This is a genomic window from Brevibacillus sp. (assembly GCF_003521185.1).
Classification (GTDB): Bacteria; Bacillota; Bacilli; order Brevibacillales; family Brevibacillaceae; genus Brevibacillus; species Brevibacillus parabrevis.
In genome coordinates this window covers 57108-114778 of record NZ_DOTK01000025.1, presented here as the reverse complement: position 1 = coordinate 114778, position 57671 = coordinate 57108, and the positions used below count along the sequence as shown (strand labels likewise).

Sequence of the window (57671 nt, the reverse complement as noted above, 5' to 3'; positions counted from 1 at the left end):
TTGAATCCGTATCATAATCGTAACCGGATCCGTCTGGCAGGTAGATGGCGTAATCGTACGTATTTGTACTCGTTGCGTTAGATTTTATGTACGTGGCATTCGTATGGATGTTCGTGAATTTATAAGACTCACCCTTTGATAAGGTGATGGATCCATCGTAAGCTGCTGCTAGTGCAAACTCTCCTTTTACCGAGGCTTCTTCTTCAAGATTAGCAGGCTCTGCTTCGGGTGTTTTTTCTGATGACGTGCCATCAGCAATCTCTTCTTCTGTATCGGTCTGGACAGGTTCTTCCGGAGGGGCGGTTACTGTTACGTTCCAGTGCCTTGGATTTCGCGGGGTTTGCCGTGCGCGGCGGGGGGCAACGTGACACCTACGGGAAATTTTTGCAGAACTTTAGTGTGGAGTGGGAGAGGTGGAGAATCTTCTTTGATTCCGAAAGAGATAGCTGATACAGGAGGGGATGGCTCAGGGAATAGGGGAGTGTGGCGGATTTTCGATAGGAACTTACAATAGTTTACAAAAAAATGTTCAAATGATAAAATTTGTAAAAACGAAAGGCTTGCAGGTTTTCGAGGAGGGGTATCATGCGGACTAACTTGGGTGACTTAGTATATGAACTACGAAAGAAGAACGGCTTAACACTGGAAGAATTGTCGGAGTTGTCGGGGGTGAACAAAAGCGTTCTAACTATGATTGAAGAGGGCGTAACGCAGAGACCCAGCTACGGGACAGTGAAGAAAATTGCCCAGGTACCTGGTTTTCCTTACAGCTCACTCATTGGCTGCTTCATAGAAACGGTTAAGAGTGGGGATACTTTAAGATTCATCCTCGAAGATGTGGTCAAGAAAAACTACGAAAGTCTGGTGAGCACAGTTGCTTATAAGTTTTTAGACTCACCAAGGACAGATACTTTTCTATCACTTGACTACCTGCTACAGTTCACAAGAAATCTTGATAATAGCAGGATAAAGATGGTGCTATTCGACACGATTATTTCTTATACGCGAATCAGGGGAATACCATTTTACCTTGCCAAAGCATTGTTTGAACGCTATCTAGCAGAACGTGATGATTTTACACGTTTGCGTGAAACCTACCACCGAGGTAGCGAGCTTATACATTACAGCGAACACCTTAGTACAGTCGAATATATTACTTTTTTCTACCGTATTGGCATCCACGCATATGCACTTAGGGAATATGACAAGTGTATCTACCTATGTAAAAAAGCACTAGATAAAGATGGCTTTGATAACCAGTTGAGAGCGGAAGCCTTATCTTCAATAGTCGCATCATACCTCAATATTGGGGATTACATTTTGGCTGACCTTTACCTTGAGGAATACACAAAGAGCCAATATTCCGACTATAAGAAAAATCACGCAAAGGCAATCATCCTCACTAAAAGTGGAAACTATGATTCGGCTATAGAGACCTATAAAGAATTATTGGAGTCGCTAGATCGTGAACGGCGAATTACTATACTGGTTGATCTCATTGAGGTTTACTTAATAGCAGGTAGAGGAGACTCTATAAGAGAGTTAATCGAATCGGAAAATCGCTACTTGCCTTCAGACAGTGTTAATAATCCTAGAAGGATAGAGAAGATGGCAAAATATCACTATCTAAAGGGGGAGTTTCTGATCTCGGTTGAAAGTCTGGAAGATGGAGCTAGTAACTATCTAAAAAGCGCGACTTACTACAAAAAAATAGGTCAGAGCCAAGGAGTTTTGCAAATTATAGGTAAAATTCTAAAATCTTATAAGGACTGCGAAGAAAAATTACCTCTGGATATTATGGAAAAAATTGTGCAAATATGTGATGATATTGATAAATAGTAGAAAGGAGGTTGTCTTGGTTGAAAAAAGTAATGCTCGCTCTCTACTTAATGGTGTTATGTGTAGGTGTATTACCAAGTGCAGACCCAACTCCGTATATTGTTACATTTATAGACCCAGAGTGGTAGGTTGGAATGTCCTAGATTTTGTGAACCGCGTACTGGTACTCTTTTTGGTCTTCTATCGGCAGCTCGATGAGTTTGTACTCCTGTAAGCTGTCGTTCAGTTCGAAGGTGCTGTCATCGTTTAGGTGTATGTCACCTTCTTCGCAACCGAAGTGTGCCATGATTGCTTCAACCGCTCTTACTTTCTCCATACGAATCATCCTTGTGATAGTTAAGTATTAAGAAAAAAGAGTGTAGAGAGAATATCTCTACACTCTTTAATTTGTCACTCCCATTCCCAAAAAGCAGCACCTTGGGAAATAATCAATCTGTCAAGCCATGTTTCAAAATTAAGGTTCACGTCGCAGGGGTCATCTTCATGGTCGAAGCGGACTAAATAGTTACGTGAACCTCGCCTTACTCGGTCTGCATCTATGAAGAAGTAGTCTCCGTTGTTTCTTGACACTGGCAGCAAATTTTTAGGCATGTCCTTAAATTTATGGTAACGATCTTTTATTCGTTCGAGGCTAAGCAGTTTATAACCGCCACCTGTCTTTTCGTCTTGAAATAGTTGAGCGCCGTTATGCAACAGTAAAAAGCTTCTGAAGTCGGCAGGTAGACGCACGTTCATCTCGTTCTCAAACTGAACGACCTCTTGCTCCGTAGCTGGGGGATTGAACGTGAACACAGCACGATAAACGCCCCCTTTATCCAATTGGACTGCCATAGAGTTGTTTTCGTCAAGTCTATCCTTTAAAGCTTTTAGTATAGACGCAACCAGACTATCATTCAAGCCCACATCACCTCAGATTAATAATCATCGCCTTGTGGTACATACTTACCGTAATTTCTCCACCATGGGGTTACTTCATCATCATGAAAGTCCTCAGGTAGAGGAATCAGATTATTATAACTATTGTCTCCTCCATAGGATAGTGGAATGATGTGGTGGATGTCAACATCGTTCCAATTAAAGTCAGGACTTCCATGTCTATTTTCATACCATTTAACATATTTGGATCTCATGTTATTGTCCCTTGGCTCACGTTGATTATTAGGCACCCAAGGAAGGTCTGCTCGTTCAGGCTCAAACATTACGATACCACTGTTATCATCCTCATATACAGGATACTCGATAGCTTTTTTATTGAGAAGGTAGGCAGTTCCAACGTCATAGTCAGGCATTGAGGTTCCATCTGACCATGTAGCAACTGTCGAGCAAATATTTCGCCAAAAGTGTGTATATTGAACAGAAATAGGGTCACTAAACTTCCTACTTCCTTCATACAAATCTCTCCCTGCTTTGAAGGTGAATTTCAAGTCATCTTCGTCTTTGTATTTCGCATTTCGTTTGTCTGCATATTGAAGTGTAGCTGTTCCACTCACCAATGCAGGAGATGTACCGTCAATATCCTCGATTTCGGCGTATATGATTAATTCTGCGTTCCTACTGTCCATGAGATAACCACTTTCAACGCGCACTTTATTTATTTTTGCAGCCGCATTGATTTTATGTGAGGATTTCACTTCACCTACTACTTTGTAAGGATTTTTTCCCGCCTTTATAGCGTTTGTCCATTCGAGTTGCCGCTTTTCAGATAGTTCTCCCAGGTTGCTTTTCAATTCCTGCTCGACCTCTTCTAAAACTTCCGACTGTTTTGTTTCTATCTCTTCGATACTTAACACTTCGTTAGAAGAACTATCGCTTGTGATCTCAAAGACGATAGAAGATGCCTTTTTTAACTCGCCACTTGCAATCCTTTCTTCAATTTTTGCAATTGCGTCTGACTTTTTCTCCGTAGTGTCTTTCGCATAAGAACCTGCGGGACTAAAAAGAAGACTTAGTAGACTCAATGCTGTAACTACACTAGCCATGCTTTTTCTCATGTAATTACCTCATATAGTAATATTTGGGTTACGATGCAATTATAGTATGTCGAAATTTGGTTGTAAAATAGGAATTTATAACTATATTTGTAATATATTTATAAATATTCCCTCTTTTGACGCCTGCATGATCTCTTCATCCTTGGAAGGGTATTGTGCAGGGTTGGGGGGGAGAAGTTGGTTGACGATTGCTTCAATAACTTGGTTTCAGTTCCTGTATACACTTGCGGCCTCTACCGTTTCCTGTAGGGACTGTTTGTACTTCCTGAGCAGACTATATGATGATGCTGTCAATGAGTTGTTCGCTTGTCATTTGCGTAATTCTCATCGACAAACTAATTTGTTCGCGAATAAAAAATAAGCCATTTCCGTTTAGAACGTATTGGAAAAACAGCCAGTAGCTTTTCATAGCAAAAACAGACACGTCACATATACGTGTCTGTTTTCTAACAAATCCCTGCCCCCAAACCAAAATCTACCGCCGCGGCGGGAAGAGAACGATTCGATCATCCTGCAACTCGATCCGCAGCTTGCCGTCTGCCTGGATCGCCTGGAGGTACTCCATCGGGATTTGCAGCCGTCCAGCCTGGTCAAGCACTGCCCATTCTTCATGGGAATCCGCCTCTTCTCCTGCTGAACCGCCGCTGTCCTCTTCTGTTCCTTTTCGCCGCAACAACTCGCTGGACGTCTTTCCGTCCCGGATCGCTACGACGCGATCCACCTTGCGCGCAAGCTCCAGGTCATGCGTCACGATCACGACGGTAAGACCGAACGAACGGTTCAGCTCCTGAAACAAATCGAGAATAATCGCCGCTGTGCGGGTGTCTACGCTTCCCGTCGGCTCGTCAGCCAACAGCAGCTTTGGGTTGTTTGCCAAAGCAATGGCGATCGCCACTCGCTGCTGCTCGCCACCGGACAGCTCGCTCAGCTTGTTCTTTTTGCGATGGCCCAGCCCGACCAGTTCCAGCAGTTCGTGCGCCCGCTCGCGTTTTCGCATGCCGCGAAGCAGCATCGGCATCTCTACATTTTGCAAAGCCGAGAGATACGGGATCAGGTTGCGCGCGTTGTTTTGCCAGACAAAGCCGACCGTCTGCAAACGATATTGCACCAATTCCCTCGGCGTCAACCGAAACAAATCCGCTCCCGCGACCGACAGCTTTCCGGCCGAGGGACGATCCAGTCCCCCCAGCATGTTCAGAAGCGTTGACTTTCCGCTCCCGCTATTTCCGATAATTCCCATCAATTCCCCGTTCTCCACACGCAGATCCAATCCTTGCAGCGCCACTACTTCCAGATCGTTAGCCTTGTAGATTTTAACCAAGTTTTCGCACACAATCATCTGCTTAGTCCTCCCCCAGCTTGACGGCCTGGTGAATCTGCATGCGCGACAGCAAAAACCCTACAATGCCGATTCCGATCGCAAGCGTCACCGCAATAAACGTATAGATCACTTGCTCATCTTGCGGCATCGAGACGACGGTAAAGGGCGGCACTTGCTTGTCCGCATGCAAGTAGAGACGCAGTGCCGGCAAAAACAGGATGTTGGACAGCTTGCCTGCCGCCATTCCGATCGCAAAAGCAAAGCCGAACGTCAACAGCTGCTCCCAGGCCAGGATGGACAAAAGCTGCCTGAACGGCATGCCCATCGCGCGGAACACGCCGTATTGCAATTTCCTTGCTCCCAGTGTCAGTACCCAATACATCACGTACCCGATAAAAGTAACGAGCATCGACAGCAAAAATCCGAGCGTCAGCGAGCCGTTCAGTCCGAGGTAAAAGGCGTTGTTTTTCACCGTGATCAGCTGCTGCCTGGCATTGTCCAGCATGGCGAGCTTGACCCCGCCTTGGGCCAAACTTTTGTAGAGCGACTCGGAGGATGCCCCAGCCTTCATTTTGATCCAGACCTCATAAGGCTCCAGCCGAATCTTGTCCTGGACAAAAGGCAAGTTGGCCACAGCCAGGTACTGTTCCTGCATTTTGCTTGTATACGTGCTTTTGACTGGCGCCGGACTCCATCCCGGCCAGTAGTCGACGATCGCATATACAACCATCTCAACCCGGCGCGAATTGCCCCATCCCATCAGGATCGTTTGCCCCTCCACAACGTGCAGCTTGTCGGCGAGCGAACGGGACAACAAAAGCGCCTGCGGTTCTTTTGCCAGCAAGTTCAAATATTCATGAAAATGATGCGGCAGCAAACCAGGCTTGATCCAGGCCGTCTGCCCGAACTCTTTTGGATCGATCCCCATCAAGGTAATATCTGACACCGGATCTCCCTGAAAAGCGGCCTCGGCCAGTCCATTTACGTATACCTTCGCGGCATGCTCCACTTCCGGCAAGCTGGTGAACACTTGAAAATCCGGCTCGATATACTGAACAGGAGGCGCTACAGGCTCTTTTTCCGCGCTCTCGCCTTCCTCTGCGTTGTTGCCCCGCCTAAAGACCATGACAGGTGGCTTGTCGCTCTCCCACTCGGTTTTCAGCCGGATGTCGGCACCTGTTCCGTAGCGGATTCGCTCTTCCGCATTTTGATTAATGGTCCGCGCCGTGCTTGCGCTGTACATCCCGACTGCAACGGTAATCGTCACAAAGAGCATGAGAAAATGATACTGGCGCGGCGACCTGCCTACCTGGACCAGCGTAGTATGCAGCGAGAGCGGAAAGACCGAGCGCCCCGCCCACGACAGCAACCGCAGCAACCACGGGTACAGCCGGAGGCAGAGCAAGCCAAAGCCTAGCGAAAACAGAACAGGCACAAAAAAGAGCAGGAAGTCTACGGAGATGTCCGAAGCCCCTTCCGTCACTTTGGCGGCGTTTTCCACGGCGAGTCGGTGCGAATACCAGCCATACCACGATATCGCAAGCAGCAGTACATCGAGGAAAAGCCGATGCCAGACCGCCGAGCCACTCATTCGCGCGAGACTTTGCTTATGCGTTACTATATTTTGTCTCGTAGCGAAAAACACCGACAACAGCAAAAGCCCGATACATGCAAGCACCGTCCACGCCGCGTAAGCAAAAACCTCGCTGTTTACGGCGATCTCCAGCCCTTTGCGATCGACAAATTCGAGAAACCCGTTGGAAATGCCCAATATTTTGCTGAGCTGAACCCCGACAAAAGGCCCGAGCAGAAAAGCGCACAATCCGAGAATGCCTATCTCCATTAAATAGATAAAAAAGATTTGCAGCCGACTCGCTCCACGGCTCCCGAGCACTGCAATCTCTGTGCGCTGCCTCTCCACAATCAAGCCGGAAACCATGACCAAATACAGACCGAGCATCAGAAAAATCGGGATGTAGAGCGACCAAAGAATCAGCTTGAACTGCTTCGCCTGCTCCTCGTATTTTTTCGCGATACTGCCTGCTGGAAACTGAATGCCGTACTCCGCCCCCTTCAAACCTTGCTGCTTCAAATACGCTTCCATCCCCGCTACGACAGAAAGCAACTGTTCCGTATCGGGAATGCGAAACGACTGATACTGCATGGCCACGTACATCTGGGCAAATATAACGAGATTCTTTTCCTGCAAAAAAACGCTGCGCAATAGTTGCTCGTCCAAAATAAAGCCTTTTTCGTATTCGGACGCGGTGACAAACCAATACGGATCGTTTCCCTCTTTTTCCTTGAATACGCCAACTGGCTTGACTCGTACCGCGAGTCCTTTTGCCTTATCTGTCGTCAGCTCATACAAACTTCCCAGGACCATTTTTCTATCCCGCAAAGCTTTTTCCGTCACAAGCGCTTCCAGCACGCCATCTACTTGCGTTGCAGCCGGCATTCGCCCATCGACCAGAGTCATATGCTTTTCCAGCTCACTCAAGGAATAGAGCGGCGTACTATCGGGGCTGGCAGCCTTTGTTCCTTGCAGCCGGGATGGCGCAGCGTCAAAAGGGACTGTCCGCAAAACGGTGACATGTTCGAGTACAGGCACACCCAGCGGAGCAATCACCTCGTTTTGCAAATGGACGGCCATATTGTCGAAAAGGGCTGCGCTATTCTCCACTGGTTTGTTCAAATTGACGGAGACGAGCAGGCCGCCAGGGAAGTGCTTCACCTTGTTTTGGTATTCCTCCAGCTCCTTTGTGAGCAAACGCTGGAGAACCCCTGACGTGAAGGCAGGAATGCTGGAAACCAATCCTACAGCGACGATCAGCCCGATCAGCAAACTGCCGACAAGCCAGCGGTTATTTATCATTTTTCGCAGGATCATCTGCACCATCGCCACGACATTGTCCCCCTATTCCAAAATAATCAGTTGGCCTGCCACAAGACCCTTGCGAATTTCGACCTCCGTCTGGTTCATGATCCCGATCTCCACGTCCACTTCCTTCTTGCTCTTGCCGTCCAAGACGCGCACGTAATTTCTGCCCGCTATTTCATGCAGCGCTTTTCGCGGGATAATCAGTGTCTGCTCCGCTTTGTCCACGATGACCTCAATGCTGACTCCCGTTCCGATTTCCAGTCCCTGCGCAAACGTTTTCGGGGAGATGAGCAAGCTTCGCTGATACAAATTGCTCAAATCTTCCGGCAAATTTTCCGGGACGTGAAGCGGTGTCTGTACGACTGTTCCCTCTATTTTATCTCCGCCGTTAACAGAGATAATGACGTTCATGCCTTCCTTGACATCTTTCAGAGCCTCTCGCTCCGGAGCGGTGTAAATGACGTACAGCTTGCTCGGATCGCCTACAGTGACGAGCGTTTGGTGCGCGTCCACCTCATCGCCTACTTGCTCGTTGCTGACGAAGATGACGATTCCGTCAAAAGGCGCCACCAGCTTGGTCTGCGTCCAGCGTTTTTGCAGATTGTCCAGCTCCATTTGCTTTTGCTTCACATTCAGCTTCGCCCGCTCCACGGCGTACTTGCGTTCTTGCGGGTCCTGCAATTTTGCCAGCTCCAAAAGAGCCTTGTCCCACTCGATCTTGGCCAGCTTCGTCTCACTCGCCTTGGCGTTCATCTCCGCCTTCAGAGCATCCAGCTTGGCCGATTCCACTTCGTAATGATTGTCGCGCTGGGCATCCAGCAGCTCCAGCTTGGCTTTTTCCACCTCGTAGCGGGCGGATTCGATCTCCCGCTCCAGATCGGCGGCATCCAGCTCAGCCAGCACTTGCCCTTTTTTCACCCGCTCCCCGCTTTGGGCAGCAAACGACTTCAGGCGCAGTCCTTTTGTCTCGGGAAAAGATAGCTCCACCGTATTCGCGGTCGTAAACGTACTGTTGCCTTTGACGCTTTTCACGATTGATCCTTGCGTCACTTCGGCAACCTCGTACGTAATCGGAGATGGCTCCACCAGCGGCGGCGCCAAAGCTTCCTCTTCCTTTGGCAACAGGGAACAGCCTGTCAACATCACGGCCAACGATACATACAGCCACTTCATCTGCTTACCTCGAACCGCGTACCGTCTTGATGCGACCGTCCTCCAATTCATAGACATCATCCGCCACCTCCATTACCCCAGGATCGTGTGTGGTCATGACGATACTCATTTCGCCTTCATCCACCAAGCGGCGAAACAAACGGCTGATCTGCAGCCCTGTTTTGCTGTCTAGCTCGGCTGTCGGCTCATCTGCCAAAAGCAGTGTCGGCCTGCTCGCAATCGCTCTGGCAATCGCACATCGCTGCTGTTCTCCTCCGGACATCTCGAACGGCCGATGCTGTGCCCGTTTGGACAATCCCACGAAGTCAAGAGATTCACCGACACGCTCCTTCCATGTCGCAGCAGACGCTCCGGACAGGCGCAGCCCAAACTCGACGTTTTCCGCCGCTGACATGAGTGGAAGCAAGCCAAACGATTGAAAAATAAAGCCCATGTGCTTTTTCCTGATTTTGGTGCGCGCATGATCAGGAAGCTTGCCGATTTCACGGCCCTCGAAATAAACGCTGCCTGACGTCGGGCGATCAAGGCCGCCCAGCAGATTTAAAAGAGTCGTCTTGCCTGACCCTGATCTTCCTTTTAAAACTAGCAATCTTCCTTTTTCCACGTGCATTTCTACACCTTGCAGCGCTCGAACGGCAGCCGCCCCTCGGCCAAATATGCGTTCTACGCTTTTTGTCTCTGCAATCAAAGTCACGATGACACCCCCGAAAATAAATTTTTAAATAGATAGAATATTATAGTAACGAAAATAATGACTTCTTTTCCATGAAAATGCAATAAAGCAATATAAAATAAAATAAACCGTTACTTTATTTCTTTTTGTTTCCAGTTCTATTCCTATTCAAAATTCTTATTGATAATAGTAATCATTCTCTAATATAATCATCCCAAAAGACAAAGATATTGATTCTCATTATCAAGTAACGGGAGGCTATACATCGTGAAGCAAGCAGGATGGAAAATGGGCATGATGGCGTTGCTGTTGACAAGTGCAGTCGGGTGCAGCAACACGCAACCTGCCGAACCGGCGAAGGATTCAAGCGCAACCGCACAACAACCAGCTACAGAACAACAGACAACCTCGTCCTCAACAGAGAAAGCGGCTGCCGCAATTAGCGTGGACGAGAAACAGGCAGCAGAGCTGCTGGCGCAATTCCAGGGTCACTCTCCTGCCAAAGTCGTAACGATCTCCGTCGCGATTACCGAAATCATGAACGAGCTAGGCATTGCCCCGATCGGAGTGCCTACGACCAGCAGCAAGCTGCCTGCTGCTCTGGACAGCGTGCCCCGGATCGGGACGTCGCACCAGCCTGACCTGGAGCAAATCGCCAAGCTCCAGCCGGAAATCGTCCTCGGCCCCAGCTCCATCAAAGACAGTGTCGACAAAAAATTGAAGCCTGCGGGCACGCCAACCGCTTATTTGCCCGTCGATTCCCTCGATGAGCTGAAGCTGTCCACAGTCGTGCTCGGACGCCTTTTCAAACAGGAAGCGAAAGCAGAACAACTGCTCGGCAAAATCGCGGAACAGGAAAAAACCGCCATCGAGGCGACGAAGGGCAAGCCGGCTCCCAAAGTGCTGTTTTTGTTCGGCTCGGCTGAAGCGCTCATGGTCATGAATGAAAACACGTTCGCCGGAAGCATCGCCCGCAACCTGGGGGCTGTCAACGTAGCTGCCGATACACTCAAACAAACGCAAACCTACGCTCCTTTGAACATGGAGAGCATCATCGCGGCCAATCCGGATGCCATCTTGCTTGTAGCGCACGGCGATCCGAATGCTGTAGCGAAAAAATTCGAAGAAGACGTGAAAAAGAACGGCGCCTGGGAAAAAATGAACGCCTTCAAAAATGGCAAAATGCAGTCGCTTGATTTCAGTACGTTCGGCACGGCTTCTCTCGTCAACGCCCCTGCGGCCTATCAGCAGCTTGCGGACATCCTGTACAAGTAAGCAATAAGGAGCTTTTGCCGTGAGCCAGAACCACTCAAACAAAAAAACAGTCGTGTTGGGAATCGCCTGCCTGCTGCTTCTGCTGGCTACGCTGCTCTCTGTCGGGCTCGGGAGTGTGCAGCTATCGCTGTGGGAAACAATGACAACGGTACTGGGGCAAGGGACTGAAGCCAACCATACCATCCTGTGGGACATTCGGATTCCCCGCGTTTTCCTTGCGCTCTTGATTGGCGCCAATCTCGCCGCATCCGGAGCGCTGTTGCAGGCTGTCATGCAAAACCCGCTGGCTGATCCCGGGCTGACCGGAGTGTCCAGCGGTGCAGCCGTCACGGTTTTGTTCATTATGCTGGTGGTGCCCGGCTATTCCGCTCTCATCCCGCTTTTTGCCATCCTCGGAGGCGGGGTCGCTGCCTTGATGGTTTACATATGGGCCTGGAAAAAGCAGGGGGGCTTCACTCCTGTGCGCATCATCCTGTCTGGTGTCGCCGTCAATGCCGTATTTGGCGGCGTCATCGGCCTGTTGTCCATTTTGTACAGCGACAAGCTGCCAGCGGCTCTGCAATGGATGAACGGGAGCCTGTCCGGGAAAAGCATGAGCGATGTGCTGACGATCCTCCCCTACTCGGTCGCCGGGTGGATCGCCGCTCTGTTATGCATTCGCTCCGCCAACATTTTGCGCCTGGGCGAGCAGGTCGCGCACAATCTCGGGCAAAACTTGAATCGGCTCCGCTTCACCTTGTCCCTGATCGCCGTCTACCTCGCTGCCATCTCCGTATCGACCGTGGGACTGGTCGGTTTTGTCGGGCTGATCGTCCCGCATATGGCGCGCATGCTGATGGGCTCCGATTACCGGATGAACCTGCCTTTCGGACTTGTCCTCGGCTCTCTCGTCCTGCTCGTAGCGGATACGCTGGGACGGACGCTTTTTGCACCGCTCGAAATTCCGGCAGGGATCGTCATGGCGATTGTCGGCGGCCCCTACTTCCTTTACCTGATGCGAAAAGGAGGACAGTGAAGTGCTACATGTACAGTCGTTGAATATAAATTACGGGAGCAAACGAATCGTCAACGATTTTTCCCTGACGATCGAGGAAGGGGAAATCGTTTCGATCATCGGACCAAACGGCTCAGGCAAATCGACCGTGCTCAAAGCGATCTCGCGCCTGATTCCTTGCGAGAGCGGCTGTGTGCGCATCGCGGGCCAACTGGCGGACAGCATGAGCATGAAGCAGCTGTCCCGCGTCATGTGCATGCTGTGCCAATCCAACTCCTGTCCCTCGGATGTCACCGTCGAGGAACTCGTCGGATATGGTCGTGTTCCGCACAAAAAATGGTATGAACGACTCGATGCAAACGATTTTGAAATCGTCGACTGGGCCTTGCAGCAAACAGGCATGGACAGCTACCGGAAGCGCTATCTGGCTTCCCTGTCCGGCGGGGAAGCCCAACGAGCCTGGATTGCCATGGCCTTGGCCCAGAAACCGAAGCTTCTCTTGCTCGATGAACCGACAACGTATTTGGACATCGCCCACCAGCTGGACGTGCTGGAGCTGGTAGCAAAGCTGAATAAGGAATTACAGCTCACGGTTGTGATGGTGCTGCACGATCTGAACCACGCCAGCACTTACAGCGACAAGATTTGCGTCATCAAGGACGGGGACATTCGCGTATTCGGCAAGCCCCAGGATGTCTTTACGATGGAGCTGATTCGCAGCGTCTACGGCGTCGACACGGAAATTCAATATACGCCAGACAGCAAAAGCCCGCGTATCCACGTCCTGAAAAAAGCACAATAATTTACGAAAAGCGAGGGATGCTCGTATGAAAGCAATGGACAAAGAAGCGATGAAGGTTCAGTACCAGACGTTTGCGGCCGGTATGAAAACACTCATGCTCAGCACAATCGACGAGCATGGAACGCCGTTTATCTCCTATGCCCCGTTCGTCAAGCACAACGGAAATTTTTATATTTACATCAGCAAAATCGCCAATCACTACCGTTACCTGGAAGAACAGCCGGGAGTCGATGCGATGCTGATTGAAGACGAATCCAAGACAGCGAATCTGTTTGCCCGCCAGCGCGCCCGCTTCGTCTGCACAGCCCGCAACATCGGCAACACCGGACATGATGAGATATTCGCCCAGTTCGAACAGCGCTTCGGCAAAAGCATGATGGATATGCTGCGCGGCCTCGACTTCTCCCTGTTCGAGCTTGAGCCATCGGAAGGCCGCTACGTTGCCGGATTTGGTCAGGCGTACGACATCGACCTGGCCGCGGACAAATTCGTGCACGTCAACCGGGACGGCCATTCCCAATCAGCCAAATAGACATTCACGCCAACAGGAGGGCAATTTCATGACTACATATTCAACTGCATTGACACTGTGGCTCACCATCCAGGAGAGATTCCACAAAACAGCCAAAAGCATGCCGGAAGAAGATTTGAAGCTCCGCATGGGCGCGGCATCCATCGGCTATATGCTCAGACATAACGCCGAGGTGGAATACATGTTTGCCGACTGGTATTTCGGGCAAAGCATCCCGGCAGACGTTCAGCTTTTGACGAAAAACGGGCCTGTCGAGGGAAAAGAATTTACCAACATGCGCGAGCTTGCCGATTTCATGACAGCCTCCAACGACCATCTGCTTGCCGGAATGCAGAACATGTCGGAAGAAGCGTGGACGACGCCTGTGACGACGCCGCTCGGTACGTCGACCCCGCTCGAAGCATTGGGACGCCTCATGTACCACACAGGCATCCACGCCGGACAAATCTCGCAAATTCAGCGAGCGTTCCATGCAAAAGAAAAAGAGCGCACGCATTAAAGCGCCGCTCTACACAAAAAAATCGCCCCTCGTCACGATCCAGCGGACGAAAGGGCGATTTTTTCATTGGCAATTGCGTCAGGACATGACGATTTTTCTGGCTGCGTTCAAAAACATTTTCACGCCGATTTCCAGCGCATCCTCGTCGATGGTAAAGCGCGGATGATGGTGCGGGTAAGTGATCCCCTTTTCCTTGTTTCCGGCCGCGACATAGAAGAAGCAGCCCGGAGCTTTTTGCTGGAAGGCGGAAAAGTCTTCGCCGCCCATCGTCGGACGCATATGCTCGACCCACTCTTCGCCCAGCGCTTCCACGACGACCTCTTCCATCAGACGCGTCACTTCCGCATCGTTGATTACCGGACGGTAGCCGAACTCGTATTTGAACTGATAGCTCGCGCCGTGTGCTTCGGTAATCCCTTTGATCACGCGCTCCATCAGGCCGGGAATGGACTCCCGCAACGTTTGGTCAAAGCTGCGCACCGTCCCGCAAATTTCTACCGAGCCAGGAATGACGTTGTGAGTAGTCCCGCCGACAAACTGCGTGACGGACAGCACCAGGTTGTCGAGCGGATCGGCATTGCGCGAGACGATATGCTGCAAATTGGTTACGACTTGTGCCGCAACGGCGATGCTGTCGATTGTTTCATGCGGAAGCGCGGCATGGCCGCCTTTTCCCACTACAGTGATCCAGAACGTGTCAGGCGCTGCCATCATTGGTCCCGGGCAAATGCCGACTGTCCCGAACTCCATCGTCGCCCACAGGTGCGTCCCGATGACGATATCCACGCCATCCATTACACCTGCCTGCACCATCTCCTCCGCACCGCCTGGAAACACTTCTTCGGCGTGCTGGAACAAAAAGCGCACTTCGCCCTTGATCTGCTCTTTCATGCCGGACAAAATTTTCGCAGTACCAAGCAGCATCGAGGTATGTCCGTCGTGCCCGCAAGCGTGCATCACGCCCGGATTTTTCGAGACAAATTCAAAGCTGTTTTCTTCCGTGATCGGGAGCGCGTCCATGTCCGCGCGCATCGCCAGCACTTTTCCCGGCTCGGAGCCGATAAGCCGCGCCATCACACTGTTTTTCGTCGGTCTGCTCACTTCCAGGTTGCCAAAAGACAAAAGCGTCTCATAGACGAATTGCGCTGTCTTCTCTTCGTGGAAGGACAGCTCGGGATGCTCGTGCAAGTAGCGTCTCCACGCTATGACTTGCTCTTTGACCGCTCCGGCCGCCTGGTTCAAATCTGTCACTGTCGCTGTCATCGTTGTCTCCTCCTCGCCCGGCGAACGGCTTTGGAGCGCCTGTCCGCCTGCCTGCTCTCTATATTTGCTTTGCCAAAGTCAAAACGGTTCGGTACAACACCTTCGCTCCGTCCGCGCAATCCTCCATAGTCGAGTATTCCGCCGGATTGTGGCTGATGCCGTCTTTGGAGCGGATGAAAATCATCCCGACCGGACACAAATCGACCAGCTGCATGCAGTCGTGCCCCGCTCCGCTAGGGAGTCGGAACACTTCCAAGCCTTCCGCTGCACAGCCGTCCGCCGCAGCCTCCTGAATGCTGTCCGAGCATACCGCTGGCGCGATCCGCTGCAACAACTCCACTTTCAGCGTCACGTTGCGCTCTGCGCAAATCGCCTTGGCCCGATCGCAAATGCGCCGTTCCACGTCATCGCGAATCAACTCGTCCACATCGCGCAAGTCGAGCGAGAACTCTACCCGGCCCGGAATCACGTTGACCCCGCCAGGAAACGCCTGGATTTGTCCGACTGTCCCGACGCTGGTTCTCGTCCGGGCAGCTTCGTCTTCGATGGCGAGCATCACGCGTGCGGCCGCAGCCAGCGGATCACGGCGCAAATTCATCGGGGTAGCTCCGGCATGCCCTGCCTCGCCTTCCAAAATGAATTTCATCCAGAGCGGCCCCGCTACACCTGTGACGATTCCGACGGACAAACCGCGGCTTTCCAGCACTTTGCCCTGTTCGATATGCAGCTCCACATACGCCTTGACGCTGCCAGGCGCGCGTGCGGCAAGGCCCGTCTGGTCAGGATCAAGCCCGACCTGGCGCATCGCCTCGGCTATGGTGATTCCGTCCTTGTCTGCCTGCTCCAGCTCGCTTCTTTTGATCAGTCCGGCAATCGCCCGGCTTCCGATCATCCCGTAGCCAAACCGCGTTCCTTCCTCGTCCGTCAAAGCAAGCACCTCAATCGGGTGCTCCGTCTCAATTCCCTGCTCATTCATCGTCTGCAAAATTTCCACGCCTGCCAAAACGCCAAGAGGCCCGTCAAAATCTCCGCCATTCGGCACGGAGTCGATATGCGAGCCAACCAAAACAACAGGTGCCGAAGGATTTTTCCCTTCTTTGCGTCCAATCAGATTGCCTACTTCATCCTCGCGAACGTCAAGCCCTGCTTCCTTCATGAAGGAAGCTACGAGATCTTTTGCCGCACGCTCCTCGGGGGTAAACGACAGCCGCGTTATCCCTCCAGCTTCCTGGGCGCCAATCTTGCCCAACTGCCCCAGCCGATCCCACAACCGATCCGCATTGATCATGACGAGTGACTCCTCCCTTATCCAACCGCTTATTAACGGTTGATTTACGGCTATGTCCCTAATTGTATAATAGTCTGTCTATTTTGAAAAGAAAAAAGCGTGTCGCCACGCCTCCCAAATAACGCACTTATCACAAGGAAATCCGGTACACTTTGCGCGGACGGCCGCGCGGATTCGGACTCTCCTCGCCGACGACTTGCGCGATGCCTTTCGACTCCAGCTCGATCAATATCCGGCGGGCGCTGCGTGGCAAAATTTGCATATGCGAAGCCAACTCATGCGCGTTGATCTCTTGCTTGCCCCGCTTTTTCAAAATCGACTCCAGCTTGGACAAAGTCATGACGCTTAACGACGTCAACTGGCTCAGTTCCTGCAACTTTTCCGAGTCGTAGCGATAGGCGATCTGCTCCTCCCGTCCCAGTGGCCCAAGAACGCTTTTGTCGTCCAAAAACACCATCCAGTTGCCAGCTCCCCGCTCCTTGGCGTGAAGCAGTGCCGTGCCGCCGTGAATTTCCGCTTCGTAAGCCGTTTTGCCGATGCCGATGCCGCACGTGACCAGATCGGGGCGAATCCCGAACAGCTCCTCCAGATCGGGAATCGTGGCGTAGTCAGACGTGACCTCCTGCACTTTTCCGCGCGTGGTAAAAATCACGTAGCGCCCCGGCCCGGCCGTCTTCAGCGAGCCTTGCAAATACTTGGCGTAGCGCAAGAGCTTTTCCATCGTCTTGATCTCGGCATTTTGCCATTCATCCGTGGAAAAATTGCCGCCCGCAAGCTCGCGGAACGGATCGATTTCCATCATCTGCACCGCGATCTGCGTATCCTTGAAGTGGAGCATCTCGTGCGTGCGCAAAAGCATGTGGATGACAGACAGCACGCCCGCTTTTGTCGGCACGACGCGATGTACCGGGACACCGCGGCGCAAAAGCTCCTGCTCAGCCGTTCGCAGGCAAGTGACCGCTGCCTTTGTCTTGCCTTCCTGCCATAGCTTTTCGTGAAAATCCGCCAGCTCGCTGGCCAAAATCGCGCCCTCGTAATGTTTGAGCCAGCGAAAGCCTTCTGCTATGCCCGCTTCCTGCAAAAAGTGTCCAAGCTCTTCCGCGGTGAACGTGTCGAAGCTCACCTCGTCTACGCGAATCCCGAGCTGGTGGGACAAATGCAGCAACGTTCGGTACAAGCTCGCGCCAATGTGCGGCACATAGGCTGTCGGCACCTGGATTTTGCCCGTCTGGCTCGCCATCGCATGCGGAACCTGGCCGGAAAAAAGCCACATGTCCACCTCGTCCAGGTGCGGCAGCAGCAAATCCGGAATGTCTTCTTCTCTCCAATACACAATCGGCAAGCATTCAATCTCGGGAAACTCCTGCACAGCCGATTCGATGATCGCAAGCGAATCATCCGCGCCGATCACGCCTAGTCGCAGCCTCAATACTCGTCCCTCTTTCACGCTTTTTTCCTAGAATAGCAAAAATTTGCGCCGGCAAACAGCCACCGCCTTCCGTTAACGGGCGACCAGACTGCCTGCTGCCTGCCCGATCCGGTGCGCCGCGTACAAAATGGGCACGACCAGCAAACAGTAAGGCAGCGTGCTCCAGACGAGCGACCATGTGACCAGACCCGCTTCGAACAAGCGGACATACGTGTACACGCTGTAGGGCAGAACCAAAATCACGGCAGTTGCCACGCCAGGTGTGTACGTGCGCAGCGCAATCGTATGCCCGAGATGGGTGAAGACATGCAGAAACATGACGTGCAGGCAGACCAGGAACAACGGCAAATAAGTTCCCTGTGGCAGTGTGGCAGCCGCAAGCACGACCGCAGCAGAGAGGACAGCGAAAATGCACGCGACTGCCACGGCAAACTGTGCGGTACTCATGGACAGAGACGGCTCCAGCCATTTTTGCAGGCCGCGGGGAACCTTTTGCATGATCTGCTCCCGCTTCACCCGGAGCCAGCTTTCGACCATGATGATTTCCTCCAGATCGTGAAAGACAAACACAACCAGCAACAGCCAAATGAGATGCGTCAACTCACCCATGCGTCATCCCCCTCATCGCTTTTCCTGCAAAATTCCGTGCGCCAAAAAGCATACGGCTTCCTCGGCGAGCTGCTCGGGCGGCTTTTCCCCGGTCAGCAAAAAGCGGGCCGTCAGCCGGTAGCATACGGCGACCATCGCTTCTGCGGCCACTTCAGGCGACAAAGCGGCGCGGACGTGTCCGGCAGCCTGATTTTGCCGCAAGTTGGCGCTTACCATCGCTGCCAGCTTGCGGTGCAGCTTCTCTCCTGCTTCCGCCTGATACAGGACAATCTGCGTCAATTCGGGCCGCTCCTGAAAGAACTCAAACAGAGCGACGAGATTTTCGCGCACCTGGTCGAAGACGTCTGCTTTGCCCAACGCCGTTACCTTGCTCCCTCCGTCAGCAAGCTCCCACAGCCGGGAAAAAAATTCGTCCATAAGCTGCTGGTACAGCCCTTCCTTGCTCTCGAAATACTGGTAAAAGGAAGCTTGCGTCAGCCCCGCCGCCTTGACGATGTCGCTCACCCGCGCGCGATGAAACCCTTTCGCCGCAAATTCAGAAGCTGCCGCCGCAAGCAGTCGGCCACGGCTTTGCTCGCCTTTTGGCAATTTGCTCTCCTCCATCTCCCCACCCCCAAAAGTAACTCAACAGTTATATAACTCATGAGTTACTTTTACATTTTTTGGCTTATTTTGTCAATCCCCTCTTGCTTTTTTGATTGGTACTGCGTAAAATGATTGCTCAAAGGGTATCTTTTTAATGGCAATGAGGAAGAAGAGTAGTCATTTTTCGAGACGACAGAGAGCTGATGGTTGGTGCGAATCAGTGTTGAGGGAATGATGAATGGGCTTCCGAGCTCCAAACCGAACCCGGCTTGTTCGCAGCGGCAGTAGGCTTTGGCGTTACGTCCGTACGTTACAAAGGACACCGTATCAAAACGGTACGGAACAAAGCGATTTTGCGCATGATTGTTTCCTGTGCAAAATAACAAGGGTGGCACCACGGTTCATTCGTCCCTGTCCAGGGCGGATGGACCTTTTTGTATTTCCATCATTTATTTCCCCATTTGGAAAGGAGCAGCATCTATCATGAAAACCATTTTTTCCGGTATTCAGCCCAGCGGCATCTTGACCCTCGGCAACTATTTGGGCGCCATGAAGCATTTTGTTCCGTTGCAGGACCAGTTCAACTGCTATTACTGCATCGTCGATCAGCATGCGATCACTGTGCCGCAAGAGCCGGCTGTTTTGCGCGAAAACATTCGTCGTCTCGCAGCCCTCTACCTGGCAGTCGGCCTCGATCCGAACAAAATGACCTTGTTCATCCAATCGGAAGTTCCGGCCCACGCCAAGCTCGGCTGGATCATGCTTTGCACGGCGTACCTCGGCGAGCTGGAGCGCATGACCCAATTCAAGGACAAATCGGACGGACGCGGCGAGTCGATCCCTGCCGGACTGCTGGCGTATCCTCCACTGATGGCGGCAGACATTCTCCTGTACGGCACTGACCTCGTTCCGGTCGGCGAAGACCAGAAGCAACACCTGGAGCTGACACGCGACCTGGCAACCCGCTTCAACAACCGTTACGGAGAAATTTTCACCATTCCGGAAGTTCGCCTGCCGGAAACGGGCGCACGCATCATGTCGCTCGCCGATGGCACGAAAAAGATGAGCAAATCCGATCCGAACCAGGGCGGCTTCATCTCCATGCTGGATGACCCGGCTACGATCACGAAAAAAATCAAGCGTGCGCAGACCGATTCCGACAGCGCTGTGCGCTATGACAAGACAGAAAAGCCAGCTGTCTCCAACCTGATGACCATCTACTCGCTCTGCTCCGGCAAATCGCTGCAAGAGATCGAAGCGATGTACGACGGCAAAGGCTACGGCGCTTTCAAGACCGACCTGGCCGAAGTCGTGGTGGAAACATTGCGTCCGATCCAGGAGCGCTACGAGCAGCTATTCCACTCCTCCGAGCTGGATGACATTCTCTCTGCCGGAGCCAAAAAAGCCAATGATGCTGCCAACGAGATGCTGCACAAAGTCGAAACAGCGATGGGCATGGCTCGCTAACCGACAGCAAGAACCACGCAAAAAACGGGCCGGGATATATCTCCCGACCCGTTTTCTTTTGGCAAAAGCGACTACGAATACTGCGTTACTTGCTTCGCATCGGCCGCCTTTTTGGTAACGAAGCTGACAGCAACCATGACGAATATGTTGACCACGAGAGCGAAAACCCCGTTGTTCAAATCCTGAATCCACTGGGGGAAGCCCGCGAACAGCATGGCCATAGTCGTTTTGGTGAACGTCATGTACAAGACGATTCCTACCCCGAAGAAAATGCCCAGGAACGCCCCTTGCTTCGTAATCTGGTTACGCTTCATCAAGCTGCAATACAGGGCCGGAGCCAGTTGGGTCACCAAACTAAAAGAGGTGAGGTACAAAGTGGCAAGCGTGTTGTTCTCGCCCAAAGCCATCATCGTGCACACGAGGGACAGGACGATCACGAAGCTTTTGGCAATCAGGGCAGAGTTGGCCCCTTCGGCCTTGGGAAACATGTAACCGTATACATTCTTCGTCAGCATCGTAGCCGCAGACATCAGCATCATGGAGCCGGGCACGAGGGTAGCCAACAAGCCTGTAGCACCGATGATGCCCACAAACCACGGATCAAACGTCTTCATCGACAGGCGCAAAAGCGCGTAATCGCCGTCTGGCCCCGTAAGTCCAGGCACTTGAACGATGGCGGTAAAGCCGACAAAGTAGACGAACAAAATCATGATCGCATAGAGCGGAAGCAAAATGGCGTTGGTACGGAATGTCCGCGCATTTTTGGCTGCGAAAATCGTCGGTGCGTTATGCGGCCACATGAAGTAGCCGAAAGCGCTGATCGCTACGGTGGAGATGAACCAGGAGAGACTCATGCCTTTGTCCGGCAAGGTCAAAATCCCTTCCTTGGCCGCACTGACCGTTTCAAACATATGTTGAAAACTGCCATGGTAATGCACGGGCAAGTAAATACCGAGGAACAGGATGACAAAGAAAATCAGAAAGTCTTTCACCGTGGAAGTCCAGGCAGAACCGTGGATGCCGGAAATCATGACGTAAACGACCAAGGCGATCATCCCGATCCAGATCGCTACGGTAGGAGAAATCGCTCCGTACGAAGTGGCGGACACCAGTATACCCATCGACTTGAACAACAGAACAATATAAGGGACAAGGGCGACTACGCCGACAATCGTCACAAACACGCCCAACACGGGACTGTTGTATTTGACGGCAAAAAATTCGGATTGGGACACGAGGTTGTGTTTCTTCGCGAACCGCCAGATCGGGGGCAACAGCCAGTAGGACGTAATCGCGCCCAAAGTCGTTAAAGCGATCAGATAAAAGCCGACTGCGCCTTTGGAATAAGCCAGACCGCTCGTGCCGAGCAGGGTAAAAATCGAGTACGTCTCACCCGCCAACAGCAGGAACACGAAAATACTGCCGAATCCCCTGCCGCCAATCGCCCATTGCTCCATGCTCATGTCTTTTCCCCTGTGGGCCATGATGCCCAGCAACAGACTGACGAGTAACGCCCCGAAGATGATCCACATCGCGCTGTTCATTCGGTTTCCTCCTCTTGTTTGTTAATCGGATCGAGCTTGAAAATGATCCACATGATGACAGAGGACATAATCGTCCAGAAAAAGAACCAGAACAGCAGGAAAGGAAGTCCGAAAACGAATGGTTCCATTCGGTTGACAAATCCTGTGCCGACAAGAATTGCCAGAAACGGCAGCAAGCCGAGCAAATAATACACTTTCATCGATGTAGCCCCCTTTTCGTGGCAGGCAACAGGAGACCAGCCGCCCGGTCCGGTCGTTTACAGCCGTTCCGGTAAAAATGGCCAGCGCTCCGTTCGCCTGCTCTGTGACTGTTTTTATTGGGCCTGTCCGTATGTTTTCATCAACAAATGCAGCGTTTCCAGCATGACATTGGCTCCAGCCTCAATGTCTTCCCAAGACGTAAACTCATCCGGATGATGGCTAACCCCGTCCTTGCTGGGAACGAAAATCATGCCGACGTCGGTAACAGCCGTCAGCGAGTTGGCATCGTGATTGGCCCCGCTGAACATGTACTGGTAAGACTCGCCTAGTTGCTGGCACGCTGCCTCTATGTTCGCCTGAATCCGCGGCGAGAGCGCGTTTGGCCGCTTTTCCACGTCCACCTCGATCCGGGCCGCGATATTGGCTTGCGACCAGTTCCGAATCTGCTCCTCAATCCCCTTCATTTCCTCCCAGTTGCTGCCGCGAATTTCAATGTTGAGATCGGCTTCGCCTGGCACGACGTTTGCCAGATTGGGCGAAATAGCTATTTCGCCAACCGTTGCCACAATATCGCTGTTCGCTGCGACAGCGAGCCTGTTGACCTCCTGGATCAAGCGCGCCGCATCAAGCAAGGCGTCATGGCGCAGATGCATCGGTGTCGTGCCGGAGTGGCTGGCCTGCCCCTTTACTTTCACGGCTAGTCTCAGGATTCCCGCAATGGCTGTCACAATGCCGATTCGCTTTTGATTGGTTTCCAAAAGGGCTCCCTGCTCAATGTGCAGTTCCAGATAGCAATGGTAGTCGTCTTTACTGCGCTTGGCGCCTGCAACGTCGCACCATGTAAAGTTCAACTGACGCAGTTTTTTGTCAAAATCTTCCGACTGTTCGATTGATCCTGCGACTGCTCTGCTGCCAAATGTGCCTCCGAGAAGATTGGCTTCCTCGCCTACAAAACCAACCAGTTCTAGCGGCACTTCCGGCAGGCTGCCTGCTTCCTGCAATGTCTGGATACATTCCAGTCCGACGATGACGCCGAGCGCTCCGTCGTACAATCCGCCGTTTGGCACCGTATCGAGGTGGGAGCCAAACACAATGGCGGGTACTCCCGCAGCTCCCCACCGACCAGTCACGTTTCCCAAGCTGTCTTCGTTTACCGTCAGCTTCAGTGCGGACATCTTTTCTTGCAGCCAGGCAAGCGCCCTTTTTTCCTCGGCGGAGTAGGCCAGCCGGGTATAGCCTGCTGTTCCTGCATTGGCAACCGCGCCCACTTCCATCAAGTTGTTTTTCAACCGTTCGAGGTTGATGCGCATTCGTGTCATGTTGTCTTCATCCTTCCACTGACCAACTTTCGATCCGCTCCAGCCATTCGCTGACGGACGTTCGCTCTGGCAGCAGCAAGGCTTCTGCGATCATCTTGCTGGATACATCCGCCTTCCATCGTCCGAGCATGCTGGTAAATTTGTCGCGCAGCAATTCTGTTGGAAACGGCTGATCGAATCCCCCCGATGCCGCATCGACGTAGACGCTTTTCGTTGTGCCTTCGCGCGTCGCAACCGTCACTCTCGCCGCACGCTTGGCTGGCAGCAGCGCCGTCATTTCGGCACTTTCCGTCACGCGTATTTTTTTTGCCAGCTCGCGGACAGAACGGTCTTGGAACAGGGCTCCAGAGAAGCAATCGTACAGCGAATGGCCGTGAATGAGCACGGAGAGCAAAAACGGGATGGAAAACTTCGCCGCCAAAGCGTTCGCCGGATCTGGATCGTCCAGGCGGGCCGCCAAACCGTACGTCTCTACTTGCACGAAGTCGATCTGCGCTGCTTGCAGCTCCATTTCTTGCTGGAGAGCAAGCAGGGCATCGATTGCGGAATGGGAAAAACGGCAAGACGGGTATAGCTTGAAGTAATTTTTGTTCAACAAGGGCGGTGCCCACAAATCCGTCTGGAACAGCTCATACCGGATGCCTTTGGACAAAATCGTTCCCCACAGATGGTCGACGACATGCTCGCTGCTTGCAAAACCGGCCGCCTGGAACTCCCACGCCTGCAACGCCAGAAAACTGCCGATCCCGGCATACAGATTGCGAACCGTCATCCCCGTGACGGCTGCTTCCCAAGACGTTGCCAGCGGGAGCGAGGCAGCGAGCAGCGCCGCCTCGATGATTTGCTGCCTGGACTTTTTTTGCAAAAGGCCGCTGGCAACCGCTCCCCCGACAATTCCCCACGTTCCGTGCGGGTGCATGTCGTCATTCATGTTGCTCGCATAAGCCAGACGCGCTGCTACTTCATAGCCAATGGCAAAGGCACGGATCAGTTCTGCGCCTGACGCCTTGTGCTCCAGGGCGGTAATCAGGGCAGGCGCGAGCATGTGCGCCGCAGGATGCCCTTTTGCAAACTGGTTGCCCTCATCCAGCTCATTCGTTACGATCGCAGTGCCGTACAGCATCGCTGCCTGCGCACTCGTCGTATACAATCCGGTTCCAAATACGGGAACGGCGTGCAGTTCGTCCCGCTCGGCAAAAGCCACGTTTTCCAAATAGGCGCTCAGCTCTGGCGAAGCGAAGCCGTAGCAGGCAGCAAACAGCGTATCCGCAATCATCCACGTAGCCCGCTCGATCGTCTCGTCAGGGATGTCTTCCGGCCGCAAGTCGAGCAGTTCGCTCAACATGTCTGTAAATCGCTCCATGCTCAATGGTTGCGCCCCCCAACAGCCGCTCCCTTGTAAGCGGAACCGGGAACAAACGAACCGAAGCCCGGCTCGACAGTGACCTCTTCGCCGTCGTACACAGTCGTCCCGCGCACAATCGTCTGAATGACTTTGCCCTTCACTTCCTGGCCGTGGAACGGCGACATTTTCGAATGAGAGCGGAAGCGAGTCTCGTCAATTACCCATGTCTGGTCAGGATCAATCACGGCAAAATCGGCATCGTAGCCTACGGCGATTTTCCCTTTGCCCGGAATCTGGAACACTTCTGCCGGATGCTGCGCCATTACTTTGGCGAACTGGACAGGGGTCATCGTGCCTTTTGCTACCGTCGCAGCAAACATCAGCGGCGTCATGATCTCCACGCCTGGCAAACCGGATGCCGCTTTGAAAATGTTGTCATTGCCCGGATTTTTGTGCTCGGCTCCCCATGGCGCATGGTCGGAGGAAATCAGTTCGATATTCCCGTCCTGGAGGTGCTTCCACAACCCTGCCACTTCCTCTGGCTCGCGCAGCGGAGGATTGTTTTTCGCTTTCGGTCCGAACTGATCCAGTGCGTTCACGTCCAGCAGCAAGTACGGATAACAAGTTTCGCTCGTCACCTGGACGCCTTGCGCCTTGAAAGCATTGATCAAATCGATCGTACGCGGATGACTGACATGGACGATGTGCAGCTTCACGCCTGTCCAATAGGCAAATTCCATCAGCTTGAGCACGGCGCTTGTCTCGGTGACAGGCGGGCGCGTCTCATTATGCGCTTTTGGGTACACTTTGTTTGCCTGTTTATACTCCTCGATCATGTCGACGATGATTTCGTCATTTTCGGAGTGAAAAGCTGCGCGCAGTCCCGTTTCTTTGATCAGCTCCATCGCCTTGATAATTTCCGGGTCCGGGATGCGCGGAAAACGGTACGCATCGGTCTCAAACGTGGACATTTTGAAAGCGACGGCGCCAGCCTCCGCGAGCGGCACGATCTGATCCGTCCCGTTCGTTTTGGAAATGGTGCCCCACAGACATATGTCCACGACCGCTTCTTGCTCCAATTGTTTTACCTTTTTTTCAAAGATTTCTACATTCGAAATCGGATTTGGCAGGTCGTAGGGCATGTCCAGAAATGTCGTGATTCCCCCTGCTGCCGCAGACATGCTCGTCGGGATAAATCCTTCGTTCGGATTGCTGAAACAGTGAACGTGAACATCGATGGTTCCCGGGAACACGTAGGCGTTGGCAAAATCCAGCACCTTATCCGCCACAAGAACCGCATCCGGCGACTCGATAACGGCAATCTTCCCGTCCTTGACTCCAATCTGTCCCAAAGTCACCTGATCTTCTCGTACCATTTTCCCGCGAACAACCAAATCGTATTTTTCCATTGTATTCTCCCACCTATCTTTACAGATAGCGCTGAATCGACTCTGCCGCTGCCATCAGATGGGCAACCAGTTCCTTTTCGTCTTTTTCCAGCATCCGTCCACGAGGTCCGGCAATGCTCAAAGAAGCGACAACCTGCTGATCGGAATCATGGATGGGTACACCGTAAGAAACGACGCCTTCATCGATCTCCCCATCCGAGAAGGCATACCCCTTCTCTCTGATTTCAGCCAAATTTTGTTTCATGACGGCGAGATCGGTGATCGTCTGCTCGGTATGTTTGCGCACAAACCCTTTCCCGTACAGCTCTTCCACGATCTCCTCTGCAAGAAAGGCAAGCAGCGCCTTGGAAGATGCCCCGCCGTACAACGGAACAATCTGTCCTTGCTCCGACGAAACTTTGATGGGCTGATGAGACGCAATCGTTTCGAGACAGACCGCCTGCATGTTGGAGTACACCAGCAAAATCGACGTCTCTTCTGTCACCTTGGTCAATTGCCTCATCACAGGCTGCGCGATGGCTGTTATGTTCATGTCCAGGCGGACGATTTTCGCCAGCTTCAAAAAACGGTAGCCCAGGCTGTAGTACCCGTTGGCCGATTCCATGATATAGCCTTTTTCTTTGAGCAAACGCAGATGACGATAGACAGAACTTTGCGGCTGTCCCAACTTCTCGGCGATTTGCGGTACGTTCAACGCTCTTGTGTCAAAATCGAACAAATCCAAAATGTCCAAGGTTTTCTCTGCACTCATCTGATCTTGTATCCTTCTTTCGTAGTGTGATATCCCTCCTAACAGATTAGCATAGGACTGACTCTTGTTCCATTATCAACATTTGATAATTGATTATCATTTATTAAATTTTATGTTTTTACTATAGCGCACTTCGTTTGCTGAAGACAACTCATTTTTTCATTTGCCTGAAAATAAAGCTTTTCTCCCGGCCATAAATGCTTGATACGAGCGGGTTTTGTTTGGTACGCAGCAAAAAAGAAAAAGCTCCCCTGTTTGACAGAGGAGCTTTTCGCTCATTGGCTAGTTTCTACAATTCGCACAAACACATACACCTTCACCGTCTTGCCTTCATACTGGATCGTGATCGTTGCCCTTGTACCCCCAGAGGCATCTGCCAAGACGCGAATCCGTCCTGTCTCGTCTACCTCCACCTGCTCGGGCACGCTCGACTCGAACTGGATTCCTGCTGCATCCGTCACTTCTTCTGAACTTCCGTCGCCGTAAGTAGCGAGGACTTCAAGCTGCAGCTCCTCTCCAGGTACGAGCTTTAGCGATTTTGCCTTGACTTCGAGTTTGTCCAAAGCGGCATCTCCGACGACGTAAGCCGCAGCGGATTGCACCGGGAACACGGCCATGTCATCCTCTTGTGTCACCTTGATCGGCTTGCCCCTGGCTCCGGTTACCGTCTTCCACTTTTTGTTCCGGTACGTGTAAACTTGCCGCTTGTCGTCGCCGTCAGTTGCAGCGGGCAATCCGAGCGTGAAGCCTGCTTTGCCCAGGCTGGTCAGTTCTTTTCCGTTACTCCACGCTTGCAACAGGTAGGCTTCGCCCGGATTGGGAACGCCTTGCCACCCGTTTCCTTCTGCTTCCGTCAAGGAGAGGGCGAATTTTCTGGCCCGTTCCGCCGCAAAATACGCTCCCGGCACTTCCACCCATGCCCCGCCAGGTACGGTCAGGCTTGCACCGATCTCCTTTTTCTTCAACACTTCGACCAGTTGCTGATCCAGTGAAATCTGCTGCTCTTCCTGCCTTGCTTGTTTGCTCTGGAAGCGATCTTCTGTATCGGCATCATCCTCCTCGGGTGCCTCTACTGCCTCCTCTTCGATCTGGATGAACAACGCAGGCGTGAAGCCGATTTTTTCCCTCACATCCTTGATTGCCACAAGGAAATCGCCGAGCGTTTCCAGCAATTCCTCCACTTGCTCGTCTGACGCCTTGATCTCGGCTCCAGACTCGACCTCGATTGTGCCAGCCTGTTTCAGCAGCGTTTCAGCCAGGACGCGAACGCGTTTCGCCGCGTCTTTTGAGATATCTTCTGCATCGAGTGGGGCGAGCGCCGTTTTGGCAAAGTTCGTCAAGGCAGCAAGCCCGAGTCTGGCAAGCTCTTCGTCCTCCCCTTTTTCGCTGACAAGAGGATCAAACGCTTTTTGCAAAAATGATTCGGTCAAATCACGCAGTGTCGCTTCCCGGATGACGTCACGTTCGGCCTGCTCCATTACAGCAGCCAGCACCGTTGAAATCGTATCGGAAACTGTATCCCACTTGTCCGCTGGCTCCGGCTTTTTCGATTGGAGCAGCTTTTCCAAACTGCCGAGAACGAGGCCCACCTGTTTCACAATGCTTTCCTCGTCGGTTGCAGACAAAATCGCGTTTTCCGCTTGCTTGTTCAACTCCCTCTGCTTTTCCGGCGTCGGTGTCGTGTCTGGCGGGGTGACTGGCGGAATCGACGGGCTTGTCGGTTTGGCAGGCACTTGTACCGCAAGCGTTTGGGTCAGGGCAGTCGATTGATCTGACAGCCTGGTCACTTGCAAAATCAGCTCTACACTCGTCGCGCGATTCGGCGGCGTGATCGTGCCATCCAGCGCTACGACATCGGTGTCGCTCGACGACTTGATCGCCACCGCAAATTTTGCCGGCACTTGCGGCAGAGCGAGCCTGGTCGCTCCGGCTGCTGGCTGGGCGATGCGCGTGATACTGTCTGCTACTTCCTGCGCTGTCGTTTCGTACTCGCCTTGATTTTGCAAATCGAGCTGCACAAGCACCGGATCATGGTCGCTTACCCGGCCTTGACGCTCTGTGAACCCGGCATTGATATGCACGATATCGACCTTCGCGTTCGATTCCAGATGCGGGCTGACCAAAATTTGATCGAGCACTTGCGAGTTGCCTTGGTACACATACGTGTATTGTCTGCCCGGCGGCAGCGTCTCGACCATGTTGGTCAAAGCTCCATCCGCCAAAGCTCTCACTGGGTTGGAGAAGGGGAAGTCATTCAGGTCACCCAAAACAACTACGTTTGCCTTGGCGTCTGCTGCGTGAATCTGTTTGACAAAGCGGTTCACAACGCCGGCGATTTTCATCCGCTGTGCTTCACTCACCAGCTTCGGCGGCTGATCTTTGCCAAACAGCGCCCCATCTCCGCCCTTGGAATTAAAATGGTTGGCGATGACAAACACGGATTGGTCCTGGAATACAAACTCGGCTGCCAGCGGCTTGCGGCTGGACGCGAACGCCTCGTTGTTCGGATCGACCCGGCCCGGATTGAGTGTGAGGTGCGGCGCTCCGTTGCGCGACTCGACCTGCACCGCTTCTGTTGCTGTTCCCGCTGCGCCGTCTGCCAGTTGCACGCGATCCGGGTTGTAGAAAAATCCGACGCGAATGTTGCCGCCTGGCTGGCCGCCGTCCTGGTTGTTTTGCGGAGCGATATCGACGTAGCGGTAAGCAGGCCCGTTCTTTTGCCCGATGGCCTGAATCAACGCTTGCGCCGATTTGGAAGCATCCGTCTCACCGTTGTCTGTCGGCCCGTTGTTGTCCTGCATCTCTACGACACCGATAATATCCGGCGCTTTCATGTTCTCCACGATCGTTTCCGCGATGCGCCCGATTTTGTCTGAATCCGTTTTCGCTGAAAAGTTCTCGATGTTGTAGGAAGCGATCACGAGCTTATCCGGTTTTGGAGACAGTTTGGTCACAGTCGGCTCGCTTTCGCCTGCCTGTACGGAAAACGTTTTGGTGTGATACAGCTTGTAGTTCGCAAAGCTGTAATCGACAATTCCTACCAACGGTTCGGAAAAAGTGTCGCCAACCTTCGGATGATCCAAGATCGGCTCGAATTTGTCCGCTACCGTAATGCGCTCAGGGTGAAAATCGTCTGCTTGCAGCAAAACTCCGCCTGCTGGCGTGCGCGGCTGTTCGGGGTGCGCCTGGTCGTCAATGATGACGAACTCAACGCTTGCCGGGTTGGAGAAAACTTTTGTCTCCCCGACCACGACTGGATTGTCGATCTGAACCAGCATCCCTTCGAGGCTTTCCCAAAAATCAATGCCGTCCTCCTCCGGATCGAACTTGCCCAGACTGTCGTTGTCGATGACCCTTTTTGGATAGCGGTAATTTCCTTTTCCGAGCACAATCGGGTCTGGCAAGGACTGATCCGGTTTCGTCACGGTGACTTTCGCAGCATCAATCTGCGTCTGCGTGAGGTCAGTGGCCGCCCTGCTCTGTTGCACATACTCCTTCACAGTCCCGTCGACGCTCACTTCATCGCCCGGTTTGACGGCTGCTTTCGGCTCATACACATAAATTCCTTCTGATGTACGCGGATCATCGTCGGGAGCTGTGTCTTGCATGTAGAAGCCCTGGACTGTTCCGCCGCTTTTCACGACCGCCGTGACAATTCCCGCAACGGCTTTTACCGTGCCGTCCGCCATCGGCGATTGGTGCGAAGCTCCTTGGATATCATGAATGCGAATGTTGTCTTTTTGGATCGTGTAACGGAACGTGGCGACTTTGCTGTCCGTAAAGCCTTCTTTGACTGCAAGCGCTTGAATCGTCGTGTCCGCATCAATCTGGAGCGGGGCTGTATAGACGGCACTGGCGCGAGTCGGCGGCGAACCGTCTGTCGTGTAGTAAATTTTCGCATCAGCCATAGACGTAGACAAAGTTACTTTGGTGCCTGCGGCGATCAGCGGCCCTTGCGGATACGCTGTCACAGTCGGCACTGTGGTCGCATCCTCTACCAGGTCAGCCGCCGTGCGCGGCACAAGTTTGTACTCGTTATAATCGTAGTTGACGACCCCGGTGATGCTGGCGTAGGTCACGTCCTTTTCCAAAGGAAGCGCTGGCGATGGACGCGACAGAAAGCTTCCCTGCGCGTCTTGCAGCGTGTAGTTTCCGCTTTGTACGGACTTTACCGTAACTTGCTGAACCGTGACCAGCTTGCCTTCGATTGCTTCTCCCGTGCTTGCCGCAAAATCGGCCGAGGTAACCAACTGCGGTGCTGGCACGCCTGCCTGCTTTTCTACGACCGTGACCTGATCGGCAGCCGCTTCCAACTGGGCAAGCCCGTAGTAGTCGTTCAGTTTTCCGATCGCCTGAATTTTGTCTCCGACCTCGATCTTGCCCGCAAGTCCTGGCGCGCGCAGGACAATCCCGGCTGTGCCATCCTGCATGTAGACGTTGAACTGCCCGCCTGCCTCGAACATGGCTGTGACGGTTCCTTCAATCATGGCTGTTGTCCCTTTGGCCAAAACTCTCGCTTCGGCAATCGCGCTTGGCGCAAGCACAGCCTTCGCCACGGCTACAGGCTCGCTTTCGAACATCTGGCCGCGCTCGTCCGCAAGCTGCTGCGTCACGTACACTTTTTCTAGCTGATCGGGAACTTGAACCGAATAGGAAAAGGCCCCGTTGTCCGCTGCGCTTCCTGTCGGATTGCCGCCGAGCAACAAGCTGTTCCCGCCGGGAGCGTCATACGCGCGAAGAATCGCCTTGCCCGCTGCCGCTCCTGCCTGGCCCTTCAGCTCGGCTGTCTGCCCCCCTTGCTGCAAACTGGCTTTGTCTACTGCGATGGCAGGGCTTGTGGCTGCTGAAACCAGTTCCGCGCCCTGACTTTCCTGTTTGCTGCCTTCTTTTGCCGTGAGATAGACGGCCGTTGCCCCCGGATTGGGATTGGCAAAAGTCAAATCGATTTGCCCGGCTTGGTCTGCTGCTTGTTCAGCCAGAGCTGTTTCGCTTCCCGTAGGCTGGGCTGCGTATACTTTGATCGTGACATTCGGGCGGACATAGCCGCGAATGGTGGCTGCCGCCGGATTCGTGTTGTCAAACAGCAGCCCTCTGCCGCTCGGCTTCTCGGTGACATCTGTCGCAGGCGGAGTTTCTGCCGGACTCGCCGTATTTTTCGGCGTCAGCTCACCCGCGATGAAGTCGGCGCTGTTATCGTTCGTATCCCAGCCGTTTCCGCCGTTTGGCGCGATGCCGTCGGCGTTGCTTTTGCGAGAGACACTGGTGGAGGCCGTCGTAGCCGGAGCAGGTGCTGCGCCTTCATACGCATTGGCTGCTCCGAAGCCGACCAGATCGACGATATCAGGGGATGACACATCGGTTCCGGTCAAAACGGTTCCGCTCCTGACCAGCGCAACCTTTCCTTCCGTGCCGGACAAGTTCAGCGTCCCTGTATCATCCGGTGCGGGAAGCTCTGCTATGCCACCTGTGCCTGCCGCCTGTTTGACCAAATAAAAGCCGTACGGGGCAATCGTGCCAGTCAAACTGGACTTTTGCCAGGCGCCTGTTCCTTTGGCAGAACCGTATTGCACCGACCAGCCGTTAAGAGATACTGGTGTGCTAGTCGGGTTGTACAGCTCGATAAAGTCATTTTTGTAATGGGACCCGCTGTTTCCCCCGCCCCCGTACACCTCGCTGATCACGATATGATCGGCATGCTGCGCCTTTGCCTGCGGCAGCCATCCCGTCGGCAAAACCGCGCCCGCAACCACAGCTGCGATTAGCGCCAGCTTGGGCAAACGGCGAAAACCTTGGTTTTTGTGTGACATTCTTTCTTCATTCCTCCTCTCCAAAATACGAAACGAAAGCTATGAACATCGTAAACAATCAATCTGAACTGTATGTAAATTTGATGTAAACAATGTATAATCCTTCCATTATGCACACAACAAAAACCGCCAAAAAGCACGATGCTTTGGCGGTTTTTCTGTCTTTTCACTTAATCCTCCGGAACTTTCATACTGCGGGCGATATAGAGAACCGGCGTGGAAGCGGCCGATACGACAAACTTGATCAGGTAGGTAGTCAGCAAAATTTGCCACCATACTTCCATCGGATACACGCCGAGAAAAGCAATCGTGCAAAAAGTAACGGAATCGAGCAATTGGCTAAACAAGGTGCTTCCGTTGTTGCGAATCCACAGCTGATTGCGGCCCGGGCATTTCTTTTTCAGCCAGGAGTAAATTTTCACGTCGACAAACTGGCTGAGCAAATACGCGCACAGGCTGCCCAGCGCAAGCCGCGGCATCAAGCCGAACAGCGTCTCCAGCGATTGCTGCGAAATGTCTGTTTCTTGCGGCTCAAATACAAGCACGAGCTGCATAATGATCGTCGTCGCGATCAAGGTGAAAAATCCAAACCAGACTGCCTTTTTCGCTGCCTTCTCCCCATACTTTTCGTTCAGCAGGTCTGACACGAGATAAATCGACGCGTAAATCGTGTTGCCCAATGTCATGACCAGTCCAAACATTTCGATGGTTTTCACCACCTGTATGTTGGCGAGCACCGTAGCCATCCCGATCCAGGCATACAGCCCCATGCGGCCGAACAGGCGGTAGCAGAGCAGAAACAGCCCGAAATTCACCAGAGCGAAAAAGACTCCAAGTGTAAGATTAAACATATATAATGCCTCCTAGTTTTGATAACGCGGGAGTTTTGCGAACCGCGGCCCTTTTTGGGCATTCCAACATTGTACTTGGATTTGCTTGTTTTCGCAATGATATCTTGGCGAGGTGCCAACTCCCTCCGGCTTGCCGCGCCGCATGTCGCTCGCTGTCGTTTTCCACGTGCTATTTTTCATGACAACGCTCCTTCAAGCATGTCCTGTTACTCCTTTGTCAGCACGATGTCATCCGGTTGTAACCATTTCGCTATCTGCTTCGTACATAATGAACGCATAGCAAGACACGAACTCACTCACCACACACACCACGAACAAACATCTGGACAGGAGAGGATTTTCATCATGAACAACTGGAACAAAATCGTAACCGGAACGGTGCTCACTTCGGTGCTTTTCACCGGACAAGCCCTGACTGCCGATGCCGCAAGCACAAGCTCTGCACCGAAAAACTTGCAGGTGCTCTCGCAAAAAACGGCAGACGTTACCGGCGACAACAAAGCCGACACGATCGCCCTGTATGGCAAAAAAGAGAAAAACAGCGCGTACGTGAGCGATCTCACTGTCAAAGTGACAGACGGCCAAACGAAAAAGTCCGTGACGATTGACCTCAAAGACAGCGGCTATGAGCCAAAGCTGTCCGTGCAAGATTTCACTTACGACAAAAAAGGCGAGATCATGGTTTCGGCTGATACAGGCGGCAGCGGCGGCTATACCACCAACTATATTTACACGCTGAAAAACGGCAAAGCCGAGAAGCTCAGCTTGCCTGGACTGGATAAAAACAAGGCAGGTGTGCTCGGCGGCGGATTCGTCCAGCTGAAACCGATCGACAACAATAAAAACGGCCTGTACATTCTGGAAGGCACAGAGCGCCTAACCGGAGATTACAATGCGGACGTTCGCGGCTACCTCCAGTCGAAATGGAAATGGAGCCAAAACAAATGGGAATTGATGAGCGCCCACTTCGAGCCGACCAAAACGGAAAAGCAAGTGTACCAAGGTTCTTTTAAAAGCCATGACTCCGCGTATGCTTTTCTCGCGCCAAAGTCTTGGAACGGCAACATCCTGATTGACGAGCGGACAGGCCCGAACGCAGACCCTTACTTGCCGGAAGCCAAAAGCGTGACTTCCTTCCAGTTCAACGCAAGCAAAACGGAAGATCAGGCGGCTGTCGTCGTCATCTACGCTTTTGACAAAAACGACTGGAAAAAGCTGAACAACCCTGACGAGCCGCCAGTCGGCTACGAAATCGCGCAAGATCCCGCTACCAACACGGTCTATGCAGCTGCTTTGCCTCAGGACAGCGTATTCGACCCGGCAACAGACCAAGGCAAAAAGTTTCTCTCGCTGGTCATGACGCTGGATGAAGTGAAAAAAGCGTTCGTGCTGGTGAAGCGCTAAGCTTTCAAGCATCTGAGCCAGCCGAGCCTCTAGACTTCGTGAGCCATGAAAAAGAAAAGGACACCTTTTGCCCGATCAGGTGCAGCAGGTGTCTTTTTTCTGTGAACAACGTCTCGGCGTTTTTTATGCAATGGGGTGTGACGGCCTGCGCTCAAACGACACGGTCATGACTGTTTGGTTTGACACAGAAAAAACGTTCCGTCCCGGGGTACAGCTCTCCCAGGCTCTCCACGGCAAAGCCGCACGCCTGATAAAACGCGACTGCGTCCTGGTCTGTCTCCGCTTGCAGGGCAGCAAACGAATGCTGCTGCAGTACCTCGTCAATCAGTTTGCGTCCGATTCCTTTTCCTCTTTTTGCTTCTTCGACAGCGATATGTAAAATGACGGCGGTATTTTCCGTGCGATTGATTTTGAGTCCAATGATCGCCACGAGCTTTTCGCCTTCCGCGAAAGCGTACAAAATCCGGTTCGGGTCGGACTTGTACAGCCGCATGAGCACGTTCAGTTTTTCCTCGGTCGGGTTGAAAATGCTCGCTGTGATGACGGACGCCACATCATCCGTCAGTTCATGGATTTGTTTTAGCTGGAGCATTTGTTTCCTCCCCTTTTTCACTTTTTGAATGCCGCCGACATAAAAATCATTGGCTGTCAGGTTTTCCTTGAAACAGGCATTGCATCGCTCTACACCTGCTCGTTCATTATACAGATTCCTCCAATTTTCTTGTGTCCCGATGTGACAATGAAAATTTGTGGAGATCATCGGTGCCGTTCACTTTTACTACCATTCCGTATTTGGATGAGGAGCATCAGTTCGAACCGTGTGGAAACTTTACTTTTCCCATCACATGAGGGCAGTGAAATTTGAGATCGTTTCTGTCGTCGCCTGCGTACGCCATTTCAAATCTAAATGTTGCAATGGATGGAACCGGATGATCGATGGGAAACCCACATTGATAACGCAAACGTAAATCACTGATAAATCTCAGGTGAAGGGCAATAAATTAAAAAGTGCCTTCGCGCGGCGCCATCAACAAAGCCCGTAAAATCGCTTCGCGGCTGTGCCCCGTTGCACCTTGGGGGGAATGCTTCTTAATTCTTTTACGTATTGGCACAAGTGACTTCACTTTTCTCGAAGTTTTCGTGCTTGGTCGCTTGAAAACCTCCAAGAAGGTGAAGTCTTTTTTATGCTTTTCTAGCCCTTGATACCAAAGGTCTCAAGAACCTGTCAAAGACTCATCTATGAAAAACGCTTTAGAAAACTATGCACCCTATTTATTTTAAAGATAGCTATTAAGAGACGTATGAAAGCCAAAGTAAAAGTTTCAAAATATTAATAATTGGAAATGAACTCCTAAACAATATTTTACAACAAAAATAATTAATGGTAATATTTCACTTATTATAAAGGAGGTAATAAGTATGAAAAAAATAAGTAGTTTAGTTATAGCTTTTGCTCTTGTATCTTCCTTAGTGGTTACACCTAGTGGTATGGCAGCAGAAAAAAATTTCAATATAAGGACAGTAGGTCACCTTGAGTCAATCACTTCAGAAACGGAGTACAATGAAGCAACAGGGGAAGAAATAACAACTGAAAAACACGGTGTAGATGTAAAAGGAATGTTTAACGTGAATGAAAAATTGTTTTCAGCCAAGATTAAGAATTTAGAACAAGGGATTTCCTACAATTTAATAGGAGAATTAGATAAAGTATTGTCTGAAGATCAAGCTTACTATTTTATTGGAAAAGATTCTAATAATGACTTGATTCAATTTGAAGCAATAGTAGAAAAAGTATCAGACAATGACTATAAATCAACCATTAACATCTATGAATACTTGGAAAACAATGAAGAACCAATAAATGCAAATACTTTTATATTTGATGGAAATTCTTCTGAGATAAAAAAATATAGAATTGAAACAGAAAGAAAACCTATTGTACTTAGCTTATCTAATAATGCTCTAAAATCTTTTAGTGAAGAAGACTCCTATTATAGCGATTTACAAGGTGGGTCTGGAGAAGGCTATAGATACTTAATTCAAGGGCCTGAGACAACACATATAGACGCTGGTAATAATTACGCATTTAGATGGGGTACAAAAATTAAGGACATTGAAACAAAATTAAAAAAAGAAGGGATTGATTACACTGGATACCATGATATTGTTGATTTCAGAACAAGAGTATACACTAATGCGCCTCTTGTATTTAACACTGTAGAGCCAATTAGCAATTCAACAACAGAGTTCCAAATCCCAATGTACTTAGGACAATACGTGGGTACACAATTTATTACTGTGAGAGCTCACGATGTTACAATAACAGGATCAGGTACAGATAACTTACTCTACAAATTAACATGGAATTCAGCCTATTCCCCTTCTGGTTACCTAGATGAAAGAAAATTTGATGTTAATCCTAAATCCGCTCCAGGTTTTGTTGTAAAATATTTTATGGATACGCCCTCTTCAATAAGCACTGGAAGCAAAAAAGTTAATTTTAATGGTTATTTTAAATACAGATCAAAATACAACTCCTATTCTCTACTACTCAATTATTATACAGAAATAACGCATAGTGATTACTACACGATTAAAATAATTAAATAATCTTATTTGCACAAAAATAGCGGTTAGGCTATATAACCTAACCGCTATTTTTGCTTTTAGCTTCTTTTATTTAAGTTATGTAACTTTTTTAATAAGAAAATGGATACATATCACTAAAAAGAATTGTATCGCTCAGAATGTAGTTATCCACTTCTGTCACAAAGGAAGAATAAACTGAGGTGAGTGGAGCAGAGTTATTTCCTTTCTTCCAGTATGTCAATCGAATTTCCACATCATGACTAACTGAAAATACAGACTCTTCATATCCTCCTTTCATCCCTTCAAAACTGACTCCTTCGGCTTGCTTGAAACTCTCTGGAGCTAATTCTAAGTACCTATTGTCTGCATGAATAATTATTTTGGTCTCTCCTGTTTGAGGTACTCCTGATATTTTTAAATTTATGCTTATTTTATCCCTTTCATTAATCGTAGTTCCATCTTCCTCATACTCAACTTTTATCTTTTTTAATGCTTCAGTAGCAGAATTATAGTTATACAAATCTCTAGCAAGCAATCCTAAGACAACAGCAATAATAATCAGAAAAACTAAAATAATTTTTCTCATTAGAATCTACCCGCTTTCTATTTTTGTATAAAATTTACATTTTAAAATTATATCACAAATAAGTAATATCGTATAGAAACCTCTTCTTAACACAGGCATGCTCTCTTTTTTATGTAATTTCATCTTTATCAAAAGGCAATTTTTCATCACGCCCAAACGAGACAAAAAAATACCCCGACTATTTACGTCAGGGTATCGTTGTCTCACGCCAAAATCGGCAGCATCAGGTTGAGCAAAAACAGTCCGGCGATCACGTAGAGCAGAGCAGGCACTTCCTGGCGTTTGCCCAGTGCGAGCTTCATCAGCGGGTACGCCACGAAGCCAAAAGCGATTCCGTCGACAATGCTGTAGGACAGCGGAATGATCGCGATGATCAGGAAGGCCGGGAAGCCCTCGGAAAAGTCTTTCAGGTTGATGTTTTGCACATTTTGCAGCATCAACGCCCCGATGATGATCAACACAGGAGCAACGGCGCCATCCGGGATCATTTTCACGACCGGAATCAGGCCGAGCGAGAACAGCAGAAGCGTTCCGGTCACGAGCGTGGTCAAGCCTGTGCGTCCACCTGCGGCGATACCTGCCGCTGTCTCAACCGTAGCGACCGTCGGGCTGGTTCCCATGATCCCCGAGATGGCTGCCGACAAGGCGTTTGCTTGCAAGGAGCGGCGAAACTTTTGCGGCTGGCCGAACATCGCTGTATGCCCGTGCAGCAATCCGATATTTTCAAACACGATCACCATTGCCAGCGAAAAAGTGGCGATCCAGAATGGCAAAGTCCAGATGGCGGAAAACGACATGCCAGCAAAAACTTGCCCGTACTGCGCAAACGAGAAGCTGCCGCCTTCACCCGGCGAAACAACCCCGAGCAAGAAACCCAATCCGGTTCCCGCCGCAATCCCGATCAAAAAATTGCCCGGGACATTGCGCACGAACAAGATCAGCGTAAGCAGCAGCGTGACCAGCGTCACTACCACATGCGGGCTGGACAAATCGCCGAGCGCCACGAATGTGGACGGGTTGGTGACGATCAGGCCGCCTTTTTGCAGCCCGATAAAGGTCAAAAACAGACCGATGCCCACGGTGATCGCTTCTTTCAGCGACGTAGGAATCGCATTGGACAAAATCGTCGCCACCCGGGTAAAGGCGATGACGGTAAAAATCAACCCGGAAACGAATACGGCTGCCAGCGCCTCTTGCCAGGACAGCCCCATCGACTGGCAAAGCGTATAAGTGAACAGCGCGTTAATCCCCATCCCAGGGACGAGAATGATCGGCGCATTCGCCCAGAAGGCCATCAAGAGCGAGCCGATAAAAGCGGTCAGTACCGTTGCGAGAATGCCCGCTTCCATCGGTATTCCGGCATCCTGCAAAATCGAAGCGTTTACGGCAACAATGTAGACAATGGTGACAAAGCCGATAAATCCGGCGATAAGTTCCCTTTGAAACGTCGTGTCGCAAGCGCGCAAGTGAAAAAGTTTTTCCAGCCACGTACGCACGTATATTTCCCTTCTTTCTTCGTTGTCTTCTCCAACTTTCACGTAAAAAATATGCTATCATAGCGACAACAATATGAAAAATATCAAGAAAATCTGCTTTTCATATCGAAATCATATAGATGACAACAGAAAGAAGGAAGCTACGTGGATATACGGCAGTTGCGCTACTTTATCGCGATCGCGGAAGAAGGGCAGATTACGGGGGCGGCAAAGCGGCTGAACATGGCCCAACCGCCGCTGAGTCAGCAGCTCAAGCAAATGGAGGACGAGCTGGGAGTCGTACTGGTGGAGCGCTCCGGAAAACGGATGGAGTTGACGGAAGCCGGACTCACCCTGTACAGACAGGCGCTGAATATCGTGCACCAAATGGAAGAAGCTTTGTCCGAAGTAAAAGAAACGGGGGAAGGGATTCGCGGGACGCTGTCCATCGGGGTGAGCGCTCTGTCCGCCTATCGCCTGCCGGGGCAAATTCGCCTGTTCCAGCAAAAATATCCGCTCATTACGTATAAAGTCTGGAAAGGCGACACCCAGTTGCTCAATCAATGGCTGGAGCGGCGCACGATTGAGGTCGCCATCGTCCGGCTGCCCCACTCGCTCAACAACTGCACCATGATTCCGCTCGAAGAGGAAGCTTTCGTCCTGATCGTCCCGGCAGACTCGCCCTATGCAGATCGCAGCGAGATTCACATGCGTGAAATCGCCCAGTTGCCGCTGATCATGCCAAGCCTTCCCGGGCTGGGCATCTACGATCTGATCGTGAAAGAATTTTCCCGGCTGGGCGTGGCGCCGCACGTCATCTGCGAGTGTCCGGATATTTCGCTGATCGTCAGCATGGTCGCCGCTTCCGTCGGTTCGTCGATCGTCCCGATCTCCGCCTGGGAGACGCATCAGAGCGAACAAATCCGCGGAATCAGGCTCGCCGGAACTTCTATTTACTCGTCCGCGGCTGTCGTCTGGCAATCCGGGCGGCATTTGTCCAAAGCCGCCAAGCGGTTCATTGAGACGTTTTCGTAGAGGCTGCCGTATGTCTAATGCCATCTCATTGGAATAATCCCGGAAATCTCGCGGGACGATAAACTATCGCCATATTGCCTGTCCCGGGAGGAACCGTATGACCTTTTTCATTTCTATCGTGATCGTGGTGCTGATCGTCTTGTTCGGCGCTATCTCGCCGGAGCTGTTCGCCAGTGCAGCCGCGCAGGTGCTGAAGATGACCACGACGAACTTTGGCTGGTTTTACTTGATCGTCACATTCGGCTTTCTGATCTTTTGCCTGTTTCTCGCGTTTAGCCGCTATGGACAAATTCCGCTCGGCGGCGATGACGACGAGCCGGAATATTCCTTGCCGACCTGGTTTGCCATGCTGTTTAGTGCCGGAATGGGCATCGGGCTTGTTTTTTGGGGAGTGGCAGAGCCGATCTCGCACTACTTTGCTCCCCCGGCGGGCGTGACCGGACAAACGACCGAAGCCGCCCAGACGGCCTTGCGTTACGCCTTTTTCCACTGGGGCTTGCATCCGTGGGGAATATACGCCGTCATTGCGCTTGCCCTCGCCTACTTTCAGTTCCGCAAAGGGGCAAAAGGCTTGATCTCCTCGACTTTTCTCCCCCTGCTTGGCGACAAAGTAAACGGCCCGATCGGCAAAGGCATTGATGTGCTCGCTGTCATTGCGACTGCTTTTGGCGTTGCCACTTCCCTCGGGCTGGGCACGCTGCAAATTAACGGAGGCTTTACCCACCTGTTCGGCTTGCCTTCCAATTTGTTCGTGCAAATCGCCATTATCGTAGTCATTACCGTGCTGTTTCTCGTGTCCGCAACGACCGGACTGGACAAAGGGATCAAGTACCTCAGCAACACCAACCTGATTTTGGCATTGGCCTTGCTTTTCCTCACGCTTGTCCTGGGGCCGACCTCGTTTCTGTTCGATACTTTCACAAGCACCCTTGGCAGCTACTTGAACAACCTTGTCTCCATGAGCCTCAGACTCACCCCGTTCACGCAGGGAACATGGGTGGCGAACTGGACGTTGTTTTACTGGGCCTGGTGGATTGCCTGGGCACCGTTTGTCGGCATGTTCATCGCCCGTGTCTCCAAAGGGCGCACAATCAAAGAGTTCGTCATCTGCGTCATGCTCGTGCCGAGCCTGCTCAGCTTCATCTGGTTTTCCGTGTTTGGGGGAACCGCGCTGCATTTGGAAATTTTTGATCAGGCCCAGATCGGGCAAGCTGTGCAGAACGATATTTCCACTGCCCTGTTTCTCGCTCTGGAGCAGCTTCCCATGGGCTACATCTTGGCCGTAGTCGCAACGCTTTTGGTCATCACCTTTTTTATCACTTCGGCGGACTCGGCTATTTTTGTCCTGGGCATGCTGTCGTCGGACGGCAAGCTGAATCCGTCCAATCGCGTCAAAATTACGTGGGGCATCCTGCAATCGGCCATTGCCGTCGTACTGTTGCTCAGCGGCGGATTGGAAGGGCTGCAAACCGCCTCGATCGTCGCTGCCCTGCCTTTTGCCGTCATCATGGTTTTGATGTGCTACTCCTTGCTAAAAGCGCTCAAAGAAGAAGACCAGCTTGTCAAAAAGCAGCGCAAGGAGCAGCAAAGAAAGTTGGAGCGCTTGCTGGAAAAATCGTGAATGGCTCATGAGGAGTCAGCCAGCACAAAAAGCCCGCGTACAGAGCAATCGCTGCGTACACGGGCTTTTCATGGCATCGCAGGCAAAAGTTTTCTCCACCCGCTTTGTTCTTCTGTTTCGCTTTAGTCCCGCTCCGACCGGACTTCTATCCCGTTTCTGCGGAACAAGGCGGCGGTCAAGCCGATGCCCGACACCTTTTTTCCCGAAAATTGGCCGTCGTACACAAACGAACTGCCACAGGACGGACTGTTTTCCTTCAAAATGGCAGAAGTTGCCCCGACAGTTGTCGCCAGCCTGAGCGCCTGCTGTGCTCCCGCCAAAAATTCGGCCGTCACGTCGCGGCCTGTGTTGTCGATAATTTTTGCCCGGCCATCCAGCACGTCGTATCCGTCTCCCCCGACAATCTCCGCTGGCGGACGGGGAGTTGGCAGACCACCCAACTGCTCAGGACAGACAGGGATTGCTTTGCCCTCCCTCAGCAGTTGTTCCAGCTCGCTGTCCAGGCACGATTTCTGGTCATAACGGCATTCACATCCGATCAGGCACGCACTGATCACTTTCACAAGCAATCCCTCCCGTTGCGATTCGCTTTTCGTTACAGTTTGCGCAGCTTGACGCTTTGCACCATGTGATCTTGCCCTTTGTTCAAAATGAGCTGCGCCCTGACTCGCGTCGGCAAAATGTTTTGCACCAGATTGGCCCCGTTGATCTCCGTCCAGATGCCTGTCGCCACTTCTGTCGCTTCTTCGTCGGACAAGCTCGCATACCGTCTGAAATACGAGTTCGGATCGGAAAACGCCGTTTGCCGCAGCAGCTTGAAGCGCTCGACGTACCATTCCAAAATGTCTTTTTCTTCTGCATGCACGTAAATCGAATAATCGAAGAAATCGGAGACGATGACTTCGGATATGCGCGGCTCGTCGCCTTTTGGCGGTTGCAGAACATTCAATCCTTCCACAATCAGAATATCCGGCTGGCGGACGGTTTGCCATTCCCCCGGAACGATGTCGTAGACCAGATGGGAGTAAACAGGAGCCTTGACTTCAGGCAACCCTGATTTCACATCGGCCAAAAAATTGATAAAACGGCGCAGGTCGTAGCTCTCCGGGAAGCCTTTGCGCTTCATGATGCCGCGCTCTTCCAGGACGCGGTTCGGGTAGAGGAAGCCGTCTGTCGTGACCAGATCGACCTTGGGATGGTTCGGCCAACGCGACAAGAGCGTCTGCAAAATCCGGGCCGTCGTGCTTTTGCCTACAGCGACGCTGCCGGCAATCCCGATAATAAACGGAACCTTGCCGTCCTGATTGCCCAAAAACGTATGCGTAGCCTGATACAGCTCCTGCATGCCGCCAACATACAAGTTCAACAGTCGGGACAACGGCAAATAAATGTCGGCGACCTCGGTCATGGATATATTTTCATTCAGTCCCTGCAAACAGGAGAGCTCTTCATCTGATATGGTTAGCGGTGTGGAAGCACGCAGTGCTCTCCACTGCTCGCGGTTGAAAGTAACGTAGGGTGATGCCATGGGAATGTACATCCTTTCCATCATGAAAGTGCTTTCTTTGTTTCATCACAAAGTAAGTTTACACTAGCATGCCGCTCTTGGGAACAAGAGGGATGTCCCGAAGCAAATCACGGACACTTTCCCCCTGCGAAAATGAGTACATTCCCACAGCAATATCACCTTTCTTGTTTCGCGAAGTCTTTGGCTGGCAAGCTTTGTTTTCCCTCCAATTCCCAGGTTTTCGTTTGCTCCACCCAGCGGTAGCGAACAGACTGATCGCTGCCCTTTCCGTCATTGTAAATCACGATTGCGGTAGGATTATGCCTTGCTAAAAATACGGAAGGAAGGCTCCCTTTGTACGGCCTGTTCTCGAAAACTGGTTGCATGGAGAGGCGAGCGATTTGTTTTAACACCTCTTCCCTCCATCCCAAATCAGCGTAGATACGACCCTGCTTGTCATTGCTGAGGTAAATAAAGGCAGACGGCTCAAGAGAAAAAGATTGGAGCATCGCTGCTTTTTTTTGCGCCAATTCAAAGGCATACTTCACATCTGCCTGAAATTCCAGGTTGTTCGTCAAAAAAAGAATGTTTTGAAAAGCATACACATAAGTTGGCCCACTCGCTCGCAGCGGCAGCCGTTCTGCTTTCAAACGGGCATTCTCAAACGTATACGTAATATCGTGAGAGCGCGTGAAGTCTTCTTTGATCTTGATTTGGTCTGCCTGATAGCCTTCCGGGAACAAAACGACATGAAGCTTCCTGCGCTTGTCTTCTAACAGCAGCGCTTCTTTGGCATCGAGGAAGACACCGTCCAGTGGTGAACGTGACATTTTCTCGATGTTCACCCCTCCATATACCCACAGCAGCTCTTTCATGCTTTCCAGCTGCCTTTGAACGAAATAATCGCTCACTGGAACGATCTCTTTTTCCTGCCACCAATTTTTGCTGCTCTCCTGGCCAAACTCGCTCGTAACGCCTGCACTTGTCACGGCAATGAGAACCGAGCACGCCAAAATGGCTGCGATCCGGCCTGACCCGCTTTTTTTCCTTCCCTTTACCTGGGCGAAAATGTTTTGTTCGATTTGCTTCAAGTGTTCTGCATCCGCCTTGAATGCCTTCTGCTCGCGCTTTGCCAACAGGCGCAGTCCTTTCTCTATGTCCAATCCTCTCCCTCCTTTAGCAAAAGTGCCTTTAGCTTTTCGCGGGCACGATGCAATCGCGTATACACCGCACCAGTCGAGATGCCAAGCACCTCTGCGATCTCTTCCGCGCTAAGCTCTTCAAAATAGCAGAGAATCAGCATTTGCCGATGCCGATAGGGCAGTTTGGATACAGTTGTAACCAATTGACGCCATTCTTCTTTTTGCATGACTTCCTCTTCCAATTCGGTAAACCCTGGAACAAGCGGATCTGCCTGGTAAAACAAATTTCGGAATGACCATGATCGTCGATATCTTTTGCATTCATTGACAGCAATCCGATACAGCCAGGTTTCGACTTTACTATCGCCCCGAAAGTTCGGCAGATGCTGATACGCACGCAAAAACACTTCCTGCGTGATATCTTCCGCAACCAGCCGATCTTGGACCAGCCAACAACACAGGCGATACACGCGATAAAGATGGTCATCAACCAATTGTTCCAACGAGACTTCCGCCGTAGCATGGAGAACCGAGATGGACGATAGCAGCTCTTTATTCCTCAGCTTTCTCGCCTCCTTCTCCTGTTAGATACAACATCTGCTTGTTTCTTACAGCTATTTTGTAAATATTTTCATATAAAAACAAGCTGACACCAAAGGCATCAGCTTGCTTCTGCTTTCGTTTATTTTCCCAAGTACGCCTGCAGCATCCAGACATGCTTTTGCAAGCTTTCACTCATTCCCAAAAACATGTCGCCTGTCGCTTCGTCGTTTGCCGCTTCCGCCGCCGTGATGCCCTCTTCAAGCTCCCCGATCAATGTCGTGAAATCGCTCACGACTGCTTGCACCATCTGATCGGCCGACTCGCCGCCAGCCGCTTCCTTGATGGAAGCTTGCTCGATACAGGACTTCATGGTCGAGACAGGCTTGCCGCCGACAGCGAGAAGTCGTTCAGCCAGGTCGTCCACATACGTCGCGGCTTCGTTGTACAGCTCCTCGAATTTGGCATGGAGCGTGAAGAAATGCGGGCCTTTTACATACCAGTGGAAATGGTGCAGCTTCACATACAACACAGACCAGTTGGCAACCTGCTTATTCAACACATCGGTGACGGGCCGACTCATTGTCATGCTCATGAAAGACGCTCCTCTCTTCACTTTCCTAAAAAAGATATGCGTCTGTATTGTGCCGCCGCTCGCGATATCCTATACCCGTCCCACGGATTCAGCTTCCTCGCTATTTTGCTTGGCGTTGCGCCGCCTGTTTTTGCAAAAAGGTCATGGCGTTACAGGCTTGCATGGCTGCGCCGATCATCAGGCTGCGCTCATCGAGGTCGAAGCGCGGGTGGTGAACGGGATAAACGAGGCCCGCCTGCTCATTGCGCACGCCCAGGTGGTAAAAAGCACTGGGAACATGCTCGGCAAAAAAGGCAAAGTCCTCTACGCCCAGACTGGGCAGCTCATTCACCTTAACCTTGTCGGTTCCCAGCAGTTGCTCGCCGCACTGCTTTACGAGGTCAACCATGGCGCTGTCGTTGATCAAGGAAGTGTAGCCTTCCTCAAACACGACCTCAGCCGCCCCGCCGAGGCTTCGCGCCGCAAGCTCTGCCACCTCGCGCACGCGCTCCTTCACCATCGTCCTGACTTTTTTGTCCAGCGTCCGAATCGTTCCGGTCAGTTTCACTTCCGAAGCGATCACGTTGCTCGCCGTCCCGCCGGAAATCATGCCGAGCGACAGCACCGCCGAGTCGCGCGGATCGACGTTTCGGCTGACAATCGTTTGCAGAGCGGTGATGACGTGGGCGGCGATCACAATCGCGTCTCTTCCGTTGTGCGGATAGGCGCCGTGCCCGTTTTCTCCCCTGACGACGATGTGTACATCGTCAGACGCGGCGTTCATTTGTCCGTATTTGACCGCGATGCTGCCGACGGCAAGCTCCGGGGATACGTGCAAGCCAAAGACGGCGTCCACACGCGGGTTGTCCAGCACGCCTTCGCGAATCATCGGCAACGCCCCGCCTACCGTCTCTTCTGCTGGCTGGAAAAACAGCTTCACGCTGCCTGCCAGTTGATGCTTCTGCGCTACGAGCAGCCGCGCTGCGCCAAGCAAGCATGTCATGTGGGCATCGTGACCGCAGGCATGCATCCGGCCCGCGATCTGGGAGCGGTACTCCACCGCGTTTTCCTCGCAGATCGGCAAGGCATCCATATCGCCGCGAAGCCCGACAACACCACCCGGATGCGCCCCTTCGATTATTCCGACGATACCTGTGCCCGCCACTTTTTCATGCGGAATGCCCAGTTCGTTCAAGTAGGCGCTGATTTTTTCCTGGGTACGGAACTCCTCCATCCCGAACTCGGGATATCGGTGAAAATCGCGGCGAACCTCCGTCAGCCACGGAAGCAGCTCTTGTGCACGTTGCAGCAACGCTTCGTTTAGCCCTGTACTCATACCGTCACACTCTCCTCAATCGCCAACACCCCGTGCGTTGCGTCAAGCGTAGCCTCCACGCCCAAAGGCAGAGCCATGTTGAAAGCGCCGTGCCCGATTTGCACGTTCCAGATGGTCGGCTTCCCGTACGGCACGACAATGTTTTGGAAGACGTCCCACACGGAAAAGCCTTCGCGTTTTTTCGGCTCGCAGTTGGTCCACGTACCGATGACCACGCCCGCGCAATCGTTGAACAGCCCGCCGAGCGCCATCTGTGTCAGCATGCGGTCGATGCGGTACGGCTCCTCGTCGATATCTTCCAAAAACAAGATTTTTCCTCGCGTATCCAGCTGATAAGGCGTGCCCATCAAAGTGGCGATCAAAGCGAGATTGCCGCCGACAATCGGCCCGTACGCTTGCCCTTCTACGAGACAGACAACGTCCTCTCCCGGCGGATTGATGATCGGTCCGAGCGGCTCCGGTCGCGTCATCGCCCGCAGCAAATACTGTTTGGACCAGTCATCCAGCCCGTGTGCAATATCGGAAGTCGCCATCGGGCCGTGCAAAGTCGCAAGCCCGGCCTGCTGCCCAAAAGCGGTGTGCAGCGCTGTAATGTCGCTGTAGCCGACAAACAGCTTCGGATTTTGCGCAATCAGGTCGTAATCGAGCATCGGCAAAATTTGCGGCGCCCCGTATCCGCCACGCATGCACATGATTCCGTCCACTTCATCATCGGCAAACATCGCGTTCAGCTCGCCAGCCCGCTGCAGCGGCGTCCCGGCCAAATACCCGCCGTACGTCTCATAGCACGTTTCCCCGACTTTTACCTTGAAGCCAAGCTCCACAAGCCCGGCAATCGCTTTGTTCAACATTTCTTCCGTAGCCGGACTTGAAGTGGCAACCAGTCCGATCGTATCTCCTGCACGCAACGCTTTTCCTTTGTTCATCCGACCCGTCTCCCTTTTACGATGATTGATCCCGTTCACAGCTTCCTGTTGCATGCAACTTGGCACGCCCCGCGTACGCTGCCACTATGCTGTTGATGACTTTCGTAATATTGCAAAAACAATGCCAATACGTTGGCTGCTCGCGATTCGCTCCTCCTCTATTCACCGTTGCATATCGGAGTCGCTAAAAGCGGAAATCATCGGCTCGCGTGCTATTCGCAGCTGAATAGCGTTTATTCACGCGTGAATAGCCATTTTCGCAGCTTCCGGCTCGCTGACGGCTGGCTGATGCCAAGCACTTCCGCTACTTTTGTCGTCGTCTTATGCTGCTCGTAGGCGCGCTCAAGCAATTGCCGCTCCACTTCCTCCATCGCCTCCTGCATCTGCATCACCCGCTCCACTTTGATTCCCCCTGAAGGGCTGCCCTCGTGGCCGTGGATATAGCGCGGAATTTGACTCGGCGTGATGAGGACGTCCGGTGAAGTCACGACAAGCCGCTCCACTACATTTTCCAATTCACGCACATTGCCAGGCCATTCGTACTCCGCAAGAATCCGGTAGCACACATCGGCCAGCCGTCTGTCCAAACAATATTTTTCCGAAAAAACATGGAGAAAGTAATGGACGAGCACCGGAATTTCTTCGCGGCGTTCCCGCAATGGCGGAATCTCCAGCGGCACGACGTGAATCCGGTAGTACAAATCCTCGCGAAATCTGCCCTCTTTGACCATCTGCCGCAAATTTTGATTGGTGGCGGTAATCAGCTTGACGTCGACTTTTCGCGGGACCGCACTGCCGACAGGCGTAATCGTTTTTTCCTGCAACACATTGAGCAGTTTGACTTGCAAAGATAGCGGCATTTCGCCGATTTCATCCAAAAACAGCGTGCCGCCGTTCGCCTTTTCGATCAAGCCTGCTTTGCCGTCCTTGTCCGCTCCGGTAAACGCGCCTTTTTCGTACCCGAACAGCTCGGACTCCAGCAAAGTCTCGGGGATCGCACCACAGTTGATGTGGATAAAAGGCTTCCCTGAGCGCGGACTGCACTCGTGTATGTATTTCGCCAGGACGCCCTTCCCAACGCCTGACTCGCCAAGCAAAATCATCGACGACTCGACCTGCGCCAGCTTTTCTGCCATCGTGGTCACCTGCTCCATCGACTGGCTGCGGTAGATCAGGTTCGTTTTGCTTTTTTTCCTGCTGTTCTCCTTGGTCATCTCGCTTTGCAAAATGCCGCCGACGTACTTCCTCTCGTTCTGCACCTGCTGTAGCTGCTCCTGATCGGTAATATCAAGCGACGTGTTGACGACGCCGCAAAACTCCCCGTTCGCATCCCACAGCGGAGTGCCTTCGACCAGCAATCTGCGGTTGTTGCGCGTCGTCTGAATCGTATGCACCTTTTTTCTGTCGCGAATGACCCGCATCGTGATGGTCGGAGAAAAATAGCCCAAATGATAAAATTCCTCGATAGGCTTCCCGATCATTTCCTGCGGGTCAATCCCGAAAAATTCCTCGTAGCGCCCGGAGCAATACAGTGTCCGTCCCTTTTCGTCGGTGACGTGCACGATATCAAAAAGCGCCCCCAAAATGGCTTCGTAATCGATCATAACCGCTTGCCACCCCCAGTCTCGTGCTCGCTTGCGCCTGCCTCCGCTCGCTTGGGCAATGGCAATGCAAGGGTAAAAACGGAGCCTTGCTCACTGCTGGATGCAAGCACCAGCTCCCCGCCGAGCGCTTTTGCCATCAGACGGGAGTAGGACAGCCCCAATCCCAATCCGCGCACTTTGTCTTTTTTGTTGCTGCCCCGAAAAAAGCGCTCGAAAACGAGCGGCTGCTCCTCAACGGGAATCCCGTTGCCATTGTCTTTTACATCGATGCACACCGCGTGCTCTGTCTCGTACATCACCAATTGGATGTTCCCGCGCGCGCCTGCTTTGCCTACTGCCTGTCTTGCGTTGTTCAACAAATTCGTCAAGATTTGCTGAACGCGGCCAGAGTCAACAAACAGCAGCAGTTGCTTTTCCGGGACGACGATCTCAAACACGATTCCTTCCAGCTCCTGGACGATTCGCCATTGCGAAGCGATTTCTTTGACCAGCTTGCTGATGTTTTGCTCTTCTTGCTGGACTGTAATGGCTCCGACCGCAAACGAGTTGAAATCGAGCAAGTCTTCGACCATTTTTTGCAGACGCTTTGTTTCACGCAGGCAAATCTCCAGAAATTCTTTCTGCTCGGCTCCCGAAACAACCTCGTCGTTAACCGCCTGCACCAATCCGCTAATCGAAGTGACGGGAGTCTTCAACTCGTGGGTCACACCTGCCAACAGCTCCGTGCGCATGCTTTCCAGTTGACGAAGCCGATCCGCCATCTCCTTGAAAGTATACACCAGCTCGTGAATTTCCCGCTCCTTGATCGGCTTCGTAATCGTCACATCGTAGTTGCCCTCCACGATTTTGCGCGCAGACAGCACGACATTTTGAATCGGCTCAGACAACCTTCTGGAATGGAAGTAGATGACGGCCCAACCGAGCACGCCGAGACTGCCGAGCATGATGACCAAATACTGTAGCTGCTCCCTGCCGATCTTGATGTCTGTTTCCGGAAACAGCAAAATGACCTTCCCGATTACGCTGTCATTATATTCCAAATTTTTCCTGATGACGTACAGCGTATCTCCTGTCGGCTGCCGAATTTTGTCTGCCTCGTCTGCTTGCTGGAGCAAACCGGGAAGCACCTTCTGAATTTCGGGAGGGAGCATGCCCATCCCCGGTCGGCTGTAGATCACTTCGCCCTGCTTGTCTTTGATGAACAAAACGAGGTTGCGATCCACCCCCATAAATTTTCGCCGATTGTCCAGCGTCTGATGAAGCTTGCCGCCTACCAAAATGTTGCCATCGTCGTCTACGACCCGATCCGCTACTTCTTCGGCGAACAGCTTGGTCACTTCAATCTGCTTCTCCACGGCGGCGTATTTGATCCAGTAGGCGGAAACCGCTCCGACGATGAGCAGTCCTACTACCAACGTCAGCAGGTAGCGCGTCGTCCAGTAGCGCAGCAGTGAGACAGGCTCGTTTTTTTTAGTAAACACAGAACTGATACCCCACCCCTCGGAGCGTCTTGATCTCGCCTTCTTGGGCAGGCCAGTTCTCCAATGTTTTTCTCACTCGCTTGATAGCGAGGTCCACAGCGCGATCGCTGCCTGCAAAGTCGATTCCCCACACTTGATCTATTAATTGTTCCCGCGTGAACGTCTGATTCGGATTTTGGGCCAAAAACAGCAGCAGCGACAGATCGCGAGGATGAAACACCAGCTCCAGTCCATGCAAGGTTACGTGGTGAGACTGGAAGTTGATTCTCAGACTGCCGAAAAAGCGCGTCTCCTGATCTTTTACCAAAATCGCCGACCGCCGCAGCACAGCGTTGACCCGCGCCACTACTTCCTCAGCGACAAACGGTTTCGTTATATAGTCATCGGCTCCCTGGTTCAGCCCTTTCAGCTTTTGATCGGTCTGCCCCAGCGCAGTCAAAATGATCACGGGACAGGCGCTCTTTTCGCGAATATACTGTAAAATCTCCCAGCCGCTTCGCTCCGGAAGCATGACATCCAAAAGAACGAGATCCGGCTTTTTCTCGTCAAACAGCCGAATCGCGGCGATTCCATCGTCAGCTTGCCAGACCTGATGGCCTTCCTTTTGCAGGTACGCCTTCAAAACGCGCGAGATTACCAGTTCATCTTCTACCAACAAAATGCTTTTCATAGGCTCCCTTTTCTCCCATTCGCGATTGCTCGCATGGTTCCTCTCTTTCCAATACGTACTCCTAATACTATCAGTTTACCTCTTTCTTTTTATATTTGGATTTGCGGTTTTTGGAAAATAGGAAAAAAGCCTTGCCCCATTTTTCCGGAAGCAAGGCTTTTCTTTAGAAAAGATTAGTTGATAACATCGTCTTCGAAGCTGATTTCTTCATCGCTGGCATCGCCATCAAAGTCGTATTCCGTTTTGTCGTTGTTGCTGGAGTCTACGATTTCGCCTGTTACGTCAGCGTCTTCAAACTCATCCCAAATGTCTTCGATGACATTTTCCACGAGGTCTTCGAAGTCCGATTGATCCAGTTCATCCTCGTACTCATCGAAGTCAAGCGCGATTTCTACGTCGATGTCATCCTCGTCGCCGCTCAGGGTGATATCCCATTCAACGCCACGGAAATCTCCGTAGTCGTCATTCAGGGCATCCTCCAGATCGTCCATACGGTCATCTACATCGTCGTCATCGTCTTTGTTTTTCGCATCGTCCAAATCGTCTTCCAGATCAGAGATTTGTTGGTTCAGCGTGTCGATCTTGCTTTGCAAGGTGCGAATCTGGGCGTCACGCGCGGACAACTCGGCTGCATGCTGCGCATCTGCCTGATCTTTTACCGTGATGGTGTAGGACGTGCCATTCCACTCGACTTCCTTGTTGAACACGCCTGCCATCATGCGAAGCGGGATGTAAGTGGTTCCGTTTACGATAAATGGTTCGATCGTAGTCGGAACAGTAGCACCATTATACAAGACCTTGATATTGTTGTACTTTGCCTGCAAGTTTTTTGTTCCAGTCGCTGCCTGAGAGCCAGTCGGCAGCAAGCTCGTCGCAAGAACCACCGCTGAGAAAACTGCTAGATACTGTTTTTTGAACATGAAAAGTCCTCCTTCTCCCGGTTGTCTTTTTCCTATCATGTCGCTATGTACATAACTTACTTTACCTATTGATCGTGTCGAGAGTATGTCAACATCGCATTTTTTCCTTGCCAAATTCCGGAGACATCCTGTTTCGCACCTCCAAGTTTATTCCATCGGACAAAAAAAAGAACCCGCTGAGCGCAGGTTCTGCTGTTTCCTTATGGATGCTTTTGGCAAGCGCCAGCCATGCCGGGCTGCCTGGTTAATCATGCGGCCACGTCTTGCGCAAGTCTTGCTCAAACTGGCGAAGGTGATTGATTCGCTTCTTGGCAGCCTGGTATTCGGCTTCCCAGCCTTCTTTTTCCCGTTCGCGGATGATTTCCGCTTTCTTTTCCAGCTCTCGCACTTCATTGCGCAGAGCGATGACAATGTCCAGCAGCTCATCCATCTCCATGGAGCGCATGTCCGAAATAAAGTTCCACTCTGCTTCTGTCAAACGATATTGCTTGTTAGCCACGCTTCATCACCCTTAAAAAATGTGTCAAATCTATGCGAATTTGTTTCGGTTATGCCAAAAAGGGAAAGCCGCTTCGTGTATAATAATGGATAATGGGTACGTATGTCGACAATGCTTCCAAGGATGATCCGGAATTATTACTAAAGTAACACCGGAATGGTTATAATTCCAAATGATCTTGCGCGACATGCAGGGCGCTCTTTCGTGCATAAGAGTGATTACCTATATACATATGGGCAGACGTAGAAGGAGGTTGTTGCATGTTCTCGATTCGCGAGACGGATTTGCCGGGAATCGGCAGAAAATATCAGGTAGAAACAAAAGGCGGCGACAAGCTGGTCATCGTCATTCACGATGACGGCCGCCGGGAAATGTACCATTTTGACCGCGAAGATCCGGATGAGAACATCTCGATGGTTACGCTGGATGACGACGAGGCGCGGCAAATTGCAGCGATTGTCGGCGGCCTGACGTACACGCCGACCGCTCTGGAAACAGTTGAGGTCGCTTTGGACAAGCTTATGATCGAATGGTACAAAATCGACGCTGGCTCACGCGCCGTCGGCAAGACGATCGGCGAGCTGGACGTGCGTCAGGAGACTGGTGCCACGATCATCGCTGTCATTGAAAAAGACCACACACAAACGATCAATCCGGGACCGGAGTATGTGCTTCGTGCAAGCTCCACCCTCGTAGTAGCAGGTGAACGAAAGCAGGTGAAAGCGCTCAAGACTATTCTCAGCAACGGGGGTGATTGACCTTGGAGCACATCGTGTTTGAAGTCGGCCTGGCGCTCGCTCTGATTGCCATCGCCGGCTTCCTCTCCATCAAGTTGAAGTTCTCCATCGTTCCCTTTTACATTTTGGTCGGGATGGTCGTCGGTCCGCACGCCCCCGATATCGGCCTGTTCGATCTGCGCTTTATCGACAGTGCGCCGCTCATCGAATTTATGGGCAGAGTCGGGGTGCTTTTCCTGCTGTTTTACCTCGGCCTTGAGTTTTCGGTAGGGCGTCTGATCAAGGCCGGACGCTCTATCGCGATCGGCGGGACGATCTACATCGCCATTAACTTTACTCTCGGCGTGCTGTTTGGCTGGGTCTGCGGCTTTCCGCTGAAAGAAGTGCTGATCATCGCCGGAATCACTACGATTTCGTCCAGCGCCATCGTCGCCAAAGTCCTGGTCGATCTCAAACGGACAGCCAATCGCGAAACCGAGATGATTCTTGGGATCATCATGTTCGAGGACATCTTTTTGGCGGTGTATATCTCGATCGTATCGGGGCTTGTCCTCAGCGGAGCAACTTCTCTCGGAGGCGTGGTTTCCTCCGCTCTGATTGCTCTCGGCTACATGCTCCTGCTCATCGTCGTAGGCCGCAGGCTCGTCCCTTTTTTGAATCGCGCGCTAAACATCAAATCAAACGAAGTGTTCATGATTACGGTGTTTGCCGCCCTGTTTTTGATTGCGGGTTTTTCCGAGACAATCCATGTAGCTGAAGCCATCGGCGCGCTGCTCGTGGGGCTCGTATTAGCAGAAACACAACATATGAAACGCATCGAACATCTGATACTGCCATTTCGCGACTTTTTCGGCGCCATGTTTTTCTTCAGCTTCGGTTTAACGATTGATCCTCTGTCATTGGGGGGAGCCGTCTGGTTGTCCATCGCTGCGGTCGTCATCACCCTCATCGGAAACGTCACTGCCGGACTTTTGGCAGGACGCAGCGCCGGGCTGCCGCCCAAAGCTTCCACCAACATTGGACTGACAATCGTTTCACGCGGTGAGTTTTCCATCATCATGGCTAATCTGGGAAAAGCGGGCGCACTCATGGATATTCTCCAGCCGTTCGCAGCTTTGTACGTGCTGATTCTCGCCATTTTAGGCCCTTTGCTGACGAAAGAATCAAAGCGCATCTACCAGCTGCTGAATGCCGTCCTTCCACTGGAGCGCGGCAGTGTCAAGCAGCCTCCTGCAAACCAGTCCGATTCATAGTGTATTGATAGGTGATTCAAGGCAGCCGCTGCGTGTACAGGCTGCCTTTTTCGTCCGTTCCGTCCATCATCGTGCTCGCCGCTTTCCGCCCCCATGCTTCCTCACTGAATCGCTGCCAGCGTCTCCTCCATCCATTCGTAGCTCATCGGCCCGATGTACTTGTGCTGGACGATGCCATTCGAATCAATAATGTAGCTGGTCGGAATCGAGATCGCCTTGTACTCGTTGGTGACTTGCTTGTCTTCATCCAGCAGGACAGGGAACGTCATGCCGTACGCTTTTACGAACACGCCGACATCTTCCGGTTTTGTTTCCGTCGTCGTCAAGTTTACGCCCAAAATGACGACATCGTTGTCTTTGTTTGCTTCATAGTATTGCTGCATGTCGGGAATTTCTGCCCGACAAGGCGGACACCAGGTAGCCCACAAATTGACGATCACTTTTTTCCCGCGAAAATCGGACAGCTTTACTTTCTTGCCGTCCAGCCGTTGCAGTTCAAAATCGGGAGCCGCGTTTCCTTTTTCCGTGCCGACCTGCGCTGTGCTAGTCGCCCCCGGCCCGCTCGTCGCGGCATTTTTCCCTTTTGGCGACAGGATCGAGGCATCGACAATTCCCCACGCCAGCAAGCCGATCAACACGACAAACGCCGCTATTTGATTAAACTTCATCTGCGTTCTCACCTTTCCGTTTGGTCATGCGTCTGGACAAAAAGAGCAGCAACAGCGCGCACCCGTAGTAGACAAGCTGCTCGGAGGAAAGTCCCGCGAAGGCGGCTTCGCGCGGTTGAACGTAAAACTGCACGTACACTTGTCCAATCGCAAACCACATCAGCAGCATAAGCCAGACAGCCAGCTCGTTCAGCTGTTTTCGCGCGCGTTGGAGCCAGACAAGGAACAACAGGCATAAAACGATCTGCTGAACATGGTACAAAAAGCCGCTTTGTTCAAGCAGCACCGTCAATAGCTGATACATGCCTGTCGCGGCCAGCGAACCAGTAGCCACCGCCCAGGCCACGAGGTCGACCGGAACCGATTTTTTGCGCAGACGCAGCGAAAAATATACCAGCACAGCAAGCGCCGCCAGCCAGGCTCCACGCTCGCCGCCGGAAAAATACAAAAGCGACGAAGGATTTTGCACGACTTGGTCCAGATGAAACAGCGCATAGCTGAACTTCCAAACCAAAAAGCCGAGGAGAACGGCGTTGCTTAGCAGCTCCGTGAGCGCCCCTCTTGTCGCCCTGTCTTTTTTGACAAGAAACGTGATTGCAAGAAAGCCCGTCGCAATGGAGACGATGACGGCCAAGGTGCTCATTTTCAATAAAAACGGGCCGATTTGAACAGCATCCCACAAAGAGGTTTCCTCCCTGAAAAAAATGACTTACGCTAGAGGGTATACGTACCAACTATCACCATATCAGGAAAAGGAGAATAATGGAATGCTTCAGCAAATTTTTGCGTTGCAAGAGAGCTTTGACTGCTCCTTCTCGAAACGCACGACCGTGCCCCACGTTCATCACTACCGGGACGAGAACATTTCAGACATGTATTCCAGCAATTTCAGCCAAATTTATGACGCGCCGGGTGAAGACTGGATCAAAAGCTACATAGCCAGGCAGCTACAGGACGCCAAAGAACGAGGGCTGGGACGTCTGAAAGCAACACTGCATCCCTCCTTGCCTTTTTCGGACGAGCTAAGCTGCCTGCTTCTCATCGCGGATCGCGCACAAAAAGAAACAACCTAAGTCGACATCCCGATCAGACTTAGGTTGTTCCTTTTTTGCCTATGATCGATCACAGCCCAGCCATTCAGCTACAACCGCCTCTGCCTCCCGATCCCTTCGCTCGATCTCCCCGCTGCGGGTCCATTCCAGGAAACGGTCATCCAAAAGCTCGGCCAAAACGGCTCGTTTGCCTGCAGCGTCCAG

Annotated in this window: 52 protein-coding genes and 1 other annotated feature (1 of these 53 only partly in view); of the genes, 14 read left to right on the top strand and 38 right to left on the bottom strand. The window is 51.9% G+C overall.

What is annotated here, in order from left to right; genetic code table 11:
* Nucleotides 1-585 precede the first annotated feature (585 nt).
* Entirely contained in the window at nucleotides 586-1839 is a 1254-nt protein-coding gene (locus tag DEP07_RS05705) for a helix-turn-helix domain-containing protein (RefSeq protein ID WP_287102248.1), read from the top strand.
* Between the two features lie 139 nt (nucleotides 1840-1978).
* Here the strand turns inward: DEP07_RS05705 and DEP07_RS05700 are convergent, their stop codons facing one another.
* The 7 genes from DEP07_RS05700 to DEP07_RS05670 all read right to left on the bottom strand — a co-directional run bounded on the left by DEP07_RS05700 (nucleotide 1979) and on the right by DEP07_RS05670 (nucleotide 9899).
* On the bottom strand, nucleotides 1979-2155 hold the full coding sequence (locus tag DEP07_RS05700) for a hypothetical protein (RefSeq protein WP_287102247.1): 177 nt from the start codon (nucleotides 2153-2155) through the stop codon (nucleotides 1979-1981).
* 74 nt (nucleotides 2156-2229) lie between these two features.
* Complete coding sequence (locus tag DEP07_RS05695) at nucleotides 2230-2736, bottom strand: SMI1/KNR4 family protein (protein ID WP_287102246.1); 507 nt, start codon at nucleotides 2734-2736, stop codon at nucleotides 2230-2232.
* A gap of 17 nt (nucleotides 2737-2753) precedes the next feature.
* Nucleotides 2754-3830 (bottom strand): HNH endonuclease signature motif containing protein, encoded by a 1077-nt coding sequence (locus DEP07_RS05690; protein WP_287102245.1) that lies wholly within the window; start codon nucleotides 3828-3830, stop codon nucleotides 2754-2756.
* A gap of 475 nt (nucleotides 3831-4305) precedes the next feature.
* Nucleotides 4306-5169 carry an ABC transporter ATP-binding protein gene (locus DEP07_RS05685; RefSeq protein WP_242772384.1) on the bottom strand — a complete coding sequence of 288 codons (864 nt, stop codon included), beginning with the start codon at nucleotides 5167-5169 and terminating at the stop codon, nucleotides 4306-4308.
* 4 nt (nucleotides 5170-5173) lie between these two features.
* Complete coding sequence (locus DEP07_RS05680) at nucleotides 5174-8050, bottom strand: ABC transporter permease (RefSeq protein WP_280648232.1); 2877 nt, start codon at nucleotides 8048-8050, stop codon at nucleotides 5174-5176.
* Nucleotides 8051-8068: 18 nt separating this feature from the next.
* Nucleotides 8069-9205 carry an efflux RND transporter periplasmic adaptor subunit gene (locus DEP07_RS05675; RefSeq protein ID WP_229049842.1) on the bottom strand — a complete coding sequence of 379 codons (1137 nt, stop codon included), beginning with the start codon at nucleotides 9203-9205 and terminating at the stop codon, nucleotides 8069-8071.
* Between the two features lie 4 nt (nucleotides 9206-9209).
* Nucleotides 9210-9899 carry an ABC transporter ATP-binding protein gene (locus DEP07_RS05670; RefSeq protein WP_122962856.1) on the bottom strand — a complete coding sequence of 230 codons (690 nt, stop codon included), beginning with the start codon at nucleotides 9897-9899 and terminating at the stop codon, nucleotides 9210-9212.
* A 246-nt stretch (nucleotides 9900-10145) separates the two neighbouring features.
* Between DEP07_RS05670 and DEP07_RS05665 the strand changes: the two genes are divergently transcribed.
* From DEP07_RS05665 to DEP07_RS05645, 5 genes are read left to right on the top strand one after another with little or no spacing between them, the layout of a single operon-like run.
* Nucleotides 10146-11153 carry a helical backbone metal receptor gene (locus tag DEP07_RS05665; RefSeq protein ID WP_173596069.1) on the top strand — a complete coding sequence of 336 codons (1008 nt, stop codon included), beginning with the start codon at nucleotides 10146-10148 and terminating at the stop codon, nucleotides 11151-11153.
* 19 nt (nucleotides 11154-11172) lie between these two features.
* Nucleotides 11173-12168, top strand: a complete 996-nt coding sequence (locus tag DEP07_RS05660) for a FecCD family ABC transporter permease (RefSeq protein ID WP_122962854.1) — start codon at nucleotides 11173-11175, stop codon at nucleotides 12166-12168.
* 1 nt (nucleotide 12169) lies between these two features.
* The gene (locus DEP07_RS05655; RefSeq protein WP_122962853.1) at nucleotides 12170-12949 is read left to right on the top strand and encodes an ABC transporter ATP-binding protein; all 780 of its coding nucleotides are present in this window, start codon (nucleotides 12170-12172) and stop codon (nucleotides 12947-12949) included.
* 25 nt (nucleotides 12950-12974) lie between these two features.
* Entirely contained in the window at nucleotides 12975-13481 is a 507-nt protein-coding gene (locus tag DEP07_RS05650) for a HugZ family pyridoxamine 5'-phosphate oxidase (protein WP_122962852.1), read from the top strand.
* 28 nt (nucleotides 13482-13509) lie between these two features.
* Nucleotides 13510-13980 (top strand): DinB family protein, encoded by a 471-nt coding sequence (locus tag DEP07_RS05645; protein WP_122962851.1) that lies wholly within the window; start codon nucleotides 13510-13512, stop codon nucleotides 13978-13980.
* Between the two features lie 78 nt (nucleotides 13981-14058).
* Here the strand turns inward: DEP07_RS05645 and DEP07_RS05640 are convergent, their stop codons facing one another.
* From DEP07_RS05640 to DEP07_RS05620, 5 genes are all read right to left on the bottom strand, one after another.
* Complete coding sequence (locus tag DEP07_RS05640) at nucleotides 14059-15243, bottom strand: M20 family metallopeptidase (RefSeq protein ID WP_122962850.1); 1185 nt, start codon at nucleotides 15241-15243, stop codon at nucleotides 14059-14061.
* A gap of 58 nt (nucleotides 15244-15301) precedes the next feature.
* Nucleotides 15302-16531: a Zn-dependent hydrolase gene (locus tag DEP07_RS05635; protein ID WP_173598448.1), complete on the bottom strand. Its 1230-nt coding sequence runs from the start codon at nucleotides 16529-16531 to the stop codon at nucleotides 15302-15304.
* 130 nt (nucleotides 16532-16661) lie between these two features.
* Nucleotides 16662-17960 (bottom strand): ArsR family transcriptional regulator, encoded by a 1299-nt coding sequence (locus DEP07_RS05630; RefSeq protein ID WP_122962848.1) that lies wholly within the window; start codon nucleotides 17958-17960, stop codon nucleotides 16662-16664.
* Between the two features lie 72 nt (nucleotides 17961-18032).
* Nucleotides 18033-18569 carry an HXXEE domain-containing protein gene (locus DEP07_RS05625; protein WP_173598450.1) on the bottom strand — a complete coding sequence of 179 codons (537 nt, stop codon included), beginning with the start codon at nucleotides 18567-18569 and terminating at the stop codon, nucleotides 18033-18035.
* 12 nt (nucleotides 18570-18581) lie between these two features.
* Complete coding sequence (locus DEP07_RS05620; RefSeq protein ID WP_287102244.1) at nucleotides 18582-19172, bottom strand: TetR/AcrR family transcriptional regulator; 591 nt, start codon at nucleotides 19170-19172, stop codon at nucleotides 18582-18584.
* Between the two features lie 133 nt (nucleotides 19173-19305).
* Nucleotides 19306-19570: a binding site (T-box leader), on the top strand.
* Between the two features lie 67 nt (nucleotides 19571-19637).
* Here DEP07_RS05620 and trpS point away from each other — a divergent pair.
* Nucleotides 19638-20621, top strand: coding sequence for a tryptophan--tRNA ligase (trpS, locus tag DEP07_RS05615; RefSeq protein ID WP_122962844.1), 984 nt, complete (start codon nucleotides 19638-19640; stop codon nucleotides 20619-20621).
* A 71-nt stretch (nucleotides 20622-20692) separates the two neighbouring features.
* Here the strand turns inward: trpS and DEP07_RS05610 are convergent, their stop codons facing one another.
* The 8 genes from DEP07_RS05610 to DEP07_RS05575 form a co-directional block, all read right to left on the bottom strand.
* The gene (locus DEP07_RS05610) at nucleotides 20693-22165 is read right to left on the bottom strand and encodes a sodium:solute symporter family protein (RefSeq protein ID WP_287102243.1); all 1473 of its coding nucleotides are present in this window, start codon (nucleotides 22163-22165) and stop codon (nucleotides 20693-20695) included.
* On the bottom strand, nucleotides 22162-22365 hold the full coding sequence (locus DEP07_RS05605; RefSeq protein WP_122962842.1) for a DUF3311 domain-containing protein: 204 nt from the start codon (nucleotides 22363-22365) through the stop codon (nucleotides 22162-22164). The genes DEP07_RS05610 and DEP07_RS05605 overlap by 4 nt, the downstream gene beginning before the upstream one ends.
* 114 nt (nucleotides 22366-22479) lie before the next feature.
* On the bottom strand, nucleotides 22480-23685 hold the full coding sequence (locus tag DEP07_RS05600) for a Zn-dependent hydrolase (protein ID WP_122962841.1): 1206 nt from the start codon (nucleotides 23683-23685) through the stop codon (nucleotides 22480-22482).
* A 7-nt stretch (nucleotides 23686-23692) separates the two neighbouring features.
* Nucleotides 23693-25048 carry an MmgE/PrpD family protein gene (locus tag DEP07_RS05595; protein WP_217021881.1) on the bottom strand — a complete coding sequence of 452 codons (1356 nt, stop codon included), beginning with the start codon at nucleotides 25046-25048 and terminating at the stop codon, nucleotides 23693-23695.
* A 2-nt stretch (nucleotides 25049-25050) separates the two neighbouring features.
* Entirely contained in the window at nucleotides 25051-26439 is a 1389-nt protein-coding gene (locus DEP07_RS05590) for a dihydroorotase (RefSeq protein ID WP_122962839.1), read from the bottom strand.
* Nucleotides 26440-26458: 19 nt separating this feature from the next.
* A complete protein-coding gene (locus DEP07_RS05585; RefSeq protein WP_173598453.1) occupies nucleotides 26459-27190 on the bottom strand; it encodes an IclR family transcriptional regulator in 732 nt (243 codons plus the stop codon).
* Nucleotides 27191-27465: 275 nt separating this feature from the next.
* Complete coding sequence (locus tag DEP07_RS05580; protein WP_287102242.1) at nucleotides 27466-32997, bottom strand: chitobiase/beta-hexosaminidase C-terminal domain-containing protein; 5532 nt, start codon at nucleotides 32995-32997, stop codon at nucleotides 27466-27468.
* Nucleotides 32998-33167: 170 nt separating this feature from the next.
* Entirely contained in the window at nucleotides 33168-33848 is a 681-nt protein-coding gene (locus DEP07_RS05575; RefSeq protein WP_122962836.1) for a queuosine precursor transporter, read from the bottom strand.
* Nucleotides 33849-34193: 345 nt separating this feature from the next.
* Between DEP07_RS05575 and DEP07_RS05570 the strand changes: the two genes are divergently transcribed.
* Nucleotides 34194-35252, top strand: coding sequence for a hypothetical protein (locus DEP07_RS05570; protein ID WP_287102241.1), 1059 nt, complete (start codon nucleotides 34194-34196; stop codon nucleotides 35250-35252).
* Nucleotides 35253-35403: 151 nt separating this feature from the next.
* Here the strand turns inward: DEP07_RS05570 and DEP07_RS05565 are convergent, their stop codons facing one another.
* A complete protein-coding gene (locus tag DEP07_RS05565; RefSeq protein ID WP_122963249.1) occupies nucleotides 35404-35844 on the bottom strand; it encodes a GNAT family N-acetyltransferase in 441 nt (146 codons plus the stop codon).
* 827 nt (nucleotides 35845-36671) lie between these two features.
* Between DEP07_RS05565 and DEP07_RS05560 the strand changes: the two genes are divergently transcribed.
* Nucleotides 36672-37862 (top strand): hypothetical protein, encoded by a 1191-nt coding sequence (locus tag DEP07_RS05560; RefSeq protein ID WP_217364955.1) that lies wholly within the window; start codon nucleotides 36672-36674, stop codon nucleotides 37860-37862.
* An 88-nt stretch (nucleotides 37863-37950) separates the two neighbouring features.
* Here DEP07_RS05560 and DEP07_RS05555 read toward each other — a convergent pair whose 3' ends face one another.
* Nucleotides 37951-38427, bottom strand: a complete 477-nt coding sequence (locus DEP07_RS05555; protein WP_122962834.1) for a hypothetical protein — start codon at nucleotides 38425-38427, stop codon at nucleotides 37951-37953.
* A gap of 203 nt (nucleotides 38428-38630) precedes the next feature.
* A complete protein-coding gene (locus DEP07_RS05550) occupies nucleotides 38631-39923 on the bottom strand; it encodes an NCS2 family permease (protein WP_122962833.1) in 1293 nt (430 codons plus the stop codon).
* A 144-nt stretch (nucleotides 39924-40067) separates the two neighbouring features.
* Here DEP07_RS05550 and DEP07_RS05545 point away from each other — a divergent pair, with 144 nt between their 5' ends.
* Nucleotides 40068-40937, top strand: coding sequence for a LysR family transcriptional regulator (locus tag DEP07_RS05545; RefSeq protein WP_287102240.1), 870 nt, complete (start codon nucleotides 40068-40070; stop codon nucleotides 40935-40937).
* A 97-nt stretch (nucleotides 40938-41034) separates the two neighbouring features.
* Nucleotides 41035-42558 carry a glycine betaine uptake BCCT transporter gene (locus tag DEP07_RS05540; protein WP_217021877.1) on the top strand — a complete coding sequence of 508 codons (1524 nt, stop codon included), beginning with the start codon at nucleotides 41035-41037 and terminating at the stop codon, nucleotides 42556-42558.
* A 122-nt stretch (nucleotides 42559-42680) separates the two neighbouring features.
* Here DEP07_RS05540 and DEP07_RS05535 read toward each other — a convergent pair whose 3' ends face one another.
* The 12 genes from DEP07_RS05535 to DEP07_RS05480 all read right to left on the bottom strand — a co-directional run bounded on the left by DEP07_RS05535 (nucleotide 42681) and on the right by DEP07_RS05480 (nucleotide 53757).
* Nucleotides 42681-43121 (bottom strand): DUF523 domain-containing protein, encoded by a 441-nt coding sequence (locus tag DEP07_RS05535; RefSeq protein ID WP_287102239.1) that lies wholly within the window; start codon nucleotides 43119-43121, stop codon nucleotides 42681-42683.
* 32 nt (nucleotides 43122-43153) lie between these two features.
* Nucleotides 43154-44086, bottom strand: a complete 933-nt coding sequence (coaA, locus tag DEP07_RS05530) for a type I pantothenate kinase (RefSeq protein WP_229049841.1) — start codon at nucleotides 44084-44086, stop codon at nucleotides 43154-43156.
* A 155-nt stretch (nucleotides 44087-44241) separates the two neighbouring features.
* Nucleotides 44242-45228 (bottom strand): hypothetical protein, encoded by a 987-nt coding sequence (locus DEP07_RS05525; protein ID WP_287102238.1) that lies wholly within the window; start codon nucleotides 45226-45228, stop codon nucleotides 44242-44244.
* Entirely contained in the window at nucleotides 45219-45710 is a 492-nt protein-coding gene (locus DEP07_RS05520) for an RNA polymerase sigma factor (protein WP_229049840.1), read from the bottom strand. The genes DEP07_RS05525 and DEP07_RS05520 overlap by 10 nt, the downstream gene beginning before the upstream one ends.
* A gap of 179 nt (nucleotides 45711-45889) precedes the next feature.
* A complete protein-coding gene (locus DEP07_RS05515; RefSeq protein ID WP_122962828.1) occupies nucleotides 45890-46342 on the bottom strand; it encodes a Dps family protein in 453 nt (150 codons plus the stop codon).
* 100 nt (nucleotides 46343-46442) lie between these two features.
* A complete protein-coding gene (locus DEP07_RS05510; RefSeq protein WP_242772407.1) occupies nucleotides 46443-47657 on the bottom strand; it encodes a M20 metallopeptidase family protein in 1215 nt (404 codons plus the stop codon).
* Nucleotides 47654-48583, bottom strand: a complete 930-nt coding sequence (locus DEP07_RS05505; protein ID WP_173596055.1) for a S66 peptidase family protein — start codon at nucleotides 48581-48583, stop codon at nucleotides 47654-47656. Before DEP07_RS05505 ends, DEP07_RS05510 begins: the two co-directional genes overlap by 4 nt.
* Nucleotides 48584-48816: 233 nt before the next feature.
* Nucleotides 48817-50187 carry a sigma-54 interaction domain-containing protein gene (locus DEP07_RS05500; protein WP_173596054.1) on the bottom strand — a complete coding sequence of 457 codons (1371 nt, stop codon included), beginning with the start codon at nucleotides 50185-50187 and terminating at the stop codon, nucleotides 48817-48819.
* Nucleotides 50184-51668, bottom strand: coding sequence for a HAMP domain-containing sensor histidine kinase (locus DEP07_RS05495; protein WP_287102236.1), 1485 nt, complete (start codon nucleotides 51666-51668; stop codon nucleotides 50184-50186). Before DEP07_RS05495 ends, DEP07_RS05500 begins: the two co-directional genes overlap by 4 nt.
* Nucleotides 51658-52338 carry a response regulator transcription factor gene (locus DEP07_RS05490; protein ID WP_122962823.1) on the bottom strand — a complete coding sequence of 227 codons (681 nt, stop codon included), beginning with the start codon at nucleotides 52336-52338 and terminating at the stop codon, nucleotides 51658-51660. Before DEP07_RS05490 ends, DEP07_RS05495 begins: the two co-directional genes overlap by 11 nt.
* A gap of 173 nt (nucleotides 52339-52511) precedes the next feature.
* Entirely contained in the window at nucleotides 52512-53258 is a 747-nt protein-coding gene (locus DEP07_RS05485; protein WP_122962822.1) for a stalk domain-containing protein, read from the bottom strand.
* A gap of 244 nt (nucleotides 53259-53502) precedes the next feature.
* The gene (locus DEP07_RS05480; protein WP_063228359.1) at nucleotides 53503-53757 is read right to left on the bottom strand and encodes a hypothetical protein; all 255 of its coding nucleotides are present in this window, start codon (nucleotides 53755-53757) and stop codon (nucleotides 53503-53505) included.
* Nucleotides 53758-54017: 260 nt separating this feature from the next.
* On the opposite strand from DEP07_RS05480, the gene DEP07_RS05475 reads away from it, so the two are divergent.
* Nucleotides 54018-54515 (top strand): cation:proton antiporter regulatory subunit, encoded by a 498-nt coding sequence (locus DEP07_RS05475; protein ID WP_173596053.1) that lies wholly within the window; start codon nucleotides 54018-54020, stop codon nucleotides 54513-54515.
* Nucleotides 54516-54517: 2 nt separating this feature from the next.
* The gene (locus DEP07_RS05470) at nucleotides 54518-55747 is read left to right on the top strand and encodes a cation:proton antiporter (protein WP_173598459.1); all 1230 of its coding nucleotides are present in this window, start codon (nucleotides 54518-54520) and stop codon (nucleotides 55745-55747) included.
* Between the two features lie 101 nt (nucleotides 55748-55848).
* Here DEP07_RS05470 and DEP07_RS05465 read toward each other — a convergent pair whose 3' ends face one another.
* Together DEP07_RS05465 and DEP07_RS05460 are read right to left on the bottom strand one after the other, a co-directional pair.
* Nucleotides 55849-56415: a peroxiredoxin family protein gene (locus DEP07_RS05465; protein ID WP_122962819.1), complete on the bottom strand. Its 567-nt coding sequence runs from the start codon at nucleotides 56413-56415 to the stop codon at nucleotides 55849-55851.
* On the bottom strand, nucleotides 56405-57097 hold the full coding sequence (locus DEP07_RS05460; RefSeq protein WP_173598461.1) for a hypothetical protein: 693 nt from the start codon (nucleotides 57095-57097) through the stop codon (nucleotides 56405-56407). The genes DEP07_RS05465 and DEP07_RS05460 overlap by 11 nt, the downstream gene beginning before the upstream one ends.
* A gap of 85 nt (nucleotides 57098-57182) precedes the next feature.
* On the opposite strand from DEP07_RS05460, the gene DEP07_RS05455 reads away from it, so the two are divergent.
* On the top strand, nucleotides 57183-57488 hold the full coding sequence (locus DEP07_RS05455; RefSeq protein ID WP_242772411.1) for a hypothetical protein: 306 nt from the start codon (nucleotides 57183-57185) through the stop codon (nucleotides 57486-57488).
* A gap of 39 nt (nucleotides 57489-57527) precedes the next feature.
* On the opposite strand, the gene DEP07_RS05450 is transcribed toward DEP07_RS05455, so the two are convergent.
* Nucleotides 57528-57671 carry the final stretch of a precorrin-2 dehydrogenase/sirohydrochlorin ferrochelatase family protein gene (locus tag DEP07_RS05450; RefSeq protein WP_217021873.1) on the bottom strand. It continues 513 nt past the right edge of the window, so 144 of the gene's 657 nt are visible here — the last part of the coding sequence; its start codon lies beyond the right edge, outside the window — the gene reads right to left on this strand; its stop codon occupies nucleotides 57528-57530.

Coding starts and splice junctions, on each gene's coding strand:
- DEP07_RS05620 (WP_287102244.1), bottom strand. CDS start 19,172: ATGGAGGAGAGCAAATTGCCAAAAGGCGAGCAAAGCCGTGGCCGACTG.
- DEP07_RS05600 (WP_122962841.1), bottom strand. CDS start 23,685: ATGACACGAATGCGCATCAACCTCGAACGGTTGAAAAACAACTTGATG.
- DEP07_RS05640 (WP_122962850.1), bottom strand. CDS start 15,243: ATGACAGCGACAGTGACAGATTTGAACCAGGCGGCCGGAGCGGTCAAA.
- trpS (WP_122962844.1), top strand. CDS start 19,638: ATGAAAACCATTTTTTCCGGTATTCAGCCCAGCGGCATCTTGACCCTC.
- DEP07_RS05575 (WP_122962836.1), bottom strand. CDS start 33,848: ATGTTTAATCTTACACTTGGAGTCTTTTTCGCTCTGGTGAATTTCGGG.
- DEP07_RS05500 (WP_173596054.1), bottom strand. CDS start 50,187: ATGATCGATTACGAAGCCATTTTGGGGGCGCTTTTTGATATCGTGCAC.
- DEP07_RS05705 (WP_287102248.1), top strand. CDS start 586: ATGCGGACTAACTTGGGTGACTTAGTATATGAACTACGAAAGAAGAAC.
- DEP07_RS05625 (WP_173598450.1), bottom strand. CDS start 18,569: ATGGGTGAGTTGACGCATCTCATTTGGCTGTTGCTGGTTGTGTTTGTC.
- DEP07_RS05580 (WP_287102242.1), bottom strand. CDS start 32,997: ATGTCACACAAAAACCAAGGTTTTCGCCGTTTGCCCAAGCTGGCGCTA.
- DEP07_RS05675 (WP_229049842.1), bottom strand. CDS start 9,205: ATGAAGTGGCTGTATGTATCGTTGGCCGTGATGTTGACAGGCTGTTCC.
- DEP07_RS05455 (WP_242772411.1), top strand. CDS start 57,183: ATGCTTCAGCAAATTTTTGCGTTGCAAGAGAGCTTTGACTGCTCCTTC.
- DEP07_RS05690 (WP_287102245.1), bottom strand. CDS start 3,830: ATGAGAAAAAGCATGGCTAGTGTAGTTACAGCATTGAGTCTACTAAGT.
- DEP07_RS05610 (WP_287102243.1), bottom strand. CDS start 22,165: ATGAACAGCGCGATGTGGATCATCTTCGGGGCGTTACTCGTCAGTCTG.
- DEP07_RS05645 (WP_122962851.1), top strand. CDS start 13,510: ATGACTACATATTCAACTGCATTGACACTGTGGCTCACCATCCAGGAG.
- DEP07_RS05540 (WP_217021877.1), top strand. CDS start 41,035: ATGACCTTTTTCATTTCTATCGTGATCGTGGTGCTGATCGTCTTGTTC.
- DEP07_RS05475 (WP_173596053.1), top strand. CDS start 54,018: ATGTTCTCGATTCGCGAGACGGATTTGCCGGGAATCGGCAGAAAATAT.
- DEP07_RS05555 (WP_122962834.1), bottom strand. CDS start 38,427: ATGAGAAAAATTATTTTAGTTTTTCTGATTATTATTGCTGTTGTCTTA.
- DEP07_RS05685 (WP_242772384.1), bottom strand. CDS start 5,169: ATGATTGTGTGCGAAAACTTGGTTAAAATCTACAAGGCTAACGATCTG.
- DEP07_RS05485 (WP_122962822.1), bottom strand. CDS start 53,258: ATGTTCAAAAAACAGTATCTAGCAGTTTTCTCAGCGGTGGTTCTTGCG.
- DEP07_RS05515 (WP_122962828.1), bottom strand. CDS start 46,342: ATGAGCATGACAATGAGTCGGCCCGTCACCGATGTGTTGAATAAGCAG.
- DEP07_RS05595 (WP_217021881.1), bottom strand. CDS start 25,048: ATGGAGCGATTTACAGACATGTTGAGCGAACTGCTCGACTTGCGGCCG.
- DEP07_RS05465 (WP_122962819.1), bottom strand. CDS start 56,415: ATGAAGTTTAATCAAATAGCGGCGTTTGTCGTGTTGATCGGCTTGCTG.
- DEP07_RS05635 (WP_173598448.1), bottom strand. CDS start 16,531: ATGATCAATGCGGATCGGTTGTGGGATCGGCTGGGGCAGTTGGGCAAG.
- DEP07_RS05680 (WP_280648232.1), bottom strand. CDS start 8,050: ATGGTGCAGATGATCCTGCGAAAAATGATAAATAACCGCTGGCTTGTC.
- DEP07_RS05565 (WP_122963249.1), bottom strand. CDS start 35,844: ATGCTCCAGCTAAAACAAATCCATGAACTGACGGATGATGTGGCGTCC.
- DEP07_RS05560 (WP_217364955.1), top strand. CDS start 36,672: ATGAAAAAAATAAGTAGTTTAGTTATAGCTTTTGCTCTTGTATCTTCC.
- DEP07_RS05650 (WP_122962852.1), top strand. CDS start 12,975: ATGAAAGCAATGGACAAAGAAGCGATGAAGGTTCAGTACCAGACGTTT.
- DEP07_RS05590 (WP_122962839.1), bottom strand. CDS start 26,439: ATGGAAAAATACGATTTGGTTGTTCGCGGGAAAATGGTACGAGAAGAT.
- coaA (WP_229049841.1), bottom strand. CDS start 44,086: ATGGCATCACCCTACGTTACTTTCAACCGCGAGCAGTGGAGAGCACTG.
- DEP07_RS05570 (WP_287102241.1), top strand. CDS start 34,194: ATGAACAACTGGAACAAAATCGTAACCGGAACGGTGCTCACTTCGGTG.
- DEP07_RS05505 (WP_173596055.1), bottom strand. CDS start 48,583: ATGAACAAAGGAAAAGCGTTGCGTGCAGGAGATACGATCGGACTGGTT.
- DEP07_RS05700 (WP_287102247.1), bottom strand. CDS start 2,155: ATGGAGAAAGTAAGAGCGGTTGAAGCAATCATGGCACACTTCGGTTGC.
- DEP07_RS05510 (WP_242772407.1), bottom strand. CDS start 47,657: ATGAGTACAGGGCTAAACGAAGCGTTGCTGCAACGTGCACAAGAGCTG.
- DEP07_RS05490 (WP_122962823.1), bottom strand. CDS start 52,338: ATGAAAAGCATTTTGTTGGTAGAAGATGAACTGGTAATCTCGCGCGTT.
- DEP07_RS05605 (WP_122962842.1), bottom strand. CDS start 22,365: ATGAAAGTGTATTATTTGCTCGGCTTGCTGCCGTTTCTGGCAATTCTT.
- DEP07_RS05585 (WP_173598453.1), bottom strand. CDS start 27,190: ATGAGTGCAGAGAAAACCTTGGACATTTTGGATTTGTTCGATTTTGAC.